55 protein-coding genes and 1 riboswitch (2 of these 56 running past the window's edge) are annotated in these 56,442 nt (G+C 71.8%); of the genes, 18 read left to right on the top strand and 37 right to left on the bottom strand.

Features of this window, described 5'->3' with window-relative positions; genetic code table 11:
- The 3 genes from dnaE to ACK99Q_RS10985 all read right to left on the bottom strand — a co-directional run.
- Positions 1-1,210 carry the start of a DNA polymerase III subunit alpha gene (dnaE, locus tag ACK99Q_RS10995; protein WP_410186181.1) on the bottom strand. The gene continues 2,330 nt to the left of window position 1, outside the view, so only the first 1,210 of its 3,540 coding nucleotides appear in the window; its start codon is at positions 1,208-1,210; its stop codon lies beyond the left edge, outside the window.
- Positions 1,211-1,374: 164 nt separating this feature from the next.
- The gene (locus ACK99Q_RS10990; RefSeq protein WP_410186180.1) at positions 1,375-2,199 is read right to left on the bottom strand and encodes an ABC transporter permease; all 825 of its coding nucleotides are present in this window, start codon (positions 2,197-2,199) and stop codon (positions 1,375-1,377) included.
- Positions 2,196-3,164 carry an ATP-binding cassette domain-containing protein gene (locus ACK99Q_RS10985; RefSeq protein WP_410186179.1) on the bottom strand — a complete coding sequence of 323 codons (969 nt, stop codon included), beginning with the start codon at positions 3,162-3,164 and terminating at the stop codon, positions 2,196-2,198. Before ACK99Q_RS10985 ends, ACK99Q_RS10990 begins: the two co-directional genes overlap by 4 nt.
- Positions 3,165-3,270: 106 nt before the next feature.
- Between ACK99Q_RS10985 and ACK99Q_RS10980 the strand changes: the two genes are divergently transcribed.
- The 3 genes from ACK99Q_RS10980 (at position 3,271) to ACK99Q_RS10970 (ending at position 6,530) form a co-directional block, all read left to right on the top strand.
- On the top strand, positions 3,271-4,401 hold the full coding sequence (locus tag ACK99Q_RS10980; RefSeq protein ID WP_410186178.1) for a hypothetical protein: 1,131 nt from the start codon (positions 3,271-3,273) through the stop codon (positions 4,399-4,401).
- 103 nt (positions 4,402-4,504) lie between these two features.
- Entirely contained in the window at positions 4,505-5,161 is a 657-nt protein-coding gene (locus ACK99Q_RS10975; RefSeq protein WP_410186177.1) for a class I SAM-dependent methyltransferase, read from the top strand.
- Between the two features lies 1 nt (position 5,162).
- Positions 5,163-6,530, top strand: coding sequence for a hypothetical protein (locus ACK99Q_RS10970; RefSeq protein WP_410186176.1), 1,368 nt, complete (start codon positions 5,163-5,165; stop codon positions 6,528-6,530).
- Here the strand turns inward: ACK99Q_RS10970 and ACK99Q_RS10965 are convergent.
- From ACK99Q_RS10965 to ACK99Q_RS10950, 4 genes are all read right to left on the bottom strand, one after another.
- A complete protein-coding gene (locus ACK99Q_RS10965; protein WP_410186175.1) occupies positions 6,515-7,738 on the bottom strand; it encodes a pyridoxal phosphate-dependent aminotransferase in 1,224 nt (407 codons plus the stop codon). The two genes, ACK99Q_RS10970 and ACK99Q_RS10965, sit on opposite strands and share 16 nt — an antisense overlap.
- 136 nt (positions 7,739-7,874) lie before the next feature.
- A complete protein-coding gene (locus tag ACK99Q_RS10960; protein ID WP_410186174.1) occupies positions 7,875-8,813 on the bottom strand; it encodes an RluA family pseudouridine synthase in 939 nt (312 codons plus the stop codon).
- The gene (gene lspA, locus ACK99Q_RS10955; RefSeq protein ID WP_410186173.1) at positions 8,810-9,331 is read right to left on the bottom strand and encodes a signal peptidase II; all 522 of its coding nucleotides are present in this window, start codon (positions 9,329-9,331) and stop codon (positions 8,810-8,812) included. The genes ACK99Q_RS10960 and lspA overlap by 4 nt, the downstream gene beginning before the upstream one ends.
- A gap of 5 nt (positions 9,332-9,336) precedes the next feature.
- The gene (locus ACK99Q_RS10950; RefSeq protein ID WP_179424113.1) at positions 9,337-9,738 is read right to left on the bottom strand and encodes a TraR/DksA family transcriptional regulator; all 402 of its coding nucleotides are present in this window, start codon (positions 9,736-9,738) and stop codon (positions 9,337-9,339) included.
- Between the two features lie 61 nt (positions 9,739-9,799).
- On the opposite strand from ACK99Q_RS10950, the gene ileS reads away from it, so the two are divergent.
- On the top strand, positions 9,800-12,985 hold the full coding sequence (gene ileS / locus ACK99Q_RS10945) for an isoleucine--tRNA ligase (protein WP_410186172.1): 3,186 nt from the start codon (positions 9,800-9,802) through the stop codon (positions 12,983-12,985).
- 154 nt (positions 12,986-13,139) lie between these two features.
- Here the strand turns inward: ileS and ACK99Q_RS10940 are convergent, their stop codons facing one another.
- The 20 genes from ACK99Q_RS10940 to ACK99Q_RS10845 all read right to left on the bottom strand — a co-directional run bounded on the left by ACK99Q_RS10940 (position 13,140) and on the right by ACK99Q_RS10845 (position 32,719).
- Positions 13,140-13,868 carry a DivIVA domain-containing protein gene (locus ACK99Q_RS10940; RefSeq protein ID WP_410186171.1) on the bottom strand — a complete coding sequence of 243 codons (729 nt, stop codon included), beginning with the start codon at positions 13,866-13,868 and terminating at the stop codon, positions 13,140-13,142.
- A gap of 117 nt (positions 13,869-13,985) precedes the next feature.
- Complete coding sequence (locus tag ACK99Q_RS10935; protein ID WP_179424110.1) at positions 13,986-14,273, bottom strand: YggT family protein; 288 nt, start codon at positions 14,271-14,273, stop codon at positions 13,986-13,988.
- Between the two features lie 6 nt (positions 14,274-14,279).
- Positions 14,280-14,756 (bottom strand): cell division protein SepF, encoded by a 477-nt coding sequence (locus tag ACK99Q_RS10930; protein ID WP_269302611.1) that lies wholly within the window; start codon positions 14,754-14,756, stop codon positions 14,280-14,282.
- 36 nt (positions 14,757-14,792) lie between these two features.
- Positions 14,793-15,497, bottom strand: a complete 705-nt coding sequence (locus ACK99Q_RS10925) for a YggS family pyridoxal phosphate-dependent enzyme (RefSeq protein ID WP_410186170.1) — start codon at positions 15,495-15,497, stop codon at positions 14,793-14,795.
- Positions 15,484-16,203 carry a polyphenol oxidase family protein gene (locus ACK99Q_RS10920; protein WP_410186169.1) on the bottom strand — a complete coding sequence of 240 codons (720 nt, stop codon included), beginning with the start codon at positions 16,201-16,203 and terminating at the stop codon, positions 15,484-15,486. The genes ACK99Q_RS10925 and ACK99Q_RS10920 overlap by 14 nt, the downstream gene beginning before the upstream one ends.
- 2 nt (positions 16,204-16,205) lie before the next feature.
- Positions 16,206-17,357: a cell division protein FtsZ gene (ftsZ, locus tag ACK99Q_RS10915; protein ID WP_410186168.1), complete on the bottom strand. Its 1,152-nt coding sequence runs from the start codon at positions 17,355-17,357 to the stop codon at positions 16,206-16,208.
- A 153-nt stretch (positions 17,358-17,510) separates the two neighbouring features.
- On the bottom strand, positions 17,511-18,221 hold the full coding sequence (locus tag ACK99Q_RS10910; RefSeq protein WP_410186167.1) for a cell division protein FtsQ/DivIB: 711 nt from the start codon (positions 18,219-18,221) through the stop codon (positions 17,511-17,513).
- Entirely contained in the window at positions 18,214-19,614 is a 1,401-nt protein-coding gene (murC, locus tag ACK99Q_RS10905; protein ID WP_410186166.1) for a UDP-N-acetylmuramate--L-alanine ligase, read from the bottom strand. The genes ACK99Q_RS10910 and murC overlap by 8 nt, the downstream gene beginning before the upstream one ends.
- Positions 19,611-20,690 carry an undecaprenyldiphospho-muramoylpentapeptide beta-N-acetylglucosaminyltransferase gene (gene murG / locus ACK99Q_RS10900; protein WP_410186165.1) on the bottom strand — a complete coding sequence of 360 codons (1,080 nt, stop codon included), beginning with the start codon at positions 20,688-20,690 and terminating at the stop codon, positions 19,611-19,613. The genes murC and murG overlap by 4 nt, the downstream gene beginning before the upstream one ends.
- Before the next feature lie 2 nt (positions 20,691-20,692).
- Complete coding sequence (gene ftsW / locus ACK99Q_RS10895) at positions 20,693-21,910, bottom strand: putative lipid II flippase FtsW (protein WP_410186164.1); 1,218 nt, start codon at positions 21,908-21,910, stop codon at positions 20,693-20,695.
- Between the two features lie 223 nt (positions 21,911-22,133).
- Entirely contained in the window at positions 22,134-23,582 is a 1,449-nt protein-coding gene (murD, locus tag ACK99Q_RS10890; protein WP_410186163.1) for a UDP-N-acetylmuramoyl-L-alanine--D-glutamate ligase, read from the bottom strand.
- Positions 23,572-24,639 carry a phospho-N-acetylmuramoyl-pentapeptide-transferase gene (mraY, locus tag ACK99Q_RS10885; protein WP_410186162.1) on the bottom strand — a complete coding sequence of 356 codons (1,068 nt, stop codon included), beginning with the start codon at positions 24,637-24,639 and terminating at the stop codon, positions 23,572-23,574. Before mraY ends, murD begins: the two co-directional genes overlap by 11 nt.
- Before the next feature lie 27 nt (positions 24,640-24,666).
- A complete protein-coding gene (locus ACK99Q_RS10880) occupies positions 24,667-26,025 on the bottom strand; it encodes a UDP-N-acetylmuramoyl-tripeptide--D-alanyl-D-alanine ligase (RefSeq protein WP_410186161.1) in 1,359 nt (452 codons plus the stop codon).
- The gene (locus ACK99Q_RS10875; protein WP_410186986.1) at positions 26,022-27,506 is read right to left on the bottom strand and encodes a UDP-N-acetylmuramoyl-L-alanyl-D-glutamate--2,6-diaminopimelate ligase; all 1,485 of its coding nucleotides are present in this window, start codon (positions 27,504-27,506) and stop codon (positions 26,022-26,024) included. Before ACK99Q_RS10875 ends, ACK99Q_RS10880 begins: the two co-directional genes overlap by 4 nt.
- A 38-nt stretch (positions 27,507-27,544) precedes the next feature.
- Positions 27,545-29,287 (bottom strand): peptidoglycan D,D-transpeptidase FtsI family protein, encoded by a 1,743-nt coding sequence (locus ACK99Q_RS10870; RefSeq protein WP_410186160.1) that lies wholly within the window; start codon positions 29,285-29,287, stop codon positions 27,545-27,547.
- Positions 29,287-29,748, bottom strand: a complete 462-nt coding sequence (locus ACK99Q_RS10865; protein ID WP_179424098.1) for a hypothetical protein — start codon at positions 29,746-29,748, stop codon at positions 29,287-29,289. Before ACK99Q_RS10865 ends, ACK99Q_RS10870 begins: the two co-directional genes overlap by 1 nt.
- Before the next feature lie 22 nt (positions 29,749-29,770).
- Positions 29,771-30,718: a 16S rRNA (cytosine(1402)-N(4))-methyltransferase RsmH gene (gene rsmH / locus ACK99Q_RS10860; protein ID WP_410186159.1), complete on the bottom strand. Its 948-nt coding sequence runs from the start codon at positions 30,716-30,718 to the stop codon at positions 29,771-29,773.
- Positions 30,719-30,839: 121 nt separating this feature from the next.
- On the bottom strand, positions 30,840-31,292 hold the full coding sequence (gene mraZ, locus ACK99Q_RS10855) for a division/cell wall cluster transcriptional repressor MraZ (protein WP_179424096.1): 453 nt from the start codon (positions 31,290-31,292) through the stop codon (positions 30,840-30,842).
- Between the two features lie 283 nt (positions 31,293-31,575).
- Complete coding sequence (locus ACK99Q_RS10850; RefSeq protein ID WP_179424095.1) at positions 31,576-31,956, bottom strand: DUF3040 domain-containing protein; 381 nt, start codon at positions 31,954-31,956, stop codon at positions 31,576-31,578.
- Between the two features lie 13 nt (positions 31,957-31,969).
- Positions 31,970-32,719 carry a class I SAM-dependent methyltransferase gene (locus ACK99Q_RS10845; protein ID WP_410186158.1) on the bottom strand — a complete coding sequence of 250 codons (750 nt, stop codon included), beginning with the start codon at positions 32,717-32,719 and terminating at the stop codon, positions 31,970-31,972.
- Positions 32,720-32,773: 54 nt separating this feature from the next.
- Between ACK99Q_RS10845 and ACK99Q_RS10840 the strand changes: the two genes are divergently transcribed.
- Together ACK99Q_RS10840 and ACK99Q_RS10835 are read left to right on the top strand one after the other, a co-directional pair.
- Positions 32,774-33,349 carry a DUF4126 domain-containing protein gene (locus ACK99Q_RS10840; protein ID WP_410186157.1) on the top strand — a complete coding sequence of 192 codons (576 nt, stop codon included), beginning with the start codon at positions 32,774-32,776 and terminating at the stop codon, positions 33,347-33,349.
- A 2-nt stretch (positions 33,350-33,351) separates the two neighbouring features.
- Positions 33,352-34,527 (top strand): phytoene desaturase family protein, encoded by a 1,176-nt coding sequence (locus ACK99Q_RS10835; protein WP_410186156.1) that lies wholly within the window; start codon positions 33,352-33,354, stop codon positions 34,525-34,527.
- An 87-nt stretch (positions 34,528-34,614) separates the two neighbouring features.
- Here ACK99Q_RS10835 and metF read toward each other — a convergent pair whose 3' ends face one another.
- Entirely contained in the window at positions 34,615-35,523 is a 909-nt protein-coding gene (metF, locus tag ACK99Q_RS10830; protein WP_179424091.1) for a methylenetetrahydrofolate reductase [NAD(P)H], read from the bottom strand.
- 24 nt (positions 35,524-35,547) lie between these two features.
- Between metF and ACK99Q_RS10825 the strand changes: the two genes are divergently transcribed.
- Complete coding sequence (locus tag ACK99Q_RS10825; protein ID WP_410186155.1) at positions 35,548-36,576, top strand: polyprenyl synthetase family protein; 1,029 nt, start codon at positions 35,548-35,550, stop codon at positions 36,574-36,576.
- 62 nt (positions 36,577-36,638) lie between these two features.
- Positions 36,639-38,615, top strand: coding sequence for a Stk1 family PASTA domain-containing Ser/Thr kinase (gene pknB, locus ACK99Q_RS10820; RefSeq protein WP_410186154.1), 1,977 nt, complete (start codon positions 36,639-36,641; stop codon positions 38,613-38,615).
- A 33-nt stretch (positions 38,616-38,648) separates the two neighbouring features.
- Here pknB and ACK99Q_RS10815 read toward each other — a convergent pair whose 3' ends face one another.
- The gene (locus tag ACK99Q_RS10815; RefSeq protein ID WP_395487640.1) at positions 38,649-39,986 is read right to left on the bottom strand and encodes a class II 3-deoxy-7-phosphoheptulonate synthase; all 1,338 of its coding nucleotides are present in this window, start codon (positions 39,984-39,986) and stop codon (positions 38,649-38,651) included.
- Positions 39,987-40,050: 64 nt separating this feature from the next.
- Positions 40,051-40,842, bottom strand: coding sequence for a lysophospholipid acyltransferase family protein (locus ACK99Q_RS10810; protein WP_410186153.1), 792 nt, complete (start codon positions 40,840-40,842; stop codon positions 40,051-40,053).
- 16 nt (positions 40,843-40,858) lie between these two features.
- Here ACK99Q_RS10810 and ACK99Q_RS10805 point away from each other — a divergent pair, with 16 nt between their 5' ends.
- Complete coding sequence (locus ACK99Q_RS10805; RefSeq protein WP_410186152.1) at positions 40,859-41,638, top strand: alpha/beta hydrolase; 780 nt, start codon at positions 40,859-40,861, stop codon at positions 41,636-41,638.
- Between the two features lie 28 nt (positions 41,639-41,666).
- Positions 41,667-42,089: a hypothetical protein gene (locus ACK99Q_RS10800; RefSeq protein WP_410186151.1), complete on the top strand. Its 423-nt coding sequence runs from the start codon at positions 41,667-41,669 to the stop codon at positions 42,087-42,089.
- On the opposite strand, the gene ACK99Q_RS10795 is transcribed toward ACK99Q_RS10800, so the two are convergent.
- Complete coding sequence (locus tag ACK99Q_RS10795; protein ID WP_410186150.1) at positions 41,992-43,029, bottom strand: ROK family glucokinase; 1,038 nt, start codon at positions 43,027-43,029, stop codon at positions 41,992-41,994. The genes ACK99Q_RS10800 and ACK99Q_RS10795 overlap by 98 nt on opposite strands.
- The gene (locus ACK99Q_RS10790) at positions 43,022-43,471 is read right to left on the bottom strand and encodes an SRPBCC family protein (protein ID WP_410186149.1); all 450 of its coding nucleotides are present in this window, start codon (positions 43,469-43,471) and stop codon (positions 43,022-43,024) included. The genes ACK99Q_RS10795 and ACK99Q_RS10790 overlap by 8 nt, the downstream gene beginning before the upstream one ends.
- 72 nt (positions 43,472-43,543) lie before the next feature.
- Here ACK99Q_RS10790 and ACK99Q_RS10785 point away from each other — a divergent pair, with 72 nt between their 5' ends.
- Complete coding sequence (locus ACK99Q_RS10785; RefSeq protein WP_410186148.1) at positions 43,544-45,286, top strand: AMP-dependent synthetase/ligase; 1,743 nt, start codon at positions 43,544-43,546, stop codon at positions 45,284-45,286.
- A gap of 62 nt (positions 45,287-45,348) precedes the next feature.
- Here ACK99Q_RS10785 and ACK99Q_RS10780 read toward each other — a convergent pair whose 3' ends face one another.
- Together ACK99Q_RS10780 and ACK99Q_RS10775 are read right to left on the bottom strand one after the other, a co-directional pair.
- Positions 45,349-46,305: an NlpC/P60 family protein gene (locus ACK99Q_RS10780; RefSeq protein WP_410186147.1), complete on the bottom strand. Its 957-nt coding sequence runs from the start codon at positions 46,303-46,305 to the stop codon at positions 45,349-45,351.
- Positions 46,306-46,315: 10 nt separating this feature from the next.
- Positions 46,316-46,463, bottom strand: a riboswitch (cyclic di-AMP (ydaO/yuaA leader).
- A gap of 42 nt (positions 46,464-46,505) precedes the next feature.
- Positions 46,506-46,742 carry a hypothetical protein gene (locus tag ACK99Q_RS10775; protein ID WP_179424082.1) on the bottom strand — a complete coding sequence of 79 codons (237 nt, stop codon included), beginning with the start codon at positions 46,740-46,742 and terminating at the stop codon, positions 46,506-46,508.
- Between the two features lie 89 nt (positions 46,743-46,831).
- Here ACK99Q_RS10775 and ACK99Q_RS10770 point away from each other — a divergent pair, with 89 nt between their 5' ends.
- Entirely contained in the window at positions 46,832-48,550 is a 1,719-nt protein-coding gene (locus ACK99Q_RS10770) for a DEDD exonuclease domain-containing protein (protein WP_410186146.1), read from the top strand.
- Between the two features lie 21 nt (positions 48,551-48,571).
- The gene (locus tag ACK99Q_RS10765) at positions 48,572-48,850 is read left to right on the top strand and encodes an Lrp/AsnC family transcriptional regulator (RefSeq protein ID WP_410186145.1); all 279 of its coding nucleotides are present in this window, start codon (positions 48,572-48,574) and stop codon (positions 48,848-48,850) included.
- A 151-nt stretch (positions 48,851-49,001) separates the two neighbouring features.
- Here ACK99Q_RS10765 and trpD read toward each other — a convergent pair whose 3' ends face one another.
- The gene (trpD, locus tag ACK99Q_RS10760) at positions 49,002-50,039 is read right to left on the bottom strand and encodes an anthranilate phosphoribosyltransferase (RefSeq protein ID WP_410186144.1); all 1,038 of its coding nucleotides are present in this window, start codon (positions 50,037-50,039) and stop codon (positions 49,002-49,004) included.
- Positions 50,040-50,050: 11 nt separating this feature from the next.
- Positions 50,051-50,464 (bottom strand): hypothetical protein, encoded by a 414-nt coding sequence (locus tag ACK99Q_RS10755; protein ID WP_269302656.1) that lies wholly within the window; start codon positions 50,462-50,464, stop codon positions 50,051-50,053.
- An 87-nt stretch (positions 50,465-50,551) separates the two neighbouring features.
- On the opposite strand from ACK99Q_RS10755, the gene ACK99Q_RS10750 reads away from it, so the two are divergent.
- From ACK99Q_RS10750 to ACK99Q_RS10735, 4 genes are all read left to right on the top strand, one after another.
- Positions 50,552-51,094 (top strand): heme-copper oxidase subunit III, encoded by a 543-nt coding sequence (locus tag ACK99Q_RS10750; protein WP_269307055.1) that lies wholly within the window; start codon positions 50,552-50,554, stop codon positions 51,092-51,094.
- Between the two features lie 153 nt (positions 51,095-51,247).
- Positions 51,248-52,087 carry a c-type cytochrome gene (locus tag ACK99Q_RS10745; protein ID WP_410186143.1) on the top strand — a complete coding sequence of 280 codons (840 nt, stop codon included), beginning with the start codon at positions 51,248-51,250 and terminating at the stop codon, positions 52,085-52,087.
- A complete protein-coding gene (locus ACK99Q_RS10740) occupies positions 52,084-53,175 on the top strand; it encodes a Rieske 2Fe-2S domain-containing protein (protein ID WP_410186142.1) in 1,092 nt (363 codons plus the stop codon). The genes ACK99Q_RS10745 and ACK99Q_RS10740 overlap by 4 nt, the downstream gene beginning before the upstream one ends.
- Positions 53,172-54,878 (top strand): cytochrome b N-terminal domain-containing protein, encoded by a 1,707-nt coding sequence (locus tag ACK99Q_RS10735; protein ID WP_410186141.1) that lies wholly within the window; start codon positions 53,172-53,174, stop codon positions 54,876-54,878. Before ACK99Q_RS10740 ends, ACK99Q_RS10735 begins: the two co-directional genes overlap by 4 nt.
- Before the next feature lie 98 nt (positions 54,879-54,976).
- On the opposite strand, the gene ACK99Q_RS10730 is transcribed toward ACK99Q_RS10735, so the two are convergent.
- Complete coding sequence (locus ACK99Q_RS10730) at positions 54,977-55,759, bottom strand: alpha/beta fold hydrolase (RefSeq protein ID WP_410186140.1); 783 nt, start codon at positions 55,757-55,759, stop codon at positions 54,977-54,979.
- Positions 55,760-55,806: 47 nt separating this feature from the next.
- Between ACK99Q_RS10730 and ACK99Q_RS10725 the strand changes: the two genes are divergently transcribed.
- Positions 55,807-56,442, top strand: partial view of a condensation domain-containing protein gene (locus ACK99Q_RS10725; RefSeq protein WP_410186139.1) — the 5' end (the start) only. 672 nt of this gene lie beyond the right edge of the window; the window shows 636 of its 1,308 coding nt (coding positions 1-636); the start codon lies at positions 55,807-55,809; the stop codon falls past the right edge of the window.

Below are 56,442 nucleotides of genomic sequence, written 5' to 3'. Positions count from 1 at the left end.
GCAGCGGGCACAGGTCGGTGATCCGCAGCGCGTAGGCGGCGATCGAGCCGGCGCCCGAGCCTCGGCCGGGGCCGACGCGGATGCCGTTGTCCTTCGACCAGTTGATGAAGTCGGCGACCACGAGGTAGTAGCCGCAGTAGCCCTTCTGGGCGATGACCTGGAGCTCCATCTCGGTGCGGGCCCGCACGTCGTCGCCGAAGTCCTTGCCGTAGCGGGCCTCGATGCCGCGCCAGACCTCCTGGCGGAACCAGGACTCCTCGGTCTCGCCGTCGGGCACGTCGGCGCGGGCCATGTAGCCGCCCGTGGACTCGGTGAACTCGACGTCGCAGCGCTCGGCGATGAGCAGCGTGTTGTCGCACGCCTCCTTCATCCCGTGCTTGTCCTCCCACAGCGAGCGCATCTCGGCCGCGGACTTGATGTAGTAGCCGCCGCCGTCGAAGCGCAGGCGCTTCTCGTCGCTGATCCGCTTGCCCGACGCGACGCAGATGAGCGCGTCGTGCGCGGCGGCGTCCTGCGGGTGCGTGTAGTGCGAGTCGTTCGTGGCCACCGGCGGGATGCCGAGCTCGCGGCCGAGCCGCAGCAGGTCCTCGCGGACCCGGCGCTCCACCGAGATGTCGTGGTCCATCAGCTCGAGGAAGAGGTTCTCCTTGCCGAAGATCTCCTGCAGCTCGGCGGCCTCGCGGCGGGCCTCCTCGTACTGGCCCAGGCGCAGCCGGGTCTGGACGGCGCCGGACGGGCAGCCAGTGGTGGCGATGAGGCCGGTGGAGTAGCGCTCGAGCAGCTCGCGGTCGGCGCGCGGCTTGTAGTAGTAGCCCTCGAGGCTCGACAGCGACGACAGTCGGAAGAGGTTGTGCATGCCCTCGGTGGACGAGGCCCACATCGTCATGTGGGTGTACGCGCCACCGCCGGCGACGTCGTCGCCGCCCTCCTCGGCCGCGTTGCCGCGGCCCCAGCGGACGCGCTTCTTCTCGCTGCGGTGCGTGCCCGGCGTGAGGTAGGCCTCGAGACCGATGATCGGCTTGACGCCGTGCTTGCGGGCGGTGTTCCAGAAGTCGTAGGCGCCGTGCACGTTGCCGTGGTCGGTCATCGCGATGGCGGGCATCTCCTGCTGCGCCGTGCGCTCGAACAGCCCGTCCAGCAACGAGTGTCCGTCGAGCATCGAGTACTCCGTGTGGACGTGCAGGTGCACGAAGCTCGAGTCACTCGCCATGGTCGCCGTCGGCCTCCGCTACGTCGTTCTGGTCCCGGATCCGGGGACAGTGGTCGAAGCCGCAGACAGGGTCGGCGGCGGGGATCGGGGAAGGACTCCAGACTACGTGAGCGCCCGACCGGAGTCGGTAGGGCACGCCCGCGCGGGAGTCCTCCCCCGGTGCGCTACTTGCTCGCGGCGCGCTGGTAGGCGCGCACCGACAGCGGCACGAACACCGCGACGATCAGCAGCGTCCACAGGAGCGTGTAGATCACGGGGTGCTGCAGGCTCCACGCATCCGGCACGGGCACCCCGTCCGGCACGTTGCCGAACAGCTCGCGCACCGCCTGGGTGACCGCCGAGACCGGGTTCCACTCGACGAACGGCTTGAGGAAGTCGGGGAACGACTCGGTGGGCACGAACGCGTTGGAGACGAACGTCAGCGGCATGATCACGATGAACGAGGCGTTGTTGATCACGTCGACGCTCGGCACGATGAGGCCGATCCACGCCATGATCCAGCTGATCGCGTAGGCGAACACCAGCAGCAGCGCGAAGGCGCCCAGCATCTTCGGGATGCCGTTGTGCGCGCGCCACCCCACGAGCAGGCCGGTGAGCGCCATGATGATCAGCGAGAGCACGTTGTAGACGACGTCGGCGCCCGTGCGCCCGACGAGCACCGCCGAGCGGGACATCGGCAGCGACCGGAACCGGTCGATGAAGCCCTTCTGCATGTCCTCGGCCATCGCCGCGCCGGAGAACGTGGCGCCGAACACCACGGTCTGGGCGAAGATGCCGCCGATCAGGAACTCCTTGTAGTCCAGGCCCGGACCGGCGTCGATCGCTCCGCCGAACACGTACGCGAACAGCAGGACGAACATGATCGGTGAGATCAGGACGAAGACCATGATCTCGGGGACGCGCTTGATCTTGATGAGGTTGCGCTTGGCGCAGACCCAGCCGTCGCTGAGCACGCGCAGCGGACCGCTGCGCTCGGTGATGATGGTCATCGCGTGACCTCCTGGTCGGTCGAGGCGTCCTCGGCCTCGTGGCCGGTCAAGGACAGGAACACGTCGTCGAGGGTGGGACGCCGCAGGCCGATGTCGAGCACGTCGATGCCCGCCCCGCGGATGTTGCCCAGGACCTGCATGAGGTCGTCGGCGCCGGAGCCGCTGACCGCGGCGGCCAGGGAGCGCTCGCGCACCGTGACCTCGCCCTTGGCGACCTCGGCGAGGAAGTCGCGGACGCGCGACGCGTGGGCCGGGTCGTCCACGACGACCTCGATCCGCTCGCCGCCGACCTGGGACTTCAGCTGGTCGGCCGTGCCCTCGGCGATCGACCGTCCGCGGTCGATCACGATGATGTTGTCGGCCAGCAGGTCGGCCTCCTCGAGGTACTGCGTGGTGAGCAGCACCGTCGCGCCGGAGGCGACGAGGTCGGAGATGACCTCCCACATCTGCTGGCGGCTGCGCGGGTCGAGGCCCGTGGTGGGCTCGTCCAGCACGATCACCGGCGGCTCGGCGACCAGTGCCCCCGCGAGGTCGAGCCGGCGACGCATGCCGCCCGAGTAGGTCTTGGAGGGCCGGTCGGCCGCGTCGGACAGGCCGAACCGGGCGAGCAGGTCGCGAGCGCGCGCGCCGGCGTCCTTGGCCTTCATCCCGTACAGCCGTCCGACCATCTCGAGGTTCTCGTAGCCCGTCAGGTACTCGTCGACCGCCGCGTACTGCCCGGACAGGCCGATGCGCCGGCGCACGCCGTCGGGATCGGCCCGGACGTCGACCCCCGCCACCGTGGCCTGGCCCTCGTCGGGGGTGAGCAGGGTGGTGAGGATGCGGACCGCCGTGGTCTTGCCCGCACCGTTGGGCCCGAGCAGTCCCAGGACGGTGCCCTCGGGCACCGCCAGGTCGAGTCCGGCCAGGGCCTCGACGTCGCCGTAGCGCTTGACCAGTCCGGTCGCGCGGATCATGTCGCTCATCCCTCGATCATGGGGCACACCCCCGACAGAAATCAGCCCCTGGCTGCCGACTCGTTCCGTCAGTGGTAGAACTTGGCCAGCATTGACACGAACTCGGGGGTTCATCATGGCTGTCGAACTGCAGCAGGTCATCCGCTTCCATCCCGACTCGCTCGACGTCCCGGGCGACCCGGATCGCCTGCGTCACGGGGCTGAGAAGCTCCAGGACCTCGTCACCGAGCTGACCGACGTCGGCAAGCGCCTCCGCGAGGCCGATGCGCCTCAGGAGACCCGTGGACCCACCGTGCGCGCGATGTCCCGTGTCGCCGGAACCCTTGGCCAGGTCCTGGAGGCCGACGCCGATCAGCTCTCCGACCTCGTCGAGCTCGTCCGTCGTCAGGCCGAACGCATGACCGACGCGCTGGGCACCCTCGACGAGACCCGTCGCCGCTGGCGCCAGGCCCGCCAGGACCTGCGCGACCAGGTGGGCGACCTCAACGAGCAGGCCGCCCGCGAGCACCGCGAGGCCGAGCGCGAGCGGGCCGAGCGTCGCGAGCGCGAGCGGGCCGAGAAGGACCGCAACGGTGGTGGCGGTGGTGGCGCCGATCGCGACCACGAACGCCGCGAGCCCGAGCCGCCCACCGAGGCGACCGACCTGATCCGGATGGCCGACCAGCAGGTCCTGAACCAGGTCGAGGGCCCGCTGCGGCGTCTCGCCGGCCTCGAGTTCACCGACCGGCACGGGTCCGTCGCGATCATGCTGGACGGCAAGGCCGACCAGATCGCCGAGCGCTACCGCCAGACCGTGCAGGCGATCTTCGACGAGCTCGTCGAGGCGCTGCGCGGCGTGAACCGTCTCGACAACCAGCTCGTCGAGCAGCTCCCCCGGCAGCAGAAGGCGATCGCGGGCCCGGTGACGTCCGGGGACGACCGGTCCACGCCCGATCCCACGCGCCTGTCGCGCCCCGACGACATCGCCTCGGTCGGCGAGGAGCTGCAGGACTGCGCCCGCGCCCTCGACACGGCCGGCGAGCGCCTGCAGGAGATCCGACTCGCGATCCGCGAGGGCCGCCTCACCCCCGAGGACGAGCGCATCGGCAGCATGAACGGCTTCGAGCGCACGTGGAAGGAGCACCTCCAGGAGGTGCGCGAGGACCTGAACCACGCCCGCAAGGCCAGCGCCGACATCGCCCGCGAGCTGCGCGAGCTCGACGAGCGGGGCGCCCGCGAGGTGCGGCGCAGCTTCCGCAACGGCTGACACGCCGGACTGCCGATTCCCTCCCGGGACGGGCCACCCAGCCGGTACGGTGAGCGGAATTTCGCCTCGTGACGCACGGGGCGTGCTGAGCAGGGGGTGACCCATGAGTCGATCCGACGAGCCGTCCGGCGTGGTGCCGTCGGAGCGCACGGACTACTGGAACGCGTTCTACGCGGACGGCGTCGCCCGACGGCCCGTCCCCTCCCAGTTCGCCGCCTTCGTGGCCGGTGAGCTCGACGCACCCACGCGGATCCTCGAGTTCGGCAGCGGCTCGGGGCGCGACTCGCTCTTCCTCGCCGCGCACGGGCACGACGTGACCGGCGTCGACGGCTCGAAGGCTGCGGTCGAGGCCTGCGCCGGGCTGGCCGAGGAGCTGGGGCTCGACGTCGAGTTCGTGAGCGCCTCGATCGACCAGGAGGGCCTGGCCGCGCAGCTGCGCGTCGAGCCCGGGAACACCCTCGTCTACGCGCGCTTCTTCGTGCACGCGATCACCGAGGACGAGCAGTCGGCGTTCCTGCGCCTCGTGGCGGCGCTCACCTCGCCGGGCGACCGGCTCGCGGTGGAGTACCGCACGCTGCGCGACTCCAGTGGCGCCAAGGTCACCGGCAGCCACTACCGCCGCTTCGTCGATCCGACCGCGTTCAACGCCCAGGCGGTCCTGCACGGCTTCGACGTCACGTACGCGGTCGAGGGCTACGGCTTCGCGAAGTACCGCGAGGACGACGCCTATGTCGCACGCGCCCTGCTCACGAGGCGCTGAGGTGGAGACGCTCGGCGATCTCCTGGCCGAGACCGTCCGCTCGGCCCGGACGGCCTTTCCCGACCTCGACTTCGTCCGGCCCGCCGGCCAGCTGCACATCGCGCTCGCGCCCACCGTGGTCGACCGCGTCCGCGTCGAGCTGGCCTCGCCCTCCATCCTGCGGCTGCAGTCGCTGGGGCTGTCGACCACCCCGGCCCTCTCCCCCGCCGAGCTGGCCAGTCGCGTCACGATCACCGCGAGCAGCTTCGCCGAGGGCTTCCGCGAGACCTTCGATCCCGAGCGGCTCCTGGACGCGGAGCACCCGCAGGGCGTCCAGATCCGCACGGAGCACGAGGACCTGCCGTGGGCCGAGGTCGCGCTCGCCGAGCCGGTCGAGCTCACCGCCCTGCACCTGCGCGGCATCGCGGCCCGCGCCGCCATCGAGAGCCGCGACGTCCGCGTGCGGATCGGCTCGCCCGGCGCCGGCCTGGTCACGGTGTACGACGCGCCGAGCCGAACCGAGGAGCTGCAGGCCTGGGTCCGGGCCCGGGCGGTCGACGTCCCGGAGGACCTGCGGCCGACGTTCGACCTGCTCGCCGGTCCGCTGGCGCTCACCGTCGCCGGCCACTACCAGCCGGCCCGCGCCGCCATGAAGTCCGCGGCGAAGCAGCTCACCGACGAGGCGCGCCGCGAGTTCGTCCGCACCGTGAGCGAGGGGGTGCTGCACGACCGGTCCCTCGACTGGACGGCGCACGGTCCCACGCGGTCGTTCCGGTTCTGGTCGGCCGAGGAGAAGCAGGACTACGTGCGCTCCACCGTCGCGGTCGCCGACGCGCTGCGCGGGCTGACGCCGCACGTGTGCTTCGGCTACGGAGCGGCCCTGGCCGTGGTGCGCGACGGCGACCTCATCCCGCACGACGACGACCTCGATCTCCTCGTGGCGTTCGAACCGGACGAGGCCGCCACGCTGCCGGAGGCCCACACGCGGGTCGAGAACTTCCTCCGGTCGCGTGGCTTCACGGTCAAGGGCGACTTCTTCGGCCACCGGCACGTCGCTCCCGCTGCGGGCGGCAAGAACGTCGACGTGTTCTCTGCCCTGTTCGAGGGCGACCGGATCGCCTGGTACCCCGGCACGCGTGGCGCCCTCGACCGCGCCACGATGTTCCCCACGAGCGAGCAGGAGCTCCTCGGCGTCACGGTGCCGCTGCCGGCCGACCCGGTGCGCTACCTCGAGACGATCTACGGCCCCGGCTGGAGCACGCCGGACCCGGCCTTCAAGCACCGGTGGCGCAAGAAGGACTTCGCCGACCAGGCCACGACGCCGGCGCCCCAACCGGCGCCCGAGCGACGCCCGGGCTGGCTGGGACGACTGCGTCAGTCCTGGCGGTAGGTGCTGAGGAAGTGGCCCATGCGCTGGATCGCCTCGGCCAGGTCGCGCGACCATGGCAGCGTCACGATGCGCAGGTGGTCGGGATCGGGCCAGTTGAAGCCCGTGCCCTGGGTCAGCAGGATCTTCTCCGACATCAGCAGGTCGAGCACGAACTGCTGGTCGTCCTTGATCGGGTAGACCTCGGGGTCGAGACGCGGGAACGCGTACAGGGCGCCACGCGGCGCGACCACGCTGACGCCGGGGATCTTGCGCAGCTCGTTGACCGCGGTGTCGCGCTGCTCCAGCAGGCGGCCGCCGGGCAGGATGAGCTCCTTGATCGACTGGTAGCCGCCGAGCGCCACCTGGATCGCGTTCTGTGCCGGCACGTTCGGGCAGAGCCGCATCGACGCCAGCAGCGTGAGGCCCTCGAGGTAGTCCTGGGCGCGCTCGAGCGGACCGGTGACGACGAGCCAGCCGGCGCGGTAGCCGCACACGCGGTAGGCCTTCGACAACCCGTTGAACGTCAGCGTCAGCACGTCGGGCGCGATGCTGGCCAGCGGGATGTGGACGGCGTCGTCGTAGAGGATCTTGTCGTAGATCTCGTCCGCCATGAGGATCAGGTCGTGCTTGCGCGCGAGCTCGGCGATGGAGGTGAGCGTCTCGCGGCTGTAGACCGCGCCCGTGGGGTTGTTCGGGTTGATGACCACGATGACCTTGGTGCGATCGGTGATCTTCGCCTCGAGGTCGGCCAGGTCGGGGTTCCAGTCGTTGTCCTCGTCGCACCGGTAGTGCACGGGGCGGCCGCCGGCGAGGTTCGTGACCGCGGTCCACAGCGGGTAGTCCGGCGTGGGGATCAGCACCTCGTCGCCATTGTCGAGCAGCGCCTGCAGGGCGATCTGGATGAGCTCGCTGACGCCGTTGCCGAGCCAGACGTCGTCGATGTCGAGGGCCGGGAAGCCCTCCTGCAGCTGGTAGTGGTGCACCACGGCGCGCCGCGCGGACTGGATGCCGCGCGAGTCGGAGTAGCCCTGCGCCGTGGGCAGGCCGGCGATGACGTCCTGGAGGATCTCCGAGGGCGCGTCGAACCCGAACGGCTGGGGGTTGCCGATGTTGAGCTTGAGGATCCGGTGACCCTCGGCCTCCAGCTGGGCAGCTCGCGCGCTGACGGGGCCGCGGATGTCGTACAGGACATCCCTCAACTTCTCCGACTGGCGCACGACAGGACTCATGCGCCCATTGTGCCGGACGCCCTCCACCTCCCGGCCGCGACTCCCGGCGGCGACTGAACGAGGTTTCCTGTCACTTCGCGAGGTTCGCGAACCTCGTGAAGTGACAGTTTCCCCGGTTAACCGGGGAAACTGCGGGTCAGTCGAGGTCGCGGACGACGTCGAGGGCGCGCTGGAGGTCGTCGGGGTAGGGGCTCTCGTACTCGACCCACTCCCCCGTCGCCGGGTGGGTGAAGCCGAGCCGCACGGCGTGGAGCCACTGACGCTCGAGGCCGACGCGCTTGGCCAGGACCGGGTCGGCGCCGTACAGCGGGTCGCCCACGCACGGGTGCTTGATCGCGGCCATGTGCACGCGGATCTGGTGGGTGCGACCGGTCTCGAGCTTGATCTCCAGCAGCGACGCGAAGCGGTGCGCCTCGAGGGTGTCGTAGTGCGTGACCGAGGCGCGGCCGTCGGCACGGACCGTGAACTTGAAGTCGTGCTTGGGGTGCCGGGCGATCGGCGCGTCGATCGTCCCGGTGTGCGGATCGGGGTGACCCTGCACGAGCGAGTGGTAGGTCTTGTCGACCGTGCGGTCGCGGAACGCCTGCTTCAGCACGGTGTAGGCGCGCTCGGACTTGGCCACGACCATGAGGCCACTGGTGCCGACGTCGAGGCGCTGCACGATGCCCTGGCGCTCGGGCGCCCCGCTGGTGGAGATCCGCACGCCCACGCCGGCCAGGTGACCGGACACGGTGGGCCCGTCCCAGCCCACGCCGGGGTGCGCGGCCACGCCGATCGGCTTGTCGACCACGACGATGTCGTCGTCCTCGTGCACGATCGACATGCCCTCGACCTCGGTGGGCACCACCACGGCGCGCCGCGGCGCAGGGATGGTGGCCTCGATCAGCGCGCCGGGCTCGACGCGCTCGGACTTGATCGGCTGGCTGCCGTCGAGCAGCACGAGGCCCTCGGCGACGAGGTCGCCGGCGCGCGTGCGCGAGACGCCGAAGAGCCGGGCCAGGGCGACGTCGACTCGCTCGCCGGCCAGGCCCTCGGGGATGTAGACGCTGCGCACCTGCGTGGCGTCGTCGGTCACGATTCCTCCCGGGTGCCGTCGAAGCGGTGTCCCCGCCACGACCGCCAGATGATGACCACGGCCGCCACCGTCAGGGCGATGTCGGCCACGTTCCCCACGAAGAATCCGGCGTAGTCGATGAAGTCCACGACGTGGCCCCGAAGGAACGACGGCTCACGGAAGAGCCGGTCGATCAAGTTTCCCACGGCGCCCCCGAGGAACAGTCCCAGGCCCACGGCCCACCACGGGTCGCGCAGCCGGGGCGCGATGACGATGAGGGTGACCGTGACGGCGATGGCGACGAGGCTCAGCACGATCGTGTAGCCCGCGGCGGTGCCGAGCGCGGCACCCGGGTTGAGCACGAAGCGCAGGCTCAGCAGGTCGCCCAGCAGCGGGATGGCGTCACGGCCGTCGAGCCGCGCGACGGCCCACCACTTGGTGAGCTGGTCGAGCGCCACGACCGCGATCGCGACGAACGCGAACAGGCCGACCCGGGGACGGCCGATCGGCTCGGTCGACGGGTCCGAGGACGGGGTCACGGGAGTCAGCGACGCTCCTCGCGACGCTTGCAGTCCATGCACAGCGTCGCGCGGGGGAAGGCCATGAGGCGCAGCTTGCCGATCGGCTCGCCGCACTGCTCGCAGACGCCGTAGGTGCCGTCGTCGAGACGGGCCAGCGCCTTCTCGGTCTGGAGCAGCAGCTCGCGCTGGTTGGCGGCGAGCGAGAGCTCGGCATCGCGCTCGAGGCTGTTGGAGCCGACGTCGGCCTGGTCGTTGCCCGCACCGTCGACACCGCCCGCCAGGATGTCCTGCAGATCACGGGCGGAGTGGTCGAGCTCGGTCCTCAGGCGGGCGAGGTCCTCGACGAGCTCCTCGCGCACGGCCTTGGCCTCCGCAGGGGTCCAGGGCTCTTCGTCCGCGCGGACGGCCAACGTGGTCTTGGGCATGCCCGGGACAGTAGACCGACCACGGGACGCGTGCAAGTCGCCCCACCGTAGGATTGGCCGAGTGAGTCAGGACGCCCCGAACGCCCCCGCAGCACAGGCTGCATCCGCTCCCTCCACCACCCCCGGTGAGTCGCTGCGATACCGGCCCGTGCCGGCCCACGTCGACCTGCCGGCGATGGAGCGCGAGATCCTCGACCTGTGGGCCGAGCAGGGCACCTTCGCCGCCAGCCTGAGCACCCGCGCCGACGCCCCGCGCTGGACCTTCTACGAGGGCCCGCCCACCGCGAACGGCGTCCCCGGCACCCACCACGTGGAGGCCCGCGTCTTCAAGGACGTCTTCCCGCGCTTCAAGACGATGCAGGGCTTCCACGTCGAGCGCAAGGCCGGCTGGGACTGCCACGGCCTGCCCGTGGAGATCGCCGTCGAGAAGGAGCTCGGGTTCAACGGCAAGCCCGACATCGAGGCCTTCGGCATCGCGGAGTTCAACGCGAAGTGCCGCGAGTCCGTCCTGCGCAACGTCGACCAGTTCGAGACCATGACCGAGCGCATGGCGTATTGGACCGACATGTCCGACCCCTACCGCACGATGGACGCCTCGTACGTCGAGAGCGTGTGGTGGGCGCTGTCGCAGATCCACGGCAAGGGCCTGCTCGTCGAGGACTACCGCGTCGCGCCGTACTGCCCGCGCTGCGGCACCACCCTGTCCGACCACGAGCTGGCCCAGGGCTACGAGACCGTGGTCGACCCCTCGGTCTACGTGCGCTTCCCGCTGACCTCGGGCCCCTGGGAGGGCACCGACCTGCTGGTCTGGACCACCACGCCGTGGACGCTCGTGTCGAACACGGCCGTGGCCGTGCACCCCGAGGTCGCCTACGTCGTGGCCACGAACGGCACCGACCGCGTCGTCGTGGCCGAGCCGCTCGTCGCGTCCGCCCTCGGCGAGGGCTGGGAGGTCGTCGAGACCGTCAGCGGCCGCGACATGGAGCGCTGGACCTACCGCCGCCCCTTCGACCTCGTCGAGATCCCCGACGCGCACTTCGTCGTCCTGGGCGACTACGTCACCACCGACGACGGCACCGGCCTGGTGCACCAGTCCCCCGCGTTCGGCGCGGACGACATGGCGGTCTGCAAGGCGTACGGCCTGCCCGTGGTCAACCCGATCGCGCCCGACGGCCACTTCGAGGCCGACGTCCCGCTCGTCGGCGGCGCCTTCTTCAAGGAGGCCGACCCCACGCTCGTGGCCGACCTCGAGTCGCGCGGCCTGCTGTTCCGCGCGCTGGACTACGAGCACAGCTACCCGCACTGCTGGCGCTGCCACACGCCGCTCATGTACTTCGCGCTGCCCGCCTGGTACATCCGGACCACGGCCCGCAAGGACGAGCTGCTGGCGCAGAACGAGAAGACCAACTGGTACCCCGAGACCATCAAGCACGGTCGCTACGGCGACTGGCTGCAGAACAACATCGACTGGTCGCTCTCGCGCAACCGCTTCTGGGGCACGCCCCTGCCGATCTGGCGCAACGACGCCGACCCGAGCAAGGTCGTGTGCGTCGAGTCGCTCGCCCACCTGTCCGAGCTGACCGGCACCGACCAGTCCGACCTCGACCCGCACCGTCCGTACATCGACGACGTCACGTTCACGGTCGACGGCGAACCGGGCACCTACCGGCGTGTTCCCGAGGTCATCGACGCGTGGTTCGACTCCGGATCGATGCCGTTCGCGCAGTGGGGCTACCCGCATGTCGAGGGCTCGAAGGAGAGGTTCGAGCGCGCCTACCCCGCGCAGTACATCTCCGAGGCCATCGACCAGACCCGCGGCTGGTTCTACTCGCTCATGGCCGTCGGCACGCTCGTGTTCGACGAGTCCAGCTACGAGAACGTCGTCTGCCTGGGCCACATCCTGGCCGAGGACGGCCGCAAGATGAGCAAGCACCTGGGCAACATCCTGCTGCCCATGCCGCTCATGGACGAGCACGGCGCCGACGCCCTGCGCTGGTTCATGGCGTGCGCCGGCTCGCCGTGGTCGGCGCGGCGCATCGGCCCCACCGCGCTCACCGAGATCGTGCGCAAGGTGCTGCTGACGTACTGGAACACCGTGGCCTTCCACGTCCTGTACGCCCGTGCCGCCGACTGGAGCCCGGCCACCGACGCTCCCCCGGTCGCCGAGCGCGGCGTCCTCGACCAGTGGCTGCTGTCGCAGACGCAGGATCTCGTCACCGAGGTCACGTCGGCGCTGGAGGACTTCGACACGCAGCGCGCCGGCGCGGTCCTGGCCACCTTCGTCGACGACCTCTCCAACTGGTACGTCCGACGCTCGCGCAAGCGGTTCTGGCGCGGCGACGCGGCCGCCCTGGCCACCCTGCACGAGGTCCTCGACGTCCTGACCCGCCTCATGGCGCCGCTCGTCCCGTTCGTGACCGAGCGGGTCTGGCAGGACCTCGTGGTCCCCGTCGACCCCGACGCCGCTCCGTCGGTGCACCTCGCCTCGTGGCCCGAGCCCGACGCGTCGCTGCGCGTCGAGGGCCTGGCCGCACGTGTGGGCCTCGCCCGTCGCGTCACCGAGCTGGGTCGCGCCGCCCGCGCCGAGGCCAAGGTCCGCACGCGCCAGCCGCTGCGCCGCGCCCTCATCGGCTCGGCCCACTTCGAGTCGCTCGGCGAGGACCTGCGCGCGCAGGTGTGCGAGGAGCTCAACATCGTCGAGCTCGGCTCGCTGGCCGACGCCGGCGCCGACCTCGTGGAGTTCTCGGCCAAGGCCAACTTCCGTCAGCTGGGCAAGCGGTACGGCAAGCAGACCCCGGTCGTCGCGAAGGCCATCGCCGCGACCGACGCCGGCGAGCTCGCCCGTGCGCTCGAGTCCGGCGAGGCCACCGTCTCGGCGGACGGCGAGTCGTGGCAGGTCGAGGCCGACGACGTCATCATCACCGAGCGTCCGCGCGAGGGCTGGTCGGTCGTCAACGAGCAGGGCGAGACGGTCGCGCTCGACCTCGCCATCGACGACGAGCTGCGCCGCGCGGGCCTGGCCCGCGAGGCCGTGCGCGTGATCCAGGAGGCGCGCAAGGCGGCCGGACTGGAGATCACCGACCGCATCACGCTCACGTGGGCCGCCGAGGGCGAGACCGCCGAGGCGCTGCGCGAGCACGGCGACAGCATCGCCGAGGAGGTCCTGGCGGTCGCGTTCGCGCCCGGCGAGGCCGGCGACGTGCACGACGAGGACCTCGGCCTCGCGGTGAGTCTGGCTCGCGCCTGACCCTGGAACGACGCGAGCGGGGTGCCCGGACTTCGGTCCCGGCGCCCCCCTCTCGTCTGCGCACCCGACTCGACATGGTCACGAACGACGACGGCGCCCGATCCCCGGAGGGATCGGGCGCCGTCGTTCGACTCAGTGACGCGGTGCCGCGAGATCAGTCCTTGCTGTCCAGTGCGGAGCCCTGCTGCGGCGCGACGAGCGAGCTGCCCTCGAGCTGCGCGAGCTGGTCCTGGAAGTAGGCCTTGAGGCGGGCGCGGTACTCGCGCTCGTAGGCACGCAGGTGGTCGATCTCGCCCTGGAGCTCCTGACGCTCGCGCTCGAGGCTGGAGATGACCTCCTTGCGGCGCTGCTCGGTCTCGACGTCGAGCTGCTCGGCGCGCTTGCGCGACTCGTACTGCAGCGTGTCGGCGTTGCGACGGGCCTCGGCCGAGAGCTGCTCGGCCTCGACGCGGGCCTCGCCGATGATCGTGTCGGCCTCCTCCTTCGCGGCGTCCATGAGCTGGTCGGCGTTGGCCGACGCGATCTCGAGGAGGCGCGCGGCGGCGGTGGACGCCTCGGCGGTGGAGGTGACGCGCAGCTCCTGCGGAGCGGCGGGGGCCGGGGCGGCGGGGGCCGGCGTGGGCTCGGGCTCCTTGACCGGCTCGGGCTCCTTGACGGGCTCGGGCTTCGCGGCGGCGGGAGCGGGCTGGGCCTTGGAGGCCTCCTCGAGCGCGGCCTCGAGCTCGGCGACCTTGGCCTTCAGCTCGGAGTTCTCGTTGACGAGGCGTTCGAACTCGACCTCGACCTCATCGAGGAACTGCTCGACCTCACCCATGTCGTAGCCGTCGCGCAAGCGCACGGCTGTGAACTGCTTGTCGCGAATGTCCTGGGGCGTGAGCGCCATCTGGTCACCTCTGCGTGTGAGTCGGGTCTGTCTGGGGAAAGATTCGGGGCCTCGTCAACGGTACCGCTTCATCCTAAGCACCGGGCAGCGGGCCGGGGCTCAAGTCTCAACGATCACCTAAAAGATGACGACCACGAGGGACTGCGCGATGAACAACAGGAGCAACAGCACCATCGCCGAGACGTCGAGCATCACGCCGCCGAGACGGATCGGCGGGATGACCTTGCGCAGGGCGCGCAGCGGCGGGTCGGTGACGGTGAAGATGAACTCGCACAGCACCGCGATGAAGCCGCGGGGCTGCCACTGGCGGGCGAGCAGCTGCACCCAGTCCACGACGAACCTGGCGATCACGAAGATGATCGCCAGGTAGATGAGGTTGTAGAGAATGGTCCCGATCGGTGACACGGGGCCTCAGCTCTGGTTGTAGAAGCCGCCGGCGGCGAGGGTGGCGCGGTCCTCGTCGGACACCTGCACTCCCTCGGGCGACAGCAGGAAGACCTTCGCCGTGATCCGGTTGATGGTGCCGTGGACGGCGAAGACCAGGCCGGCGGCGAAGTCGACGAGACGCTTGGCGTCGTCGTCGCCGATGTCGGACAGGTTCATGATCACCGGCACGCCCGAGCGGAACGACTCGCCGATCGTGCGGGCGTCGTTGTACGTGCGGGGCGTGACCGTCTCGATGCGCGCCAGGTCGGCCACGGACAGGCCGGGCTGACGGCGGTCGTCGAGGGCCGTCACGGTGCGCGGCGCGACCGGCTGGGGGGCAGCCTGACGCACCGGCGCGGCGGTGCGTGCCGGGGCCTCCGGCTCGTACTCCAGCGCCTCGTCGTACTCGGCCTGCTCGACGAGTCCGAGGTACTCGCCCATCCTCCGCATTGCGCCAGCCATGCTCACTCCCGATCTTCGGTCTTGACGTTGTTGAGACTACTGCAGTACGGGGCGCTGCCCCAGCACCGAACGACCCACGCGCACGTGTGTCGCGCCGTGCCGGATCGCGACCTCGAAGTCCTCGCTCATCCCGGCCGAGATCATGGTCGCGGTCGGCACGGTGCGCGCCAGGTCGGCGCTGATCTCGCGCAGCTGCGCGAAGCTCGGCTCGGGGTCCTGCCCGAGCGGGGCGACGGTCATGACCCCGCCCAGCTCGAGGTGGGGGCACTCCCCCGCGATCACGTCGGCGAGGGCCCGCACGTCGACCGGTGGGACGCCCGCGCGGCCGGGGTCGGTGGTGTCGAAGTCGATCTGCACGAGGACGCGCAGCGTGCGCCCGGCGGCCTCGGCCCCGCGGTCGAGCGACCGGGCGAGCTTCGCGCGGTCGACGCTGTGGACGACGTAGGCGTAGCGCGCGACGGCGCCGGCCTTGTTGGTCTGGAGCCCGCCGACGAAGTGCCAGCGCAGCGTGGAGCCGCTCGCGGCGACCTCGGCCTGCTTGTCGGAGGCCTCGGGGTGGCGGTTCTCGCCGACGTCGGTCACGCCGAGGTCGGCGAGGAGCTCGACGTCGCTCGCCGGGTGGGTCTTCGTGACGACGACGAGCGTGACGTCGTCGGGGTCGCGGCCGGCCTGCTCGCAGGCGCGGGCGATCCGCTCGCGGACGGCCGCGAGGTTGCGCTCGAGCTCGTCACGACGCGACATCGGCGCTCCCCTCGCGCAGGACGACCGCGGCGCCGAAGCGTCCGGCGGCCTCGCCCTGCCGGCGGTGCGACCAGAAGCGCTCGTCCTCGATCGTGCAGCCGCCGAGGTCGTGGGCCACGACTCCGTCGCGCTCGAGCTGGGCCAGCACACCGGCGCCGATGTCGAGACCGGGCGTGCCCTGCCGGGTGGTGGCCCGGGCGGCGGGCTCCGCCGCGGCGACCTCGTCGGCCATCGCCTGCGGGACCTCGTAGCAGGAGCCGCAGGCACGCGGACCGACCCAGGCCTCGAGCCGGTCGGCGCCCCGCTCGCGCAGGGCCGCCACGGCCGCCGGGACGATGCCGGACGCCATGCCCACCCGACCCGCGTGCACGACGGCGGCCAGCGGTCGGTCGGGCGCGGCGATGACGATCGGGACGCAGTCGGCCACCCGGACGATCGCCACGACGCCCGCCCGGTCGAGCACGAGCGCGTCGGCCTCGGGCTGGCTGTCGGGGTCGGCGACGGCCACCTCGTCACCGTGGACCTGGCGCATGAGGGCGGGCCGGCCCCCGAGCGCCGCGGCCACGACTCCCAGCCCTTCCGCGGGTGATCCGTCGATCGGGCCGCGACCCAGGTCGGTGCGCGCGTCGGTGAAGCCGAACGACGCGACCCCGAGGTCGGACCGGAACCAGAACGGCGCGGAGGAGCCGGGCGTGCTGTGGGGCACGGTCAGCGCAGGAAGTCCGGGATGTCGAGGCCGTCGCCGAACTCCTGGCCCGCGGGCTGGGACACCGGGACGGGCTCGGTCACGACGCGCTGCTCGGCGGCCTCGGTGCGCTCGGCGGGCTTGCTCGGGGCGGCCGGGGCCGACTCCTTCGCGGGCGCCTGCTGGTCGCGACCGCGCAGCGCGGGCTGGGCCGCGTCGCGCTGCTTCGGCTCGCCGCCGTCGAAGCCGGCGGCGATGACGGTGATGCGCACCTCGTCGCCGAGCGAGTCGTCGATGACCGTGCCGAAGATGATCTTGGCGTCGTCGTGGACGGCCTCCTGGACCAGCTCGGCCGCCTCGTTGATCTCGAACAGGCCGAGGTCGGAGCCACCCGCGATGGACAGCAGCACGCCGCGGGCGCCCTCGATGGAGGCCTCGAGCAGCGGGCTGGAGACGGCCAGCTCGGCGGCCGTGGCCGCACGGTGCTCGCCGCGCGCCGAGCCGATGCCCATGAGGGCCGAGCCGGCGTCGCTCATGATCGACTTCACGTCCGCGAAGTCGACGTTGATCAGGCCGGGCGTGGTGATGAGCTCGGAGATGCCCGAGACGCCTTGGTAGAGCACCTGGTCGGCCTGGCGGAACGCGTCCAGCAGGCTGATGTTCTGGTCGCTGATCGAGAGCAGTCGGTCGTTCGGGATCACGATGAGGGTGTCGACCTCCTCGCGCAGCCGCTGCACGCCCACGTCCGCCTGGGCCGCACGGTTGCGGCCCTCGAACTTGAAGGGTCGCGTGACGACCCCGATGGTCAGCGCGCCGAGCGAGCGCGCGATGCGCGCCACCACCGGCGCGCCGCCGGTGCCCGTGCCGCCGCCCTCGCCCGCCGTGACGAAGACCATGTCGGCGCCCTTGATGGCCGCCTCGATCTCCTCGGCGTGGTCCTCGGCGGCCTTCTTGCCGATCTCGGGATCGGCGCCGGCGCCGAGGCCGCGCGTGGAGTCGCGACCCACGTCGAGCTTCACGTCGGCATCGGTCATCAGCAGCGCCTGGGCGTCGGTGTTGATCGCGATGAACTCCACACCCTTGAGCCCGGCCTCGATCATGCGGTTGACGGCGTTGACACCACCGCCGCCGATGCCGACGACCTTGATCACCGCAAGGTAGTTCTGGACCGCCATGTCGTCTTCCCCTTCGAAACCTTAACGTTCAAGTCGAGGCTTATAGTTATGTCAACCTCGTCGATGTCTCGACACTAGGTGGGTACGCCGGATCGATCTCGGACGACACGCCGCGCCGACGGCGTGTTGTTCGTCAACTCGTGGGACGCGTGTCTACTCGAGCGTCGTCGGGCGCTCGGGCGCGCTGACGTCGTAGCTGCTGGCCTTGATCTGCAGCAGCGGTCGCAGGACGGCGAGCTTGGGCCCGGCCTCCTCCGCGCTCCCCCACACGACGGTGCGGTCCTTCGTCAGCGCGAGCTCGATCGAGTCGCGCGTCTCGGCCCTGATCGCGTCGGTGTCGGCGAGGAGCTCGCGATCGCCGTCGGCGATGTCGGCCGCCACGCGGGCGGTGGCCGAGAGAACGCGGCGGTCCTCGGCGTCGACGTCCAGCTGCGGCAGGTGGCCGGGGCGCGAGTTCAGCGGGCGATAGACCACGCCGGTCGCGTCGACGGCCCACGGCGTGCCGGAGCGGTCGACCCACGCCACGGCCGTGCGCTCGGTGACGACGATGCGGATCGTGTGCGGCAGGTCGCGCTCGACGCGCACCGACCGAACGGGCTTGAGGGTGGCGACCCGCTCCTCGATCGCGTCGGTGTCCACGCGCAGCACCGGCTCGCCGAGCGGCACCTGGGCGACGCGCACGACGCGCTCGACCGGGACGTGCTCGGTGCCCGCGACCGTGGTCCCACGCGTCTCGAACAGGCTGGAGAACCAGATCGCCCAGACCGCGCCGGCCAGGGCCAGGACGAGCAGCACGATCCCTGCGATGCGCCAGCGCGACCTGCGTCGCTTCAGCCGGAGCTTCTCGGTGAACCGGTCACTCATCGCCGGAGTCCCGCAGGAGGTCCAGCAGCGCCGGGCCCACGGTGGTGACGTCGCCCGCGCCCAGCGTCAGCACGAGGTCGCCCGCCCGCAGCATCGGCTCCAGGAACGCGGGCACGTCCTCGACCGGACCGCCGAGGTGGGCGTTCGGGCCGGCGGCATCGACGACGAGCGCGGACGTGACCGCGGGATCGGCGGCCTCGCGTGCGAGGTAGAGGTCGGCCACCACGACGAGGTCCGCGGCGGCCAGCTCCTGGCCCATGCGCTCGCCGAACAGGCGGGTGCGGCTGACCAGGTGCGGCTGGAAGACCACCACGAGGCGGTCGTCGCCGGCGAGCGCGCGGGCGGCAGCCAGGTCGGCGGCGATCTCCGTCGGGTGGTGGGCGTAGGAGTCGACGACGCGCACTCCCCCAGCCTCGCCCTTGGGCTCCATCCGGCGCGCGGCCCCCGTGTAGCCCGACAGGCCCTCGACCATCCCGGCGAGGTCGTGCCCGAGCTCGAGGCCGATGGCCAGCGCGAGCAGCGCGTCGGCGGCGTAGTGCCGGCCGGGGACGGCGAGGACGACCTCGGTGGGCTCCAGGCCCGGCGCATGCAGGGTGAACCGCGTGGTGGAGCCGGCGACCTCGACGTCGGTGCCGCGCACGTGCGCGTCCTCGGCGAAACCGGCGGTGAGGATCCGCGGGCCGCTCACCCTGTCGCGCAGGCGACGGCAGCCGGGATCGTCGGCCGAGACCACGACGACCTCGTCGACCGTGACGGCGAACTGGGCGAAGGCGAGCTCGTACGCCTCCACCGTGCCCCACGTGTCGAGGTGGTCGGCGTCGATGTTCGTGACGACCGCGGCGTGCGGCCGGTAGTGCAGGAAGGCGCCGTCGCTCTCGTCGGACTCGACGACGAACTCGGGACCCGCGCCGCGGCGGGCGTTCGTGCCCAGCCCCGCGACCTCGGCCCCGATCGCGAACGACGGGTCGGCACCGGCGCCGCGCAGCGCGAAGGTCAGCATCGCCGTGGTGGTGGTCTTGCCGTGCGTGCCCGCGATCGCGATGCGGCGGTCGTCCAGCATCGTCGACATGAGGCCGGCCGAGCGCGGCCACAGGCGCAGGCCGCGGCGGCGCGCCTCGACGACCTCGGGGTTGTCCTCGGGCACCGCGGTGGACGCGATGACGGTGTCGCGGTCGGCCAAGTGCGCGGCGTCGTGGCCCACGTGGCACGTGATGCCGGCCGCGCGCAGCCGGTCGAGCACCGCGGAGTCCTTGCCGTCGCTGCCACTGACGTCGACGCCGGCCTCGTGCATCAGCAGGGCGATGGCCGAGAGCCCCGCTCCGCCGATGCCGATGAGGTGCACGCGGCCGAGCCGGTCGGCGGGCAGGACCTCGGACGGCAGGTCGATCCTCACCGGCCGGCCTCCCCCGCCTCGTGCACCATCTGCGCGAGGCGCTCGGCGGCGTCACGACGGACGATGCCGGACGCGGCCTGCGACATGCGCTCGAGACGCTCGGGCGACGTGACGAGCGAGACGATCGCGCTGTCGACCCACGCCGGCGTGAACGCGCCGTCCTCGATCAGCAGCGCGCCGCCCGCGCCCACCACCGGGTGCGCGTTGAGGGCCTGCTCGCCGTTGCCGATCGGCAGCGGGACGAAGACGGCCGGCAGGCCGACGGCCGCGACCTCGGTGACGGTGTTGGCGCCCGAGCGGCACACGACGAGGTCGGCCGCGGCGTACGCGAGGTCGATCCGGTCGATGTACTGCTCGACGACGTAGGGCGGGTCGTCCGCGCGACCGTCGAGCTCGACCTCCTCGGGACGGCCGGCGGCGTGCAGCACCTGCACCCCGGCATCGGCGAGGTCGCGCGCGGCGGCGGCCATCGTGGTGTTGATGCGGCGGGCGCCCTGCGAGCCTCCGGTGACCAGGATCGTCGGACGATCGAGGTCGAGGCCGAAGTGCCGGCGGCCCTCGGCGCGCGCCGCGTGCCGGTCGAGGTCCGCGATCTGGCGCCGGATCGGCAGGCCCGTGTAGGTGCCGTGGCGCAGCTCGGTGTCGGGGAAGCTCGTCGCGACGTGCCGCGTCAGCCGCGCGCCGAGCTTGTTCGCGATGCCGGGCAGGGCGTTGCCCTCGTGGACGACGAGGGGCAGCTTGCGCTTGCGGGCCGCGAGGTAGGCCGGCACCGAGACGTAGCCGCCGAAGCCGACGACGACGTCGGGCCGGAAGCGGTCGAAGACCTCGAGCGTGGCCGAGACCGAGCGGCGCAGGTTGGCGGGCAGCTTCACCAGGTCGGCGTTGGGACGGCGCGGCAGCGGCACCGGCGGGACCAGCTCGAGCGCGTGGCCCGCCTGCGGGATCAGCGTGACCTCGAGGCCGCGCGGAGTGCCCAGGCAGACGAGGTCGTCGCCCGCGTCGGCCAGCACCGCGGCGGTCGCGAGCAGCGGAGACGTGTGACCGGCGGTTCCACCGCCGGCGAGCAGGACACGCATCGTCAGCGACCCGCCCGCTGCTTCTTGCGCGCCTTGGCGCGACGCGAGACGGACAGGGCGCGGGCGGCGCCGGGTTCGGTGGTGGCGCAGTTGGCCAGGAGGCCCAGCGCGGCGAGGGTGGCGATCATGCTGGAACCACCGTACGAGACGAGCGGAAGCGGCACGCCGATGACCGGCAGCAGGCCGAGCACCATGCCGATGTTGATGATCGCCTGCGTGGTGAGCCAGATCGTGATGCCCGCGGCGAGGTAGCGCGCGAAGCGATCGCGGCTGCGGTGGGCGATGCGGAAGCCGGTGTACGCCAGCAGCCCGAACAGGGCCAGGATCACCAGGCTGCCGGCCAGGCCGAGCTCCTCGCCGATGACGGCGAGGATGAAGTCGGTGTGCGCCTCGGGCAGGGCGCCCCACTTCTGGCGGCTGCTGCCCAGGCCCAGGCCCCAGAAGCCGCCGCGGGCGAAGCCCATCATGGCCTTGATCGCCTGGTAGCCCGACTGCTCGGGGTCGGCCATCGGGTTGAGGAACGACATGAAGCGGTCGACGCGGTGCTGGGCGGTGGCCACGAAGAACAGCAGCAGCACGACGAGACCGGCGCCGAAGCCGAGCATCGGCTTGAGCGGCAGGCCGGCGACCCACAGCATGCCCGCGATGATGGCGAACAGGATGACGGCGGTGCCCAGGTCCTTCTGGAACACGACGAGCGCCGACACGGCTCCGGCGATCGGGACGACGGGCGTGATGACGAACCGCGGCGTGCCGAGGTGGCGGTGCCGGCGGGTGTAGAGGTCGGCGATCCACATCACGATCGCGAGCTTCGCGAACTCCGACGGCTGCAGGTTGAATCCGGCGAACAGCGGGATCCAGTTCCGGTTGCCGTTGATGTCCATGCCCAGCGGCGTGAAGGTCAGGCCGATCAGGACGACGACCGCGAGCAGCACGGGACGCGACAGCTGGCGCACCCGGTCGAGCGGCATGCGCATCGCGATGACCATGCCCACGAGGCCGACGACGGCGAAGATCGCCTGACGGCTGAAGATCTCGAAGGAGTTGCCGTAGACGCGCAGCGCGAACACCGAGCTCGCGCTGAGGACCATGATGAGGCCAAGCCCGAGCAGCAGGCCGGTCGTGCCGAGCACGAGCTGGTAGGACGCGAGCGGTCGCTCCAGCAGGTTCCGCACGGTCTCGAGCGTGCTCGACGACCGCCGAGAGGCGGTGGTACTCATGGCGTTCCTTCGGGGAAGAAAGGGAAACTGCTCCCCAGTGTGGCCCGTGGGACGGCGTGCCGCGTGGACCTCCGGGCGCGTGTCGCCGGGTGGGCGGTGAGTCCTCAACCGAACCCAGGGCGGGGCGGTCAGCCCTCAACCTGAACGGAGCCCGACAGGTTGACCAGTCACCGGAGGTCACCGGGAGAGGTTGACCACTCACCGCCTCCTGAGCGGGCCGGGGTCAGGCGAGGCGGCCGACGGCCTGCGCGAAGGCGTCGCCGCGGTGCGCGTAGTCGCGGAACTGGTCCATCGAGGCCGCGGCGGGCGCGAGCAGGACCGTGTCGCCCGGACGGGCGTGGCGCTGCGCGGCGGCGGCGACGGCGTCCATCAGCGCGTTGGCGTCGTCCCCGTCCGCCAGCTCGACCGGCACGTCGGGTGCCTGGGCGGCGAGCGCGGCGGCGATGAGGTCGCGGTCCGCGCCGATCAGCACGGCGGCCCGCAGGTGCTCGCGGACGTCGCGGACGAGGTCGCCGTACGTGGCGCCCTTCGCCAGTCCCCCGGCGACCCAGACCACGTGGTCGAAGGCGCGCAGCGAGGCGCGCGCGGCGTGGGGATTGGTGGCCTTGGAGTCGTCCACCCACCGCACGCCGTCGCGCTCGGCGACCGTGCTGATGCGGTGCGGGCCGAGGCGGAACGCGCGCAGGCCGTCGCGGACCGCCACCGGGGCGACCCCGTGGGCGCGCGCGAGCGCGGCGGCCGCGAGCGCGTTCTGCACGTTGTGGGGCGAGTCGTCGTCGAGGTCGGACAGCGAGGCCATCTCCGCGGCGCTGGTGGCGCGGGAGTCCACGAAGGCGCGGTCGACCAGCAGGTCGTCGACGATGCCCACCATGCCGGGCTCGGGAATGCCGAGGGTGAAGCCGATGGCGCGGGCGCCCTCCACCACGTCGGCCTCCTCGACCAGGTGCATCGTGGCCTCGTCGGCGACGTTGTAGACGCATGCGCGCTGGACCTGCTCGTAGACCTTGCCCTTGGCGGCGGCGTAGGCCTGCGCCCCGCCGTGCCAGTCGTAGTGGTCGGGCGCGAGGTTCAGCACGGCGGCGGACTCGGCCGCCATCGACTGCGTCCAGTGCAGCTGGAAGCTGGAGAGCTCGACGGCCAGCACGTCGCGGCCCTCGGGGTCCATGACGGCCTCGAGGATCGGGGTGCCGACGTTGCCGACGGCCTGGGCGCGCAGCCCGGCCGCCTGCAGGATCGACTCGAGCATCTGCACCGTGGTGGTCTTGCCGTTGGTGCCGGTGACGGCGAGCCACGGCGCGGGATCGGCGCCCCGCAGGCGCCACGCCAGCTCGACCTCGCCCCACACGGGGATGCCCCGGCCGGCGGCCTCGGCCAGCAGCGGCACGGTGGGCCGCCAGCCGGGCGAGGTGATCACGAGGTCGACGTCCTGCGGCAGCGCGGCGGTGGCGCCGGGGCCGAGGCGCACGTCGGCGCCCAGGACCTCGAGCAGCTGCGCCTGCTCCTGCCGGTGGGCGTCGCCCTCGGACTCGTCGAGCACGACGACGCTCGCACCGAGGTGGTTCAGGGTGTCGGCGGCCGCGAAGCCGCTGACCCCGAAGCCGGCGACGACGGCGCGGACGCCCTCCCACGAGGAGTCGCGGTGCAGCGACGTGACGTCGCGCTCAGAAGGCACCGACGACCCATTCCCAGTAGAAGAGGCCGATGCCGGAGATCACGCAGATGCCGCTGATGATCCAGAACCGGACCACGATCGTGATCTCGGCCCAGCCCTTGAGCTCGAAGTGGTGCTGCAGCGGTGCCATCCGGAAGATGCGCTTGCCGCCGGAGAGCTTGAAGTACCCGACCTGGAGGATCACCGAGAAGGTGATGATGACGAACAGGCCGCCCAGCACGATGAGCAGCAGCTCGGTGCGGGTCATCAGCGCGAAGCCGGCCATGAGGCCGCCGAGCGAGAGCGAGCCGGTGTCGCCCATGAAGATCTTGGCGGGCGACGCGTTCCACCACAGGAAGCCGAAGCACGCGCCGGTGACGGCGGAGGCCACGACGGCGAGGTCGAGCGGGTCGCGCACCTCGTAGCACTTGGGGCCGGGGTCGAGCATGAAGCAGCTCTGGTTGGACTGCCAGACGTTGATGAGCACGAACGCGCCGAACACCATCACGGCGGCGCCGGTGGCCAGGCCGTCGAGGCCGTCGGTGAGGTTCACGCCGTTGCTGGCGCCGGCGATCATGAGCAGCACCCACACGATCAGCAGCACCGTGGGCAGCTCCCACGACAGGTCGCGCGTGAACGAGATCGCGTGCGTGATGGGGGTCTGGCCGTTGTCGTTCTCCCAGCCGATGGCCAGGACGGCGAACACGAGGCCGACGAGGATCTGGCCCACCATCTTGGCCTTGCTGCGCAGACCGAGGTTCCGCTGCTTCGCCACCTTGATCCAGTCGTCGAGGAAGCCGATGGCGCCGAGACCCACGAACAGGAAGAGCAGCAGCACCGCCGAGGCGCTGGGCTCGTAGCCGGTCACGAGCTTGGCGATGGCGTAGCCCAGCACCGTGCTGATGATGATGACGAGGCCGCCCATCGTGGGCGTGCCGCGCTTGACGTGGTGCGAGGTCGGACCGTCGTCGCGGATGAGCTGTCCGTAGCCCTTGGCCACGAGCACGGAGATCGCGAAACGGGTGCCGACGAGGGTGCCGAGGAGTCCCACGACCCCTGCGATCAGTACGGCCAGCATCGCTTCCGTTCGTTCCTTCCGTGCGTGTCAGTCGCGCAGCAGCGCTTCGACGACCCGCTCCAGGCGGGCGCCCCTCGATGCTTTCACAAGCACCACGTCACCGGCATCCAGGCTCGCGGAGAGTGCGTCCACCGCTGCCTCGACATCGTCCACCTGGAGACCCGCCGACCCGGCTCCCCGGGCGATCTCGGCGGCTCCGGCCCCGACCGCGATGACCCGGGCGATGCCCAGGTCGGCGGCGAGCCGGCCGATCCTGTGGTGCTGCGCGGGCGAGTCCTCGCCCAGCTCAAGCATCTCACCGAGCACCGCGACGCCGCGTCCGGGGGCCAGTCCCGCGAGGGTGCGCAGGGCCGCCGCCATGGACTCGGGGTTGGCGTTGTACGCGTCGTTGACGACCACGACTCCCGCGTCCGTCTCGTGGCGCTCCATCCGCATCGGCGAGGTGGCCGTGGCGGTGGTCAGCGCGTGCACGGCGGCCTCGACGGGGACGCCCAGGGCCGAGGTCGCGGCCACGGCGGCCACGGCGTTGATCGCGTGGTGCGCGCCGAGCTGCGGGACGGTGGCGTCGAGCGTGCGGCCGTCGGCCTCGACGACGAAGTGCGGATGACCGGCGTCGTCGAGCGTGACGTCGCCGGCGAGGCGGACCTGCCCGGCGCGGCCGAAGGTCAGGACGAGGCCGCGCGTGCGCGACGCCATGGCCGCGACGCGCTCGTCGTCGGCGTTGAGGACGGCCGTGCCGTGCTCGTCCAGGGCCTCGACGAGCTCGCCCTTGGCCTGGGCCGTGCGGTCGAGGCCGCCGAACTCGCCGGCGTGGGCGGTGCCGACGTTGAGGACGACCGAGACGTCGGGCGGCGCGATCTCGCACAGCGTGGCGATGTGGCCGATCCCGCGAGCCCCCATCTCGAGGACGAGGTGGCGGGTCCCGGCATCGGCGCGCAGCACCGTGAGCGGCACGCCGAGCTCGTTGTTGAACGACCCCTCCGGCGCGACCGTGGCGCCCTGGGTCTCGAGGACGTGGGCGACGAGGTCCTTGACCGAGGTCTTGCCCTGCGAGCCGGTGATGGCCACGACCCGCAGGTCCGTGTCGGACCTCAGGGAGGCCAGCCGGTCGGCGGCGAGTCGGCCGAGCGCACGGACGGGGTCGTCCACGACGACGTGCGGGCCCGGGACCGGCCGCGTGGCCAGCGTGGCCACGGCTCCGGCCTCGAGCGCGGCCTCGACGTAGTCGTGACCGTCGACGTGCTCGCCGGGGATCGCCACGAAGAGGCAGCCGGGCGTCACCCGGCGGGAGTCGATGACGACGGGACCCTCGACCGAGAGCGCGTCGTCGCCCTCGACACGTCCGTCGGTGGCGACGGCGACCTGGGCCAGCGTGGTGGGGCTCACGAGGCTCCCCCGATCAGCTCGACGAGGACCTCGCGGTCGTCGAACGGGTGGACCACGTCGCCGACCTGCTGGCCGCGCTCGTGGCCCTTGCCCGCCACGACGACGGTGTCGCCGGTGCGCGCCCGGCCGACGGCAGCCGCGATCGCCTCGCGCCGGTCGCCGATCTCGAGCACCTCGGCGGTGCCCCGCTCGGCCCCGGCCAGGACCTCGGCGCGGATCCGCGCGGGCTCCTCGCTGCGCGGGTTGTCGTCGGTGACGATCAGCACGTCGGCGAGCCGCGCCGCGACCTCGCCCATGAGCGGCCGCTTGCCGCGGTCGCGGTCGCCGCCGGCGCCGATCACGACGATCAGCCGGCCCGCGGTGACGGGTCGCAGTGCGGCCAGGACGGCCTCGACGGCCTCGGGCTTGTGGGCGTAGTCGACGACGGCCGTGAACGGCTGGCCCGCGTCGACGCGCTCCATCCGGCCCGGCACGCCCCGCGCGGAGGCGACGCCGCGGACGAGCGCACCCAGGTCGTGGCCCTCCCCCGCCAGCGCCACGATCGCGGCGACGGCGTTGGAGACGTTGAAGGCGCCGGCGAGCGGCACGGACAGCTCGGTCTCGGTGCCGTCGGGCGCGATCAGCGTGACGTCGCTGCCGAGACGGTGCGACCGCACGTTGACGGCACGCCAGTCGGCGGGCGCTCCCTCGGTGGAGAAGGTGGTGACCGGCAGCTCGGTCTGCTGCGCGAGCCGGCGCCCGTGCGCGTCGTCGAGGTTGATCACGGCCCGGCGGGCGTGCTCGGGGGTGAAGAGCTCGGCCTTCGCGGCGAAGTAGGACTCGAGGTCGTGGTGGAAGTCCAGGTGGTCACGACCGAGGTTGAGGAACACGGCGGCGTCGAGCACGAAGCCGTCGACGCGCCCCTGCACGATCGCGTGGCTCGAGACCTCCATCGCGCACGCGGCGACCTGCTCCTCGGCCATGACCGCGAACAGCGCCTGCAGGGCGGGGGCCTCGGGGGTCGTCAGGCTGCTGGCCGCCGGGCGTCCCGCGATGCGGGTGCCGATCGTGCCGATCACGGCCGAGCGCGACTCCCCCAGCGCGGCCTCGGCGAGGTACGTGGTGGTGGTCTTGCCCTGCGTGCCCGTGACGCCGACGGTGGTGAACCGGCTGCTGGGCCGGTCGTAGAACCGTGCGGCGAACTCGGCGAGACCGCGTCGCGGCTCCTCGACGACGACCCGCGGGACGTCGCCCGGGAGCGTCGCGGCGCCCTCGGCGTCGGTGAGGATCGCCGCGGCGCCGGCCTCGAGGGCCTGGGGCGCGAACCGGGCGCCGTGCGTGCTGGCGCCGGGCAGCGCGGCGAACAGGTCGCCGGCCACGACGTCGCGGGTGGAGAGGCTGATCCCAGTGACGCTCGCGTCGCCGTCTGCCGTCGCCCCGGACCACGCCGCGGCCACCTCGGCGAGGGACCACGTGGGCGTGTCGAACGGCCTGACCCTCATCTCGTCCACCCGCCCCAACCTACCGGGCGGCACGACGGCTACCAGTCCTGCTTGATCTTGGGCGGCTTGGCGCCCGTGGGCGTCACGCCGAAGCGCTCCAGGGCCATCGACATGATGTCGTGGAACACCGGACCGGCCATCGAGCCACCGCCGGCGTTGCGCGGCGGCTTGTCGATCACGACGTAGGTGATGAAGCGCGGGTTGTCCGCCGGCGCGAAGCCCATGAACGAGATCGTGTTCTGGCCGCGCACGTACTTGCCGGTGGTGGGGTTGACCCGCCACGCGGTGCCGGTCTTGCCGGCCACGCGGTAGCCCTCGATCTGCGCGGCGGGAGCCGTGCCGTCGTCGGCCGTGACGGCCTCCATCATGCGGGTGACCTCGGACGCCGCCTCGCGGGAGACGACCCGGCGCGACTCGCCCGGATCGGTCTTCTCGACCGAGCCGTCGGCCTTCGTCGTGGAGTCGACCACCCGCGGCGTGCACATGACGCCGCCGTTGGCGATCGCTCCGACCGCGCGGATCATCTGGATCGCGTTGACCGAGACGCCCTGGCCGAACGAGGTCGTGGCGTGCTTGGCCTTCGTCCAGTCGCGCGCGGGGGCGACGATGCCCACCGACTCCTCCGGCAGGTCGATGCCGCTGTGGGCGCCGAAGCCGAACTTGCGCAGGTAGGAGTAGAACGTCGAGTCCGACATCTGCTCGGCCGCGACGATCGTGCCGAGGTTGGAGGACTTCGCGATGACGCCGGCCGCCGTCAGCCGGATCGCGCCGTGCTGCCAGTAGTCGCCGATCGGGAAGCCGTCGATGACCATGCCCGACGGCACCTTGATCTTCGTGTCGGCCGTGACCTTGCCCTGGTCGGCCAGAGCCGCCATGGTGATCGTCTTCATGACCGAGCCGGGCTCGAAGACGTTGGACACCGCGCGGTTGACCAGCGTGTCGTCGTTGACGCCGGCGCGGCTGTCGGGGTTGAAGGTCGGCGCCTGCGAGAGCTGCACGATCTGGCACGTGCGGACGTCCATCGTGATCGCCAGGCCGTAGTCGGCGCCGGCCGAGCTGACGACGTCGCGCAGGCGCTGGTCGGCGTACCACTGCAGGTCGCGGTCGATCGTGGTGTTGACGTTCGCGCCCGGCACCATCTCCTCGACCGTGGAGTCGGCCATCGGGATGCGCTGGCCGGTCGTGGAGACCTCGTACGTGGACGAGCCGTCCTTGCCGGTGAGCTGCTGGTCGTACTGCATCTCGAGGCCGGCGATGCCCTTGCCGTTCTCCTCAGTGATGCCCAGGACGTTCGCCGCGAGCGAGCCGCCCGGGTAGCTGCGCAGGCTCTCGGTCTCGGTGAAGACGCCGGTGTAGCCGGCCTCGGCGACGGCCTTGACCGCCTTGCGGGCCTCGTACGCCGGCAGGTCCTTCGCGAGGAAGACGTAGCGCGACTTGGGCGTGCGCAGCTTTTGGATCGTGTCGAAGTAGTCGATCTCGTCGCCGAGCTTCTCGTGCAGGATGCGCGCGATCTCGGGAGCCTTCTCGGCCGTCATCGACGGATCGCCCGTGATGGTGAGTCCGTCGGTGCTGGTGACCAGCTCCTCGCCGTTGCGGTCGACGATGTCGCCCCGGGGCGCGGGTACGACGGCCTTGCGCGTGCCGGCCTCGACCGCCATCGCCGCGTACGCCTTCGAGTCGACGGCCTGGATCTGGAACAGGCGGCCGGCGAACAGCAGGAACAGGCCGAGCACGCAGACCACGAGGACCCGCAGCCGGTTCCGGGTGACCGAGACGGGCATCAGCCGGCCCTCCTGACGTTCGTGTCGGGCTCGGCCGGGACGGGCTCGCCGATGACCTTGCCGTCGGCGAGGCGCAGGAAGACGGGGTTGGCGTTGGGGACCATGCCCTCGCTGAGGGCGCGGTCGGCCAGGCCCGAGGGGCTCTGCATGCGGTCGACCTCGGCGGCGAGCTGCTCCTTCTGCGCCTGCAGGAGGGTCGCCCGCTGCTGGAGGTCGTCGATCTTGAACGACTGGGCCTGCATGGCGGTGCTCAGCAGGATGAGGCCGACCAGGCCCGCGGCCAGGACGGACAGCACGACGACGACGAACGGCGCCCGGCGCGCGCGGACGCGGACCGGGCCGACCAGCTTCAGCCCGACGTCACGCGCGTCGCGACCGCGCGCGGCGATGCCGGACGCGAGCGCAGACGATCGCGCGGCGGCCGTACGACTGAGGGCACGGGGGCTGGTCGCTGTGCTCATCGGGCCTCTCTCTGCGTGTCGGTCATGCGGCGATCCGTTCGACAGCGCGCATCCGGACCGAACGCGCGCGGGGGTTGTCGGTGATCTCGTCCTCGCCGGCCAGCTCGGCTCCCCGGGTCAGGGAGCGGAAGCGGGCCTGCATGGACTCGGGCACCACGGGGAGGTCCCGCGGAGCCGTGCTCGTGGTGGCGGAGGTGAACACGCGCTTGGTGATCCGGTCCTCCAGGGAGTGGTACGACAGGACGACGACGCGGCCGCCGACCGACAGCAGGTCGAGCGCCGCCGGCAGCGCCCGTCGGTAGACGCCGAGCTCGTCGTTGACCTCGATCCGCAGTGCCTGGAACGTGCGCTTGGCGGGGTTGCCGCCCGTGCGCCGGGCCGGGGCCGGGATGCTGCGGCGGATCAGCTCGACGAGCTGCTCGCTGCGCTCGAACGGTCGCTGCTCGCGCTCGGCGACGATCTCCTTGGCGATGCGGCGGGCGAACTTCTCCTCGCCGTACTCGCGCAGGATCCGCGCCAGGTCGTCCTCGGCGTAGGTGTTGAGCACGCCGGCGGCCGTGAGGTCGTCCTCGGAGTTCATCCGCATGTCCAGCGGCGCGTCCTGCGCGTAGGCGAAGCCGCGGTCGGCCAGGTCGAGCTGCATCGAGGAGACGCCGAGGTCGAACAGGACCCCGTCGACGCTCGTGCGGCCCGACGCGTGCACGACCTCGGTGATCTCGTCGTACACCGCGTGCGCCGCCTCGAAGCGGTCACCGAACGGCGCCAGCCGCTCCCCCGCGCGGCGCAGGGCCTCGGGGTCGCGGTCGATGCCGATGACGTGCAGGCTCGGGTACCGGGTCAGGAGCGCCTCGGTGTGCCCGCCCAGGCCGAGCGTGGTGTCGACGACGACCGGCCGGTCACGTCCCTCCACGACGGGGGCGAACTCCGACACGACGCGGTCCAGCATCACCGGGACGTGCCGCGCGTTCATGCGACCTCGCCGCTGATCAGGCGCGCGCCGATGGGGCCCGATCCCCGCCTGCAGAGTTCTGACGCCGGGGAAGTGACGTCAGAACCCCTCAGGCGGGCATCGCGCCCCACCGCGGCAGTGCTCAGAAGATCCCGGGGAAGATCTCCTCCGACAGGTCGGCGAAGCCCTCCTCGTGCTCGTCGGAGAAGTCGTTCCACTTCGCCGAGTCCCAGATCTCGAACCGCTCGCCCGTGCCCACGACCGTGCAGTCGCGGTCCAGGCCGGCCCAGTCGCGCAGCAGCTGCGACACGGGCACGCGCCCCTGCTTGTCCGGCGTCTCGTGCGCCGCGCCGCCGAAGAGCATGCGGATGAAGTTGCGCGCCTGCCGATTCGTGAACGACGCCTGCCGCGCCCGCTCGGAGAACTCGTCGAACGCCTCGGGCGTCCAGCCGTAGATGCAGTGCTCCTGACCTCGCGTCAGCACCACGCCGTCCGTCAGCAGGGGTCGGAACTTCGCCGGCAGGAAGAGCCTGCCCTTCTCGTCGAGGCGAGGCGTGAACGTGCCGAAGAAGTGCGTCGATGCCGGTGCGGCCATCGCGTCCTCCCTGCTCCACGTCGCTCTCCCTCGAGGTCGAAGTCCGGTGTTTCCACCACTACGCCCCACCTTAACCCACAACGCTCCACCATCCACCCTGATTTCGTCAAGAGTCAGGCGTGTCGCGTGGGACGGGGACGCAAAAGACCCGCCGTCTCAGCGATGGCGGGTCGGTGGGGGGAAGTGGGGGGAATTCAGCCGCAGGTGGAGCGACAGGGGGCGAAGACGACGAAGACCCCGCCGATCGGCGGGGTCTCGTGGACGGTGGTGCGCGGTGGAGCGATCAGATGCCGTCGTCCTGACGACGCTGCCAGCGCTCCTCCATGCGCTCGACGAAGGAGCCGGAGCCCTTCGGCGAGCTGGGCGCGGGGCCGCTGGGCTCCTGGGCGCCGCTGATGCCACGACGCCAGGCACGGACGAAGAAGTAGGCGGCCGCCACCATGGCGACGAAGCCGAGCGCACCGACCCAGGTCATCTTGGACACGGCTCCGCCCAGCAGCATGGCGATGCCGGCGAGGAAGCCCACGACGCAGATGGCCGCGACACGACGGTTGTGCGCGATCAACTTGGAGCCGCGCAGCGTGGACGCGAACTCGGGATCCTCTGCGGCCAGCGACTGCTCCAACTGGGCGAGCAGCCGGGCCTCTTCGTCCGACAGTGGCACGGTGACTCCTAGGTCAGGGGTGTGGGTTCGATTCTAGGCGGGCCATGGTCTGCAAACCAGCCGAACGTCCAGCGAACTGCGGAATCCGCCGGATCGAGCGCTCGAGGGCGAACAACTCCTCGCGGGCACCGGCCGATCCGTCGACGACGACGCCCGGAACGTCGTCGCTCAGGGCCCGCACGCCCTGGCTCAGGACGGGGGTCAGTCCGTGGTCGGCGAGCAGGTCCTCGAGCTCCTCGGCGAACCAGCGTCGCGGACCGAGTCCGGCGAGGTCCCACGAGGCGTCCGGCGCCGCCTCGACGAGGGCCGTGGCCCCGGCGAAGTCGCCCGCCGCGGCCCGTGCCGCGACCGCCGCGACGCGTCCGGGGACGATCACGCTGAGCCAGCCTCCGGGACGCAGCACCTCGCGCGCCGCGGCCACGGCCTGGCCGGGATCGTCGACGTGCTCGAGCACCCCGTGGCAGATGACGACGTCGACGCTCGCGGGCGCGACGTGCTCGGCGAGGTCGGCCGAGTCGCCGAGGCGGCCCTCGACCTCGACGCCGGCCTCGGCCGCACGGCGGGCGGAGGCGGCGAGGGCGTCCGGGCTGGGGTCGACCACGACGACCCGGTGGCCGAGCGCGGCGACGCGCACGGCGTCCGAGCCGGTGCCGCCACCGAGGTCGAGCACGTCGAGGGAGCCGGAGCCGTCAGGAGCCGTCCCGGCCTGCACCAGCGCGTCGAGCACGGACTGCCACGCCAGCACGCCACGGATCGGACCCATGACGTCACCTTCCCACAGGGCGGGTGGCGCAGTGCCTCGCGGTACGGTCGCGGCATGGATCTGGCGGCCCTCGTCTTCGCCACGGGATGGGCCAGCGGCGTCAACGCCTGGGCCACCGTGGCGGTGCTCGGGATCGTGGCGCGCGCCGGCGGCTCGGAGTGGGTGCCGGCCGGATTCGGCGACTGGTGGGTCATCGGCCTGAGCCTGGGCATGTTCGCGATCGAGTTCGTCGTGGACAAGGTGCCGTGGCTCGACTCGGCGTGGGACGGCGTCTCCACGGTCGTCCGCCCGGCGGTCGGCGCGATCCTGGCGTGGAAGCTGGCCGAGCACGGCGGCACGCTCGACCCGGCGCTGCTCGCGGCGCTCGGCGGCGGCACCGCGCTGGCCTCCCACGGCGTCAAGGCGGGCGTGCGCGCGGCCGCGAACACCTCCCCCGAGCCGTTCTCGAACGCCGCGCTGAGCACCGGCGAGGACCTGAGCGTCGTGGCCGTCGTGCTGCTGGCGCTCGCGCACCCGTGGGTCGCCCTCGTCGTCACGGCCGTCGCGCTGCTCCTCGGCGTCTCCCTGTTCCTTTGGCTGTGGCGCGCGGTCCGGCGCGCCCGCACCCGGCGACGCGAGCGGAGGGGCTGAGGGTGGCCCGGATCATCGTCGTCGGCAGCGGCTTCGCCGGACTCTCCGCAGCCGCACGGCTGGCGAAGCTGCGGCACCAGGTCACCGTGCTCGAGCGCGACGCCGAGGCGGGCGGGCTGCTGCTCGGCCGGCCGATCGCCGGCACCCGGTGGGCGGCCGGCCCTGACAGCGTGACCCTGCCCGGCGTCTTCCGCGACCTGTTCCGCAAGTCCGGCCGGCCGATGGACGCGCTCCTGGCCATCTCCCCCGCCGGTCCACGCCGCCACGTCGTCGCCGGCCGCTGGCCCGGTCGCCGTCTCGACCTCGACCTGCCCTTCGGCACCCGCGGCGCCCAGCACGACGCGGTGACCGCGGCACTCGGGTCCGACCCCTGGTCGCCGTGGGTCGACGAGCTCGCCGACCCGTGGGACGCCGTCCGCCGCACCGTGTTCGAGGCCGCGCACCCCCTCGGCACGCCCTCCCCGGAGGTGCCGCTCGCGGACGTCTCGCTGGACCGACTGGCGCGTCCCGTGCGCGACGCGCGGCTGCGTCGGGTGGGCGCCGAGCTGGGCTGGGTGGAGCCGTCAGGCCCCTCGGTGCTGGCGGTCTGGCACTACGTCGAGCGCAACTTCGGGCGCTGGCGGTTCGACGGCGGCAGCGCCGGGCTCGCCGCCGCCCTGCTGAAGCGGCTCGGCGAGCGACGCGTCACCGTCGAGACCGGCGTCGAGGTCGCCGAGCCGTCGGCGGCGTCGGGCGTCGTGGAAGGCGTCGTGCTCGCCGACGGCTCGGTCCGCGAGGCCGACCTCGTCGTGTGGGCCACCGGCTCCGATCACTCCGGCGACCGCACCCTCACCGCCGTGCGGCTCGACGGCGCCGAGGCGCCCGACGACCTGGTGGTGCACGGTCGCGCGGTGGTGCGCGGCTGGCGCTCGGGCGACGACGGCTGGGTGCTCGAGGCGCCCACCGGAACCGACCCGCTCGAGGTGCTGGCCCGGCACGGCCACGACCTGCGGCCGCACGTGACGTGGCGCGAGAGCGTGCCCGCTCCCCCGGCCGTCTCCGACCTGCCGCTGCCGGCGCGAAGCCCGCGCGAGGGCCTGTGGGTCGTGGGCGCCGCCGCCGCGCCCGGCGCCGGCCTCGAGATCACCGGCATGGGCACCGCCGCCCTCGCCGCCCACCTCGGCGCCGTGCCGCGCTAGGCGAGGATTCCCCTGTTCACCGGGGAATCCGTCACGGAGCGGGGAGAACTTCCCCCGCATCGTGACGGGAAACCCCGCACGGACGGCTCAGACGAGGCCGTCGGCGCGCAGCTGCTCGAAGATCTCGCGCGTCGCGGGCGAGCGGTTGAGCGTCATGAAGTGCAGGCCCGGGGCGCCGCCCGCGAGCAGGTCGCGACACAGCTGGGTGGCCAGCTCGATGCCCTTGGCGCGCACCGCGGCACGGTCGTCGGCGATCGGCTCGATCTGGTCGAGCACCTCGCGCGGCATGTCGGCGCCGGAGAGCTCGGCCATCCGGGCCACCTGGCCGAAGTTCAGGATCGGCATGATGCCCGGCACGATCGGCAGGTCGCAGCCCCGGTCGCGCACCCGGCGGACGAGGCCGAAGTAGTCGTCGGCGCGGAAGAACAGCTGCGAGATCGCGAAGGACGCGCCGGCGCGGGACTTGGCCACGAGCACGTCGGCGTCCTCGTCGAGGCCACCGCAGTCGGGGTGACCCTCGGGGAACGCGGCCACGCCCACGGACAGGCCGCCGACCTCGCGCACCAGGTCGACCAGCTCGATCGCGTGGCTCATGCCGTCGGGATGCGGCTCCCACGGAGCGCGCGGGCCGCCGGCCGGATCGCCGCGCAGGGCCAGCACGTGCTGGACGCCCGCCGCGACGTACTGCTTGAGCACCGTCTCGATCTCGCCGCGGCTCTGTCCGACGAGCGTGAGGTGGCCGACGGGCGGCATGGACGCCTCGCGCGCGATCCGCTCGGTGATCCGGACGGTGCGGTCCTGGCTGGTGCCGCCGGCGCCGTACGTGACCGACACGAACGTCGGCTCGAGCGGCGACAGGTCGTCGATCGTGCGCCACAGCTGCGCCTCGCCCTCGTCGTCCTTCGGCGGGAAGAACTCGAACGACACGGCCGGCCGGTCCGAGGCGAGCGCCTGCAGGATCGGGTCGTGGGACGCGGCGTCGGGGGAAGCGGGCATGGCCCCAACGGTATCCTCACGGAGGTGAACAGCCCGGCAGCCGATTCCACCTTTCGGACAGCTGTCGCTCGACAGCTGGACTCCTTCGTCGGCGAGCAGCGGCGCCTGCTGACCGATCTCGATCCCGCGGTGGGCGACCTCGTCGACGCGGCCGTCGACTTCACGGCGGGCGGCAAGCTGCTGCGGCCCACCTTCTGCCACGCCGGCTGGCTGCTCGCGGGCGGCGCCCCCTCCGACGAGCGCGTCGCCGCGGCGGGCGCGGCGTTCGAGTGGCTCCAGGGCAGCGCGCTGGTCCACGACGACCTGATGGACGGCTCCGACACCCGGCGCGGCCGACCCAGCGTGCACCGCGACTTCGAGGCGCGGCACGTCGCGGCCGGCGGTCACGGCGAGGCCCACGAGTACGGCGCCCGCGTGGCGATCCTCCTCGGCGACCTCATGCTGTCGTGGGCCGACGAGCACCTGCGCCGCGCCGAGCCCGACGCCCGGGCCGCGCGGCTGTGGGACGCCTGCAAGTCCGAGGTCGTCTCCGGTCAGTTCCTCGACGTCCTCGCGCAGACCCGCGACCGGCTCGACGTCGCCAGCGCGATGCACGTGATCCGCTTCAAGTCCGCCAAGTACACGATCGAGCGCCCCCTCCACGTGGGCGCCGCGCTGGCCGGCGGCGACGACGCCCTCCTGGCTCAGCTCACCGATGTGGCGCTGCCGCTCGGCGAGGCGTTCCAGCTGCGCGACGATGTCCTCGGCGTCTTCGGCGACCCCGCCGACACCGGCAAGCCGATCGGCGACGACCTGCGCGAGGGCAAGCGCACGGTCCTGGTCGCCCGCACCGCCGACGCGGTCGGCCACGAGCGCGTCCTGGCGCTGCTCGGCACCGAGGAGGGCGTCACCGAGCTGCACGACCTCATCGAGTCCAGCGGGGCGCTCGCACAGGTCGAGGCCGACATCGATCGGCTCGTCGACCAGTCGCTGCGCGCCATCGCGCGGATCGGCCCGTCGGCCGCCCCGGTGCTCGAGCCACTGGTCGACGCGGCCATCCGACGCGTCCGCTGATCCGAGGGAGCACGGGTGCTGGGGGCGCAGCCCTTAGAATCGAGGTGTTCCAGGAGGCGAGCATGACGGTCACGGACGACGACGCACTGGTCGGGCGCACGCTCGACCAGCGTTACGTGATCCATGAGCGCATCGCCCGGGGCGGCATGGCCAGCGTCTTCCGCGCCACCGACCTGCGCCTGGATCGCATCGTCGCGGTCAAGATCATGCACCCCGACACCGACCTCGAGGACACTCCCGAGCGGTTCGTGCGCGAGGCCCAGTCGGCCGCGAAGCTGAACCACCGCGGCATCGTCTCGGTCTACGACCAGGGCGTCGACGGCGAGACGATCTACCTCGTCATGGAGTACGTCCCCGGCCGCACCCTGCGCGACGTGCTGCGCGAGGAGGCGCCGATGGCGCCGCGGCGTGCGCTGTCCTACCTCGAGCCCGTGCTCATGGCGCTCTCGGCGGCGCACGACGCGGGACTGATCCACCGTGACATCAAGCCCGAGAACGTGCTGATCTCCACCACGGGCGAGGTCAAGCTTGCCGACTTCGGGCTGGCGCGCGCGATCACGAACGACTCCACCTTCGACGGCGTCCTCGTCGGCACCGTGTCCTACCTGGCGCCCGAGGTCATCACCCACCAGGGCGCCGACGCCCGCACCGACGTCTACGCGTGCGGCGCGATGCTCTTCGAGATGCTCACCGGCTCCAAGCCGCACACGGGCGACTCGCCGCTCGCGGTGGCGCACCAGCACGTGAACGAGGACGTCGCGCCGCCCTCCACGCTCCAGCCGGGCATCCCGCCCTACCTCGACGCCCTGGTGCGGCGCGCCATGACGCGCGACCGCGAGCGCCGCTCCCCCGACGCCCGCGTCCTGCTGCACCAGCTGCGCCAGGTCCAGCGCGCCCTGGCCGCCGGGCTCGCCGACGATCCCGAGCTGACGCAGGACCTGCTCCCCGGCTCGGGGCCCACGCCCGTCGTCGCTCCCGTCCTCGACGGCCCGCCCGCCGACGTCGAGATGACCGCGCCCGTCACGTCGCTGTGGGACGTCGGCCAGGACCAGCCCACCACGGCCGTCACCGAGCCCACCACCACGTTCGGCGGTCCCGTCGCGACCGCGCCGGTCGACCGGCCCACCCACACCGAGCCCGCCCCGGCCGGCCGGCGCCGTCGCGGGCCGTTCCTGCTGATCGTGGCGCTCGCCGCACTGGCCGCCACGGCCCTGCTCGGCTGGTACCTCGCGATCGGCCGCTACGAGACCGTGCCGAACCTCGTCTCGCTCGACCAGGCCGAGGCCGTCAAGACCGCCGAGGCCGCCGGCTTCACCACCGAGATCGGCGAGCCCGCCTTCTCCGAGGTCGTCGAGAAGGGCGCCGTGGTCTCCTCCGACCCCGACGCCGGATCGCGTGCGCTGCCCGACGACGTCATCACGCTCGTCGTCAGCAAGGGCAAGGAGCGCTACGAGATCCCGAACATCCAGGGCCGATCCCTCTCGGAGGCCGAGACCATCCTGGGCTCGCTGAACCTGCGCGTCGGCGAGGTCACCCAGGCCTTCAGCGACAAGGTCCCCACCGACGGGATCATCAAGTCCTCGAGCCACAAGGTCGGCGACCAGGTCAAGCGCGACACCGCGGTCGACCTCGTCGTCAGCAAGGGCCCGAAGCCCATCAAGATCACCGACTACACCGGCAAGCCCGCCGACGACGCCTCCGCCGCCCTGGAGGACGCCGGATTCGTCGTCCGTGAGGTCGAGCAGTTCAGCGACACCGTGAAGAAGGGCGTGGTCATCTCGCAGACCCCGTCGTCGGGCACCGGTGTGCGGGGCGACACGATCGCGCTCACGGTCTCCAAGGGCCCCGAGCTCGTCGCCGTGCCCGACCTGCGCGGCATGACCGAGGACGAGGCCCGCGCGGCCGTCACCGCGATCGGCCTGAAGCTGAACGCCGCGAAGAATCCGTTCTCGGGCGACGACGCGCGGGTGCAGTACCAGATGACGACGGTGGGCAAGAAGGTCAAGCCCGGCTCGACCGTCACCGTGTTCCTGTCCTGACCTCGCGGCGGACCGCGAGGTCAGGAACGAGGATCAGGAGCGGCCGGCCAGCATCTCGGCGACGAGGAACGCCAGCTCGAGCGACTGCGCCCGGTTCAGGCGCGGGTCGCACAGCGTCTCGTAGCGGTGCTCGAGGTCCTGGGCCGACAGGCGCATGCCGCCGCCGAGGCACTCGGTGACGTCGTCCCCGGTGAGCTCGACGTGCAGGCCACCGGGCCACGTGCCGAGGGCGCGGTGGACCTCGAAGAAGCCCCGGACCTCGTCGATGACCGCGTCGAACTCGCGCGTCTTGTAGCCGTTGTCCGTCGCGAACGTGTTGCCGTGCATGGGGTCGGTGACCCACGCGACCTGCGCGCCGGCGGCCGTGACCTTCTCCACCAGCGTGGGCAGGAGGTCGCGGATCTTCTCGGCGCCGAAGCGCGTGATGAAGGTGATCTTGCCCGGCACGTGGTCGGGGTTGAGCTTCTCGTAGAGCGCGAGCGCATCGTCGGCCGTGCTGGTGGGGCCGAGCTTCACGCCGATCGGGTTGGCGATGCGGCTCAGCAGTTCGACGTGGGCGCCGTCCAGCTGGCGCGTGCGCTCGCCGATCCACACGAAGTGGCCCGAGACGTCGTACGGGCGGTCGGTGCGCGAGTCGATGCGGGTCAGCGCGTGCTCGTACTCCAGCACGAGGGCCTCGTGCGAGGAGTAGAAGTCCACGGTGTGCAGCTCGTCGGGGTCGGCGCCGATGGCCTCCATGAAGGCCAGGGCGCGGTCGATCTCGTCGCCGATGCGCTCGTAGCGCTCGCGCACGGGGCTGTTGCGCACGAAGTCCGTGTTCCACGAGTGCATCTGGCGCAGGTCGGCGTAGCCGCCGGTGGTGAAGGCGCGCGCGAGGTTCAGCGTGGCGCTCGAGGCGTGGTAGACGTCGAGCAGCCGCTGCGGATCGGGGTGACGCGCCTCGGGCGTGAAGTCGAAGCCGTTGACCGCGTCGCCGCGGTAGGCCGGCAGCGTGACGCCGTCGCGCGTCTCGGTGTCGCTGGAGCGCGGCTTGGCGTACTGGCCGGCCAGACGGCCGACCTTCACGACCGGGACGCTCGCGGCGTAGGTCAGGACGACGGCCATCGACAGCAGCACGCGCAGCTTGTTTCGCACGTTCTCGGCGGTGACGCCCTCGAAGGTCTCGGCGCAGTCGCCGCCCTGGAGCAGAAAGGCCTCGCCACGTGCCACGGCCGCCATCTTGTCGCGCAGCGAGTCGCACTCGCCCGCAAAGACCAGCGGGGGCATCTTCCGCAGCTTCTCGACGGCGGCGTCGCGCGCGTCGAGATCGGGGTACGTGGGCTGCTGTGCAGCACCGATCGCACGCAGTTCTTCAAGGCTGGGAATGCTCACCAAGAAAGGATACGCGACCGGCTTCCACGCCCCGGACGACGTCCGCATGCAGGACGGGACCGCCCTATTCGGCGATCTCCTCCCAGACCTCGTCGGCCTCGGCGCGGTCGCGCTCCTTGGCCGCCTGGCGCTCGAGCTCCTTGTCGCGCTTCTTCGCGTCGGGCGCGTAGAGGTCGACGTACTCCTGACCCGACAGGTTCATGATCTCGTAGAGGATCTCGTCGGTGATCGCGCGCAGGATGTAGCGGTCGTCCTGCATGCCCTCGTAGCGGCTGAAGTCCAGCGGCTTGCCGAACCGCACGCCGGGCCGGGCGTAGCGACCGAGGATCTTGCCCGGGGGCGCGACGACGTCGGTGTTGATGACGGCGACCGGGATCACCGGGACCTTCGCCTCGAGCGCGAGGCGGGCCACGCCGGTGCGGCCGCGGTAGAGCTTGCCGTCGTGCGAGCGGGTGCCCTCGGGGTAGATGCCGCAGACCTCGCCCTCGGCGAGCAGCCGCAGCTGGGTGCGGATCGCGCCGGCGGCGGCGCTGCCGCTGCTGCGGTCGATCGGGACCTGGCCCGAGCCGGAGAAGAAGGAGCGCTGGAGGAAGCCCTTGAGGCCCGTGCCCTCGAAGTACTCGGCCTTCGCCACGAAGGTGACGCGGCGCGGGATCACTAGCGGCATGAACAGCCAGTCGCTGTACGACAGGTGGTTGCTGGCCAGGATCACCGCGCCCTCGCGCGGGACGTTCTCGGTGCCCTCGGCCCACGGCCTGAAGATCAGCTTGAGCACCGGACCCAGAGCCAGGAACTTGAGGAACCAGTAGAACACGCACGAGACATTACCGCGCCGCTGTCCGACCGGACGTGACATGGGGCACCATGGCGTCATGTCCGACTCCCTCGCCCCCGGCGGGTCGCCCGTCCGCCCCGGCGCCGAAGCGTTCTTCTCCCCCGGCGGCCGCGTCGGCGTCCTGCTGAGCCACGGCTTCACCGGCTCGCCCGCGTCGATGACGCCGTGGGGTCGACTGCTCGCCGAGGCCGGTCACACGGTGTCGGTGCCGCGGCTGCCCGGGCACGGCACGTCGTGGCAGGAGATGAACACCACGACGTGGCGCGACTGGTACGGCGAGGTCGACACCGCGCTGACCGAGCTGCGCGCGCAGTGCGACTGGGTCGCGGTGTGCGGCCTGTCGATGGGCGGCGCGCTGGCGCTGCGACTGGCCGAGCAGCGTCCCGACGACGTCGACGCGCTCGTGCTGGTCAACCCCGCGATCGCCCTCAAGCGGCTCGACCTCAAGCTGGTGCCCCTCCTGAGCCGCGTGCTGCCCTCGATCGGTGGCGTGTCCAACGACATCAAGAAGCCGGGCCAGGACGAGATCGCCTACAGCCGCACGCCGCTGAAGGCCCTCGCCTCGCAGCTGCAGCTGTGGCGCGACGTGCGCGAGAACCTCGACCGGGTCACCGCTCCCCTGCTGCTGTTCCGCTCCGCCGACGACCACGTCGTCGACGAGACCACCGCCCGACTGGTGATGGAGGGCGTCTCCTCCCCCGAGCGCGAGCTGGTCGAGCTGAGCGACAGCTTCCACGTCGCGACGCTCGATCACGATGCGGAGTTCATCATGGAGAGGTCGGCACAGTTCATCGCCGACCACGCGCCCCGCGCGTGAGCCGCTCCACCGTCCCGAGGAGGTCGCCATGACCGACCCCGCATCACCGCGCGACGACTTCGACCGGATCGTCGAGGGCCTCGAGCTCGACCTCAGCGGACTCGACGACTTCGACCGCTCGGCCGCGCAGGCCGCCGCGGCCCGCGAGCGCGAGGAGCTCGAGGAGGAGCAGCGGCGCGCCGCCGAGCCCGAGGAGCAGGACGACCAGTTCTACCGCGACGTCGGCCCGGCGGACCTGCCCACCGACAAGCGCACCAAGACGGCCTGGCTCGTCATAATCGGCGGCCCCGCGCTGCTGATCCTGGCGCGCCTCGCCGACATGACCCCGCCGCCCGTGCTGGTGGCGGCCGTGGTCATCGCCGCGGTCTGCGCCGTCGCCTACCTGATCGCGCGGCTGCCGGACCGCGGACCGAGTAACCCGGACTGGCCGGACGACGGCGCCGCGCTCTGAGACGAGCGAGGTCGGCCGCGCCCACGAGCCCGGCGTCGTTGCCCAGGTGCGCCGCGACGATCCGCGCCTCGGAGCGGTAGCCGCGCCCCGTCAGGTGGTCGTGGAAGGCGAACCGGGCGGGCCGCAGCAGCGTCTCGCCCGTCTGGCTGACGCCGCCGCCGATGACGAAGATCGCGGGGTCCAGCGCGGCCGCCAGGTTGGCCAGCCCGATGCCCAGCCAGCGGCCGATGTCGCCGACCCAGGCCTGGGCCTCCTCGTGGCCGTCGGCCGAGAGCCGTCCGACCGTGGCACCGTCGACGCGGTCGGCTCCCCCGGCGGCCTCGACCAGGGCGCGGCCGATGTCCGACCCCTCCGCGACCGCGGCCTGAGCCCGGCGCTCGAGGACGCGGCCGCTGGCGTACTGCTCCCAGCAGCCGCGGTTGCCGCACTCGCACGGGCGGCCGTCGTCGACGACCCGCTGGTGGCCGAACTCGCCGGCCATGCCGGAGTGGCCGCGGTAGAGCGTGCCGTCGAGCACCATCGCGCCGCCGATGCCGGTGCCGAGGTTGACCAGCACGACGTCGGGCAGGTTCTGCGCGGCGCCGAAGCGCCACTCGGCCCAGCCGGCGGCGTTGGCGTCGTTGTCCACCAGGACGGGCAGGCCGGTGCGGCGGACCACGGCGTCGCGCAGCGGCTCGTTGCGCCACGCCAGGTGCGGGGAGAACACGACGGTGGAGCCCGTGACGTCGACGTAGCCGGCCGCCCCCACGCCGACGGCGCGGACGACGAACTGGTCGCGGAACTCCTCGACGAGGTCGGCGATCGCGTCGAGCACGGCCGACGGGTCGGTGCTGGGGGTGGCCCGGCGCGACCGCGCCAGGATCCGGCCGTCCTCGTCGACGACGCCTCCGGCGATCTTCGTGCCGCCGACGTCGATCCCGACGGCGAGGCGCTCAGCCACCGGCGTGGCCCTCGACGCGGCGCTTGAGCCCCTTGAGCGCCGTGTCGACGATGACCTTCTCCGCCTTGCGCTTGAGCATCCCCAGCAGCGGCAGCTTGAGGTCGACCACCAGCTGGTAGGTGACGCGGGTCTTGTCGTCGGCCACCGAGTCCAGCGAGTAGGAGCCGTCCATGCCCGACAGCATCGTCTCGTCCGCGGGGACCAGGCTCCACGTCACGAGCCGCTGGTCACGCCAGTCGTAGCGCAGCGTGAAGGTGTCGCGGATGGGGGCGGAGTCGACGACGAATCGGACGTCGAGCGGACGCCCCGCGTCGTCGGTGGCCAGCACCGTGACCTCGCGCATTCCGGTGGCCCAGTCGGGGTAGTCGTCGAACGCGGCGATGACCGACATCACCTCACCGGCCGGAGCCTCGATCACGATGTCGCTGACCGTGCGCGCCATGTCCACCTCCTCGACTGGCGACCAGACTATCGGCGCAACGACGCGCCGTGACGGGACGGTACGGTGCTGTCTGTGACCACCGAGAATTCGCACTCCCTCCCCGCGTCCTGGGGAACCCTCAGCCTCGACGTCCTGGACCGCCTCGACGCCCAGCGCGACCGCGTGTCGCTGCGCCGTGTCGTCGACGGCGAGTGGCTCGACGTCACGCTGGGCGAGTTCCACGAGCAGGTGACCGCGGCGGCCAAGGGCCTGCTCGCCGGTGGCGTCGGCCACGGCGACCGCGTGGCCCTGCTGGCCAAGACGCGCTACGAGTGGACCGTCCTCGACTACGCCAACTGGTGGATCGGCGCGGTCACCGTGCCGATCTACGAGACCTCGTCCGCGCCGCAGATCGCGTGGATCCTCGCCGACTCCGGCGCGACCCACGTCTTCTACGAGAACGACGAGCACCGCGCGCGCATCGACGAGGCGCGCCCCGAGGCACCCGAGCTCGTCTCCAGCCGCCCCATCGAGGACGTGCTGACGCTGCTCGCCGCCGAGGGCGCCGCGATCGACGACGAGACGCTCGAGGCCCGCCGCGCGGCGGTGGTCGAGGGCGATCTGGCCACGCTGATCTACACCTCCGGCACCACCGGCCGTCCCAAGGGCTGCGAGCTCACGCACGCGAACTTCCGCGCCGAGCTCTGGGGCGCCAACGAGCGCCTCGAGGTGATGTTCGCCCCCGACGACGCGGCCACCCTGCTGTTCCTGCCGCTCGCGCACGTGTTCGCGCGCATCGTGCAGGTCGGCGCGATCCGCTACGGATCGGTGCTGGGGCACACCGCCGACATCGCCAACCTCGTCGAGCACCTGGGCCAGTTCAAGCCCACCTTCGTGCTCGCCGTCCCGCGCGTGTTCGAGAAGGTCTTCAACAGCGCCAGCACGAAGGCCTATGCCGAGGGCAAGGGCAAGATCTTCGACGCGGCCGTCCGCACGGCCATCGCGTACAGCCGCGCCACCGAGTCGGGCAAGGCGTCGCTGGCGCTGCGGGCCAAGCACGGCCTCTACAGCAAGCTCGTCTACGGCAAGCTGCGCGACGCCCTCGGCGGTCGCGCCACGCACGCCATCTCCGGCGGCGCGCCGCTCGGCGACCGACTCGGCCACTTCTACCGTGGCGTGGGCCTCAACGTGTTCGAGGGCTACGGCCTCACCGAGACCACCGCGGCGCTCACCGTGAACCACCCGGACGCCCAGCGCATCGGCACCGTCGGTCCGCCCCTGCCCGGCGTCGAGGTGCGCACCGGCGAGGACGGCGAGCTGCAGTTCCGCGGCCCGCAGGTGTTCATCGGCTACTGGAACGCCGAGAGCGCCACGCGCGACGTGCTCACCGAGGACGGCTGGTTCTCCACCGGCGACCTCGGCGAGGTCACCGAGGACGGCTTCGTCCGGATCACGGGCCGCAAGAAGGAGCTCATCGTCACGGCGGGCGGCAAGAACGTCTCCCCCGCGATCCTCGAGGACCGCGTCCGCGCGCACCCGCTGGTCAGCCAGTGCCTCGTGGTCGGCGAGGCCAAGCCCTTCGTGGCCGCGCTCGTCACGATCGACACCGAGGCGTGGGAGGGCGACCTGGATGATCCCGAGCTGCTCGCCGAGGTCCAGAAGGCCATCGACGACGCCAACGCCCAGGTCTCGCGCGCCGAGGCGATCCGCAAGTTCGTGATCGTCGAGGAGGACTGGACCGAGGAGAACGGCTACCTCACCCCCTCGTTCAAGGTGAAGCGCCACATGGTGGTCCGCGACCTGCACGACACGATCGAGGCGCTCTACGTGCGCTGATCGCCCCGAGCACGAGGAACGGCCCCCGGCATCGCCGGGGGCCGTTCTCGTGGAGCCTGAGGTCAGGAGACGCGCGCGTACACGCCGAAGCCGGACGAGAGGCTGGTGATCTCGACGCTCTTGCCGGGGCGCGGCGCGTGGATGACCTTGCCGTCGCCGAGGTAGATGCCGATGTGCGACATGCTCGGGTAGGCGACGAGGTCGCCGGGCGCCAGCTCGCCGGCCGAGATCTTGCGACCGGCCGACATCTGCGGGCCGACGACGCGCGGCAGCGAGACGCCCGCGGCGGCGTAGGCCTTCTGCACGAGGCCCGAGCAGTCCCAGCTGTCCGGGCCCGTGCCGCCGTAGACGTAGGGATCGCCGAGCTGGTTCATGGCGAACGCGATGGCCTTCTTGGCCGCACCGGCACCGGCGTTGCGCACGGCGGTGACGTCGCCGGCGTTCATCTGCGACTGCTGCGCGGCCGACAGGAGGGCGAAGTCGGACTTGGCCTTCTGGTACGAGTCGGTCAGCTCCTTCTTGGTCTTCTCGGCCTTCTCCAGCTTGCCGTCGAGCTCGCGCTCGTGCTCGGCCAGCTGCGCCTGGCGCTTCTCCAGCTCGACGCGCGTGCGCGTGAACGACTCGAGCGCGTCGGCGCGGGTGGTGTTGAGCGCGTCGATCGCGCTCAGGCCCTCGATGAACAGGTCGGGGTCCTGGCTGCCGAGCAGGCCAACCGTCGGGCCCAGCGGCTGCTCGAGCTGCTGCTGCACGATGTCGGCGCCGAGCTCGTCGCGCTGGACGCGGTAGACCTTGCGGATCGTGCGGATCTCGGAGCCGACCTCGTCGATGCGCGCGTCCAGGTCCTCGGCGTCGGCCGTGAGCTGGTTGAGCGTCTCGTTGGCGGCCTCGGCGCGGTCGAAGGCCTTCTCGACGTCGGCCTCGGTCACCTCGGGATCGGCGTTGGCCGGGGAGACGGCGATGAACGTTCCGGCCACGAAGGCCGAGGCGGCCACGGAGGCCGCTGCGGTGCGAAAGCGCACGAAAGATTCTCCTGCTGTACCTCGACGCCTACCAGGTGAGCTGACGGATTCGGGCCTCGGTCTTGCCCTACGACCGGCGGACCGGTCGATTCACCCCACGTACTTGGTTCCCCGGTTCGGCGGCCGCGTGCGGCCGGACGATTCGGCGGTGCCGCCGTCGGCGACACAAGACGCAACAGTAGTTCGCCGGTCCCAGCCGATCAACCTGCGTCGAGGTGTGTCTGGGGATCGGACAGGCCCACGACGAGGCGCAGCGGGGGCACCAGGCCGGTGGCGGCGAGCGTGTCGAGGGCGGCGCGTTCGTCGGCGTCGAAGGCGACGTCGTCGGGCGGTCCGAGCAGGACCGAGACGACGCAGTCGCCGCACACCGCGGGGCAGCGGACGAGGCAGCTGTCGCAGTCGACGACGACCGGTGCCGTGGGTTCCATCTCGTTCATGGCCGCGACGCTAGGTGTGACATCCGACAATTTCGGTCCGCGGCGCCGCCTACCCGGATTCGTCGGACCCGCGACCTACGGTCACACCCATGGCACCGCACCAACCCGCCTTCGACGATCCCGGCATCGACTGGGGTGGCCGCCCGCTCCACGACACCACGTTCTGCGTCGTCGACCTCGAGACCACGGGCGGCTCGCCGGCGAAGGGCTCGAAGATCACCGAGATCGGTGCGGTGAAGGTGCGCGGCGGCGAGATCCTGGGCGAGTTCCAGACGCTGGTGAACCCCGACCAGCTCATCCCCGCGTTCATCACGGTGCTCACCGGGATCACCGACCAGATGGTGGTCGAGGCGCCCCGCATCGCCGAGGCGCTGCCGTCCTTCCTGGAGTTCGCGCACGGCACCGTGCTCGTGGCGCACAACGCGCCGTTCGACACCGGCTTCCTCAAGCACGCGGCGCGCGAGCTCGACATCGCCTGGCCCGGGTTCGACGTCGTCGACACCGCCGTCCTGGCACGACGCGTGCTGCTGCGCGACGAGGTGCCCAACGTCAAGCTCGCCACGCTCGCGGCGCGCTTCTCCCCCGTCCGGCCCGACCACCGCGCCCTCACCGACGCGCGCGCCACGGTCGACGTGCTGCACGCCCTGTTCGAGCGCCTCGGCACGTGGAACGTGGCCACGGTCGAGGACGTCGCGTCCTTCACCTCCAAGGTCACCCCGCAGCAGCGCCGCAAGCGCCACCTCGCCGACGGCGTGCCCGACGCCCCCGGCGTCTACCTCTTCCGCGACGCCCGCGACGAGGTGCTCTACGTCGGCACCTCCCGGTCGCTGCGCACGCGCGTGCGGTCGTACTTCACCAAGGCCGAGACCCGCACCCGCATGGGCGAGATGATCGCGCTGGCCGAGCGGGTCGACAGCGTCGTGTGCGCCACCGACACCGAGGCGCGCGTGCGCGAGCTGCGCCTGATCGACCGGCACCGTCCGCCGTACAACCGCCGCTCGAAGTTCCCCGAGCGCGTGTCGTGGCTGCGCCTCACCGACGAGCCCTGGCCGCGGATCTCGCTCGTGCGCTCGGTCGTCGAGGGCGACGCCACGCACATCGGCCCGTTCCGCAGCCGTCGCCAGGCCGAGGCCGCGCTGGCCACGCTCCACGACGCGTTCCGGATCCGCCAGTGCTCCGGCCGGCTGCCCATCAAGCCCAGCCGGGCCGCGTGCGTGCTGGCCGAGCTGGGCCAGTGCCTCTCCCCCTGCGACGGCGCCGTCACGCCCACCGACTACCTGTACGAGGTGTCCCGTGTCCGCACGGCGATGACCGCCGACCCCGTCGAGGTCGTCACCCACCTCGAGCAGCGCATGGCGCACCTGGCCGAGTCCCAGCGCTTCGAGGACGCCGCGGTTCTGCGCGACCGCGCCGCCAGCCTGATCCGCGCCGTGCGCCGCACCCAGCGTCTCGACTCCCTGGCCTCCGAGCCCGAGGTGATCGCCGCGGCCCCGCACGACGAGGGCTGGCAGGTCCACGTCATCCGCCACGGCCGGCTCGCCGCCGCCGCGATCCTGCCGCGCCAGGTCGCCACCACGCGCGGCGCCACGGCGGGCTGGGTCGACACCCTGCTCACCACCGCCGAGACGGTCGAGCCCGCGACCCGGCCGATGCCCGCCGCCCTGGTGGAGGAGACCGAGGTCCTGCTGCGCTGGCTCGAGTCCCCCGGCGTGCGGATGGTGCGCGGCTCGTGGAGCTCGGCGTGGCCGGCCGCCGCACGCCACCTCGACCGCTTCGACGTCGACCTCGAGGTCGCGCGGCTGGCCTGATGCCGCGGCTAGGCTGGCCCGGTGATCACCGCCATCGTCTTCGTCCAGGCCGAGGTCTCCTCCATCCCCGAGACCGGCGCAGCGATCGCCGACATCCCCGGGGTCAGCGAGGTCTACTCCGTCACCGGCGACCACGACCTCATCGCGATGGTGCGCGTGCGCACCCACGAGGAGATCGCCTCGGTCGTGGCCGACCGGCTCAACAAGGTGCCCGGGGTGCTGTCCACCCAGACGCAGATCGCCTTCCGCGCGTTCAGCCGCCACGACCTCGAGGACGCCTTCAGCATCGGCCTCGACTGACTCGCCCGCTGGTGAGGCGGTGAGCCGTCAACCCTTCCCGCTCGTCTCCGGTGCGTCAGCAACCGCATCCGGACTCCATGCGGTTGACAGGTCACCGCGAGCCCACGGGAACGGTTGACAGCTCACCGCCCCTCAGCGGGGCGGGCGGGCGTCAGGCGACGTGTCGCGAGGTCGCCTCGACCCAGCGGGCGAGGGCCGCGCGGGCGGCGCCGGAGTCGATCGACTCGGTCGCGCGGGCCACGCCGGCACGCAGCCGCTCGAGCAGCGGGCCCTCGGAGCCGGTGTGGGCGGCGATGGCCGCGCCCGCGTTGAGCACCACCGCGTCGCGCACGGGACCAGTCTCGCCCTCGAGCACCCGGCGGAACACGTCGGCGTTGTACTCGGGCTCGCCACCACGCAGCGCATCGGCCGGCGCGTGGTCGAAGCCGAGGTCGGCCGGGTCGAGCACCTGCTCCTCGATGCCGTCCGGGCCGGGTAGCCAGAACCGGGTGGTCGTGGTCACGGTGATCTCGTCGAGGCCGTCGTCGCCGCGGAAGACCAGGGCGTCGCTGCCGCGACGCGCCAGCACCTCGGCCATGAGCGGCGCCATGCGCGGGTCGGCACAGCCGATCGCCGACGCGGCCGGACGGGCCGGATTCGTCAGCGGGCCGAGGAAGTTGAAGAACGTGGGCACGCCCAGCTCACGGCGGGCCGGGCCCGCGAAGCGCATGGAGGCGTGGAAGACCGGCGCGAAGCAGAACGTGATGCCGGCCTCGCGGTAGACGTCGAGGACGTGCTCGGCCGGCACCGTGAGTCGCACGCCGAGGCGCTCGAAGACGTCGGCCGTGCCCGACTGGCTGGAGGCCGCGCGGTTGCCGTGCTTGACGACGCCGACGCCGGCGCCGGCGGTGGTGACCGCGGCCATCGAGGAGATGTTGACCGTCTTGGCCATGTCGCCGCCGGTGCCCACGATGTCGACGACGCGGTCGTCGAGGTCGAGCGTGGTGGCCTTCGCGTACATCGCGTCGACGAGGCCCTGCAGCTCGGCCGAGGTCTCCCCCTTGGCACGCAGCGCGACCGCGAAGCCCGCGATCTGCGCGCCGCTGGCGTCGCCCGAGAGGATCTCGCCCATCGCCCACGCGGTGGCGTCGGCGTCGAGGTCGCGGCCGGCGAGCAGCTCGGTCAGGACGTGCGGCCAGGACAGGGCCACGGAGCCGCCGCTCAAGGACGCGCGGCCGGGACGGCGGCACCGCGCAGCAGCGCGATGACCGACTCGGCGAGGCGGAACGGGTCGAGCGGCTGCGGCACCACCGCGTCCGCGCGCGACCAGGTGGCCAGCCACGCGTCCTGCGGGCGGCCGGTCAGCACGAGGCTCGGCGGGCCCTGGTAGAGCTCGTCCTTCATCTGGCGGGCGATGCCCATGCCGCCGGCCGGGACGGCCTCGCCGTCGAGGATCGCCAGCGCGATGCCCCCGGCGTCGAGCTGCTGCCAGACCACCGGCTCGGTGGCGCACTCGACGAATTCCAACGGCGGCAGATCGGGGTGCGGCCTGGTGCCCAGCGCTGCGACGACGGCCGTTCGGACCTTGACGTCATCGCTGTAGAGCAGGACACGAAGGGGCTGGTGCTGGCTCACGATGGCATCGTACATAATGAGGGCGTGGCAACTACTTCTGCGATCCCCGCGTCCCGGCTCCACGGCGTCGAGGGCCGTCCGTCCTACGTGACCGTCGGCACCATCGTGTGGCTGTCCAGTGAGCTGATGTTCTTCGCGACGCTGTTCGCGGCCTACTTCACGGTGCGCAGCGTCGCGCCGGAGCTGTGGGCCCAGGAGACCGAGCTCCTGAACATCCCGTTCGCCACGGTCAACACCACGATCCTGGTGCTGTCGTCCGTCACCTGCCAGCTCGGCGTCTACGCCGCGGCCAAGGGCAACGCGGCCGGCATGCGCAAGTGGTTCATCATCAGCTTCATCATGGGCGCCGTCTTCATCGGCGGCCAGGCCACCGAGTACGCCGAGCTGGTCCACGAGGGCCTGACGATCCAGAGCTCCGCGTACGGCTCCCTGTTCTACCTCGCCACCGGCTTCCACGGCCTGCACGTGATCGGCGGCCTGCTGGCCTTCCTGCTCGTCATCGGCCGCACCTACGCGGCCCGCAAGTTCACCCACGAGCAGGCGGTCTCCGCGATCGTCGTGTCCTACTACTGGCACTTCGTCGACGTCGTCTGGGTGGCCCTGTTCGCGGCCATCTACATCATCCGCTGACCCCTCGGGGATAGGCGGACCTAACTACACAGGCTGAGCTCGTGCCTCGCTAGTCTGAGGCGAACGCACGGGCACACGGAGATGGGACGAAGTCGCGACGCCGACCCCACCTCCGGTCCCGATTCTCAGATTCTCAGGAACGAGGTTCTCTCGGTGCGGAAACTGTCGACACGCCGCCGGCACCCCATGGCGCTCCTGGCGCTGCTGGCCCTGGCCCTCTTGCTGACCGGCGCGGCATACGCGACGGTCGCGCCGGAACCGGCCACCGCCGAGTCCGCCTCCTCGGTCTCGCAGATCGAGGCCGGCCGCCAGCTCTTCGTCGTGGGCTGCGCCAGCTGCCACGGCCTCAACGCCGAGGGCATCACGACCTCCGGCACCGATGACGCCAAGGGCAACTACGGTCCGTCGCTGATCGGCGTCGGCGCCGCCGCCGTCGGCTTCCAGATGGAGACCGGCCGCATGCCGATGGCGCAGACCGCGCCGCAGGCCCCGCGCAAGCACATCGAGTACACGCAGGACGAGATCGACCAGATCGCCGCCTACGTCGCCTCCCTCGCCCCCGGACCCGCGCGTCCGTCCGAGGAGGACCTCGACTGGCAGAGCGTCGACAAGGAGGGCATCTCCGAGGGCGGCGAGTTCTTCCGCACCAACTGCACCGCGTGCCACAACTCGGTCGGCGCCGGCGGCGCCCTCCCGAGCGGCCGCTACGCCCCGACGCTCAAGGGCGTCGACGCCATCCACATCTACGAGGCCATGCTCACCGGCCCGCAGCAGATGCCCGTCTTCTCCGAGGACGTGCTGACCCCCGAGGACAAGCGCAACATCATCGCCTACGTCAAGACCGTGCAGCAGCAGGGCAACGACGGCGGCATCGGTGGCGGCGGCCTGGGCCCCGTGGTCGACGGCATGTTCGTCTGGATCATCGGCATCGGCGGTCTCACCGCCTTCGCGGTCTGGATCGGCATGCACGGAACGAGGTCGAAGAAGCGATGAGCACCGAGATCGAACGCACCGGCGACCCCATCGCCGACCCCGGACTGGCTCCTCACCAGTACCGCCCGCAGGACGTCGACGTCAACCAGGAGCGTCGCACCGAGCGCCAGATCGCCGGAATGTTCGGCCTGGCCACGCTGCTGCTGCTGGGCTTCTGCGTCGCGTACTTCACGATCGACGCCGACACCCGCGTCTTCGCGTTCGGCGACCCGAACAGCGGCGACTCCTTCGGTGGCTGGTCGGCGCAGAACTTCGCGTTCGGCACCACCCTGGGCGCCGCCCTGCTGCTGATCGGCATCGGCATCATCCAGTGGGCCAAGAAGCTCATGGGCGACCACGAGATGGTCGAGCTCCGCCACCCGGCGCGCTCGAGCGACGAGGACCGCGCGGCCGTCCTGGCCGACCTGAACGCGGGTGTCCAGGAGAGCGGCATCGGCCGTCGTCCCCTGATCCGCAACAGCCTCCTCGGCGCCGTCGGCGCGATGGGCCTGCCCGCGATCGTGCTCCTGCGCGACCTCGGCCCGCTCCCCCACAGCCAGGACGAGACGGTCTGGAAGAAGGGCATGCGCGTCGTCAACGACGTCTCGGGCGCCCCGATCAAGCCCGCCGACCTCGAGGTCGGCCAGCTCGTCAACGCCGAGCCCGCGATCTTCTTCGAGACCGACGACGAGGGCCACCCGGTCCTGCACGGTCACGACCTGCTGGCCGCCAAGGCCAAGGCCGCGGTCATCGTCGTGCGCATGCGCCCCGAGGACATCACCCCCAAGAAGGGGCGCGAGAACTGGGGTGTCGACGGCATCCTGTGCTACTCCAAGATCTGCACCCACGTCGGCTGCCCGATCAGCCTGTGGGAACAGCAGACCCACCACCTGCTGTGCCCGTGCCACCAGTCGACCTTCGACCTGGCGGACAACGGCAAGGTGATCTTCGGTCCCGCCTACCGTCCGCTGCCGCAGCTGCCGCTCGCGGTCGACGGCGAGGGCTACCTCATCGCGGTCAGCGACTTCCCCGAGATCGTCGCTCCGAGCTACCCCGAACTCGCCCGCGATCAGAAGAACCTCGACAAGAAGTCCGGTGATGACGCATGAGCCAGAGCACCTTCACCCGGATCGAGGACTCCTCGACCGGCAAGAAGCTGGCCGGCCCGGTCGGCTGGTTCGACGACCGACTCGGCCTGGCCGCCGCAGGCAAGAAGAACCTGCGCAAGGTCTTCCCCGAGCACTGGTCCTTCATGCTGGGCGAGATCGCCCTGTGGAGCTTCGTCGTCCTGCTGCTGTCGGGCGTCTTCCTCACGCTGTGGTTCGTCCCCAGCATGGGCGAGGTCGAGTACCGCGGCTCCTACGCGCCGCTCTACGGCATCGAGATGTCGCAGGCCTACGCCTCGACGCTCGACATCTCGTTCGACATCCGCGGCGGCCTGCTGATGCGCCAGATCCACCACTGGGCGGCTGCCCTGTTCGTGGCGGCGATGATGGCCCACATGCTGCGCGTGTTCTTCACGGGCGCCTACCGCAAGCCGCGTGAGATCAACTGGCTCATCGGCGTCGGCCTGCTCGCGCTGGGCATGGTCGAGGGCTTCGCGGGCTACTCGCTCCCCGACGACCTGCTGTCGGGCACGGGCCTGCGGTTCGTCGACGGCCTGATCCGCTCGATCCCGCTCGTCGGCTCCTACCTGGAGTTCTTCATCTTCGGCGGCGAGTTCCCCGGCGAGATCATCATCCCCCGCCTCTACATGGCGCACATCCTGTTGATCCCGGCGATCCTGCTCGGCCTCATCGGTGCGCACATGCTGCTGCTCGTCTACCACAAGCACACGCAGTGGCCGGGCGCCGGACGCACCCAGGAGAACGTCGTGGGCTACCCCATGCTCCCGGTGTACATGGCCAAGGCCGGCGGCTTCTTCTTCGTCGTGTTCGGCTTCACCGCCCTCATGGGTGCGCTGATCCAGATCAACCCGGTGTGGGCGTACGGTCCGTACAACCCGTCCGAGGTCACGGCCGGCTCGCAGCCCGACTGGTACATGGGCCTGTCCGAGGGCCTCGTGCGCCTCATGCCGCCGCTGGAGACCACGTGGTTCAACCGCACGTGGACGTGGAGCGTCTTCCTCCCCGGTGTCGGCGGTCTGGGCATCCTGTTCACGTCGCTCGCCCTGTGGCCGTTCATCGAGCGCTGGATCACCGGCGACCAGCGTGAGCACCACCTGCTCGAGCGTCCGCGCAACGCGCCGGTCCGCACCGCGCTCGGCGTGGCCGCGATGACCGCCTACGCCTGCGGCTGGATCGCCGGCGGCAACGACATCATCGCGCTGAAGTTCGGCCTGGACATCTTCGCCATCACATGGGTCCTGCGCATCGGCATCTTCGTGTTCCCCGTGATCGCGTTCATCGTCACGAAGCGCATCTGCATCTCGCTGCAGCGCAAGGACAACGAGACGCTGACCCACGGCTGGGAGACGGGCGTCATCGACCGCTCCCCCGACGGTGGGTACGCGGAGCGTCACGCGCCGCTGCCGGACTCCGCCGCGTACCGACTCACGTCGTCGCGCGAGCGTCTGCCCGAGATCGAGGAAGTGCACAAGCAGGACGCGTACGGCGTGCGGAACCCGAAGTACCGCAAGCAGTCGCTCCGCGCCAAGCTGCGCCGCTTCTACTACGACGGCTCGGTGGACAAGCCGACCCGCCACGACATGGATCACGCGGCCGAGCACCTGGCCGGCGGCGGCGAGCACCCGGTGGAGCTCGGCGACGACTTCCAGGGCGTCTCCGAGACCGGCGTCCCGCGCGTCCACTGATCGCACCTCACCCACGAGGGCCCCGACCGATCCGGTCGGGGCCCTCGTGCGTGACGGGGTGGGTCGAGGAGTCCGCTCGGTGGGACGGGAGGTGCGGCTCAGGCGAGGTGGCGCGCGATGTCGGCGGCCAGCACACCGGGCCAGCGACGGACGTCCTCGGGCGTGTGGGCGACCTGCAGGTCCGCCTGCGGCAGGAGGTCGACGAGCGCCTCGGCCGTGGAGAGCGGGTGCGCCGGGTCGTCGATCCAGGCCAGGACGGTGGTGGGCACGTCGATCCGCTCCAGGAGTTCCGGCTCCGGGAGGTCGCTCAGCGCGGCGCCACGCAGCACCGAGGGCAGCAGCTCGCCGCGCACGTGCGGCACGGTGTCGGGGTGACCGAGCGTCGCCGGTGGCTTCGGCGCCACGCGGTCGAGCGCGAGGAACGGCTCGACCCCCTCGGTCTCGATGAGATCGGCCAGCCGGCGGTAGTCGTCGGCGCGCGCCGTGCGGGTGGCCCAGGCCGTGGGCGGCAGCAGCAGGGTGAAGCCGCTGAAGCGATCGGGCTCGCGGACGGCGGCGTGCAGCAGGGTGGCCGCGCCCATGGACGGGCCCACGCCGTGCACGGCCTCGTCGGGGAACCAGAAGTCGAGCAGGCGCAGCAGGTCGTCGGCGAGGTTCGCCCAGCGGTAGTCCTCGGGCACCGGCCGGCCGCTCGAGTGCCCGTGGCCGCGCGCGTCGTAGCGCAGCAGGCGCGTGTCGGACAGTCCGCGACCGAGGTCGAGGTCGAGCAGGCGGTCGCGGGAGCGGCTGGAGGTCAGGCCGTGCAGCTGGACGACGGGGTGACCGGACTCGTCGCTGAACGCCCAGGCGAGCTCGGCGTCCGGCACGGAGAAACGGTGCACGGGCTGCTCCTGAGTCGTGTTGGCGGCGAGGGCAATAGGTTACTGGCATGCGACTGACGCACGTCGCGCACCTGCGCCTCCCCTTCGGTCCCCTGCTGAGTCACGACCCGATCGTGTCCGAGCCGGGCGCCCGGCTGCCCGTGTCGTTCGACCAGGCCCGCCACGTCGGCTTCGGCGACCGCCCCGGGTCGTGGATGGCGCTCGCGATGCGCCTGTCCTCCCCCGTGCCGCGCGACGACCTCGCGGCCGCCTGGTGCGCCGTCGTCCAGAGGCACGGCACGCTGCGCTCGGTCTTCGTCCCGAGCGACGACGGAACCCCGGCCCTGCACGAGGTCACCGTCGAGGCCGGGAAGTGGACCGAGCACGAGGTCCTGCCGGGTCAGGCGATGAACGACGCGCTGCGCGACGTCCTCGACGCGACCTGCCGGCCGTACGCGCGCCCGTCCCACCGCTTCTGCGTGATCGAGACCGCCGACGGGCCGAGCCTGGTGATCGCCGCCGACCACGCCCACGTGGACATGTGGTCGCTGCTCGTCATCGCGCGGGACCTGCTGGCGGCGCTCGCGCGGATCAGCGCCGGAGAGTCGCCCGAGCTGGCCCAGGTGCCGCCCTTCGCCGAGCACACCGTCGAGCTCGCGCAGCTGCCGCCGGCACCGGACGAGATCCGCGACCGCTGGGACCAC

Source organism: Aeromicrobium sp. MLTX1, from assembly GCF_046452335.1.
Classification (GTDB): Bacteria; Actinomycetota; Actinomycetes; order Propionibacteriales; family Nocardioidaceae; genus Aeromicrobium.
The sequence above is the reverse complement of the archived record's forward strand: the minus strand, read 5'-3'. Positions and strand labels throughout refer to the sequence as shown.

Bases quoted from the DNA above. Each gene is read 5' to 3' on its own strand.
- ACK99Q_RS10990 (WP_410186180.1), bottom strand. From the start codon at position 2,199: ATGACCATCATCACCGAGCGCAGCGGTCCGCTGCGCGTGCTCAGCGAC.
- ACK99Q_RS10985 (WP_410186179.1), bottom strand. From the start codon at position 3,164: ATGAGCGACATGATCCGCGCGACCGGACTGGTCAAGCGCTACGGCGAC.
- ACK99Q_RS10980 (WP_410186178.1), top strand. From the start codon at position 3,271: ATGGCTGTCGAACTGCAGCAGGTCATCCGCTTCCATCCCGACTCGCTC.
- ACK99Q_RS10975 (WP_410186177.1), top strand. From the start codon at position 4,505: ATGAGTCGATCCGACGAGCCGTCCGGCGTGGTGCCGTCGGAGCGCACG.
- ACK99Q_RS10965 (WP_410186175.1), bottom strand. From the start codon at position 7,738: ATGAGTCCTGTCGTGCGCCAGTCGGAGAAGTTGAGGGATGTCCTGTAC.
- ACK99Q_RS10950 (WP_179424113.1), bottom strand. From the start codon at position 9,738: ATGCCCAAGACCACGTTGGCCGTCCGCGCGGACGAAGAGCCCTGGACC.
- ACK99Q_RS10940 (WP_410186171.1), bottom strand. From the start codon at position 13,868: ATGGCGCTCACGCCCCAGGACATTCGCGACAAGCAGTTCACAGCCGTG.
- ACK99Q_RS10930 (WP_269302611.1), bottom strand. From the start codon at position 14,756: ATGGCTGGCGCAATGCGGAGGATGGGCGAGTACCTCGGACTCGTCGAG.
- ACK99Q_RS10925 (WP_410186170.1), bottom strand. From the start codon at position 15,497: ATGTCGCGTCGTGACGAGCTCGAGCGCAACCTCGCGGCCGTCCGCGAG.
- ftsZ (WP_410186168.1), bottom strand. From the start codon at position 17,357: ATGGCGGTCCAGAACTACCTTGCGGTGATCAAGGTCGTCGGCATCGGC.
- ACK99Q_RS10910 (WP_410186167.1), bottom strand. From the start codon at position 18,221: ATGAGTGACCGGTTCACCGAGAAGCTCCGGCTGAAGCGACGCAGGTCG.
- murG (WP_410186165.1), bottom strand. From the start codon at position 20,690: ATGCGTGTCCTGCTCGCCGGCGGTGGAACCGCCGGTCACACGTCTCCG.
- ftsW (WP_410186164.1), bottom strand. From the start codon at position 21,910: ATGAGTACCACCGCCTCTCGGCGGTCGTCGAGCACGCTCGAGACCGTG.
- mraY (WP_410186162.1), bottom strand. From the start codon at position 24,639: ATGCTGGCCGTACTGATCGCAGGGGTCGTGGGACTCCTCGGCACCCTC.
- ACK99Q_RS10875 (WP_410186986.1), bottom strand. From the start codon at position 27,506: ATGAGGGTCAGGCCGTTCGACACGCCCACGTGGTCCCTCGCCGAGGTG.
- ACK99Q_RS10870 (WP_410186160.1), bottom strand. From the start codon at position 29,287: ATGCCCGTCTCGGTCACCCGGAACCGGCTGCGGGTCCTCGTGGTCTGC.
- ACK99Q_RS10865 (WP_179424098.1), bottom strand. From the start codon at position 29,748: ATGAGCACAGCGACCAGCCCCCGTGCCCTCAGTCGTACGGCCGCCGCG.
- rsmH (WP_410186159.1), bottom strand. From the start codon at position 30,718: ATGAACGCGCGGCACGTCCCGGTGATGCTGGACCGCGTCGTGTCGGAG.
- mraZ (WP_179424096.1), bottom strand. From the start codon at position 31,292: ATGGCCGCACCGGCATCGACGCACTTCTTCGGCACGTTCACGCCTCGC.
- ACK99Q_RS10845 (WP_410186158.1), bottom strand. From the start codon at position 32,719: ATGGGTCCGATCCGTGGCGTGCTGGCGTGGCAGTCCGTGCTCGACGCG.
- ACK99Q_RS10840 (WP_410186157.1), top strand. From the start codon at position 32,774: ATGGATCTGGCGGCCCTCGTCTTCGCCACGGGATGGGCCAGCGGCGTC.
- metF (WP_179424091.1), bottom strand. From the start codon at position 35,523: ATGCCCGCTTCCCCCGACGCCGCGTCCCACGACCCGATCCTGCAGGCG.
- pknB (WP_410186154.1), top strand. From the start codon at position 36,639: ATGACGGTCACGGACGACGACGCACTGGTCGGGCGCACGCTCGACCAG.
- ACK99Q_RS10810 (WP_410186153.1), bottom strand. From the start codon at position 40,842: ATGTCACGTCCGGTCGGACAGCGGCGCGGTAATGTCTCGTGCGTGTTC.
- ACK99Q_RS10805 (WP_410186152.1), top strand. From the start codon at position 40,859: ATGTCCGACTCCCTCGCCCCCGGCGGGTCGCCCGTCCGCCCCGGCGCC.
- ACK99Q_RS10800 (WP_410186151.1), top strand. From the start codon at position 41,667: ATGACCGACCCCGCATCACCGCGCGACGACTTCGACCGGATCGTCGAG.
- ACK99Q_RS10790 (WP_410186149.1), bottom strand. From the start codon at position 43,471: ATGGCGCGCACGGTCAGCGACATCGTGATCGAGGCTCCGGCCGGTGAG.
- ACK99Q_RS10775 (WP_179424082.1), bottom strand. From the start codon at position 46,742: ATGAACGAGATGGAACCCACGGCACCGGTCGTCGTCGACTGCGACAGC.
- ACK99Q_RS10770 (WP_410186146.1), top strand. From the start codon at position 46,832: ATGGCACCGCACCAACCCGCCTTCGACGATCCCGGCATCGACTGGGGT.
- ACK99Q_RS10740 (WP_410186142.1), top strand. From the start codon at position 52,084: ATGAGCACCGAGATCGAACGCACCGGCGACCCCATCGCCGACCCCGGA.
- ACK99Q_RS10735 (WP_410186141.1), top strand. From the start codon at position 53,172: ATGAGCCAGAGCACCTTCACCCGGATCGAGGACTCCTCGACCGGCAAG.